Genomic DNA, 57671 nt, shown 5'->3' on the forward strand with positions numbered 1-57671 from the left:
TTCCAATCGTCAAGAGTGTGGCAGTGTCAATGTCTGTATCGATGTATTTATTTAATAGTCCTAATAGATCAGGAAGCTTTGTGACGCTATGTAGATTTACGGCTTCATCTTTTAATTTTGAGATGACTTCTTGCTGTCTTTGCACCCGGCCGAAGTCACTTAAACGATCTTGACGGAATCGAACATATCCTAACAGTTCTTTACCATGAAGTTGTTGCTTCCCCTCCTCTAACGTCATTCCGATGCCATCAGACATCTCATATGGTATGTCTACTTCAATTCCATCGGGAACAAGGAGGTCGACAGCTTTTTCGAATCCTTTGAAGTCGACAATCGCATAATGATGAATATCCAGACCAAAATTTAATTGGATGGTCTTCCTTAATAATTCAGGTCCTCCAAATGAATAAGCAGTATTTAATTTATGCTTTCCATGTTCAGGTATGGATACATACATATCACGCATAAGCGACATAAGTTTTACCTCATGAGTTTTGGGATTATAGTGTGCTACCATTATTGTATCGGTTCTAGCTTGTTTTTCTCCCCTGGAGTCACTTCCCAGTAAAAGGACATTTACAGCGTCCATTTTACTTTTCTCCCCTTGAAACGAATGAGTTGCTTCAACTTTTTTAAATGGTTGATTAACCTTTTTTACCGTTCCTTCTATATACTGAAATATAGTAAAAAGACCAACCAAAAAGATACTTAATAGAAGAATGGCGGCAGATACTCTCATCCATCTTATCCTTCTTCTCTTTCTTATTCTTGCCATACTTGCACCACCTAGGCTGAATAATAATCAACATAATCAATAAATCAAATTAAATAATGGGAGTCTCTTCAGTTTCTGATAGGGGCAATTAGAAACTGAAGGGGTTCCATCTTTCTAGCTTGAAGTAATTATTATTCCATAATTACATTTCATTTTTTGATATATTATATTACATTTGTTTAAAATTCTGTTTACATTAGTTTCGTTTTACCCAAGGGAAGTGTGAAAACAAGATAATAGGGGAATGGATAGGGTTTTTAGTTATTGTGAGATTTAAAGGTTTTATTCACCTCATTTTCTATAGGATACTTGTAAACAGTCCTTTAATAATCCTTTAATAGAAATAAGTAATGTTGAAATGTGTAACTGATTAATTTTCTTTGGCAATCCCTGGTGGTGCCATACTTGGTGCCCAAATTTTTAAAATTTGAAATCACGAGGTAACATTAGAAAGCTAGAAACCTTGATTTATCAGTACCTAAAAAGGGGGGACATCAAGGTGTTAGAAAAACAGATGCTAGCAAAACCGCTTGTACCTGCGTGCCAGGTCAGCTAGGTTTAATTCCCAGACGGTCCCGCCCAATATACATATTATTACAGCGCAGTGTGGATGCTGTGCGGTTTTTGTGTACTTTCACTTTCCTCGCTTAAGGTATAAAAAGAATAAATATTAGAAAAGATGTTTCCGCATTCTACACATGTTGAGTGCATTTCACAGTTAGTTTTAAAAAATGATTGAGGGGGATTATAACCCCTCAATCTGTGCAAACTTGTAGTAAATCTTTACATTTTTATTTTCATTAACTTCAATCTTTTCAACAAATCGTAATAACATCTCGGTTGATAAAGTATTGAAGTTTAAAGACTCTCTTAGCTGTTCTAAGATAGAGGAGATCTTAATAGCTGCTTGTTTGTCAACAATAGCTTTTTTAATCTCAGCTTTTTCTATTTCTAATTGCTGTAACTTTTCCTGAACCATAGTAACAAAGTCATCATAGTCCTGTTTTGAAATATCCTCAGAAATAAACTTCTTTAAAGCATAACGCTTTAACTCTTTCTGTTTTTGGACTTGTTTCTCAATGGACTGTAATCTTAACTCATTCTGTTTAGCGGTGGCTTTTACTTTTTTCTCAATCTTGCTTTCTAAGTTAGGCTGTTCTAAGTCATCAGCCATCTTTTTTAAATCTTCAAGAATTATTTCTTTTAACAGTTGCTCTTTAATCACATGACTAGAACATGCTTTCTTACCATGTTTGGCATAAGAGCCACAAATATAACCCTTTCGATTTATTCTGTAGTGCATGGATTTACCGCAGTCAGAGCAATAAGCAATATTGGTAAAGAGGTGTTTTTGCTTTCTAGTACCGCCCCGACCTCTTTTGGCTTTTTGTTCAAGCAGCTTTTGTACTTGTTCAAACACATCTCTTGAAATGATAGGCTCGTGTGCTTCAGAAATGGTTATCCATTCATTTTGGTCATTTACCTTACGAGTCTTATTTGTCACGTTCATAGTGGTTTCTCTGCCCTGTACAAGGTCTCCTACATAGTGGGGGTTCTTTAATATCTTCTTAACAGTAGAACCTTGCCAATACAATCCAGCATTAGCTTTCCCTACAACTTGTGATGGCGTTGGAATATCTCTATTGGTGAGGTATCTTGCTATTTTGTCATGTCCCCAACCTTCTAAATACTTGTCAAAGATGTCACGTACAATATCTACGCTGTAATCATCTCTAGGTAGTAGCTTTCCCTTATGAAGGTTATAACCATAAGGAGCAATGCTCCCCATGAATTTGCCGCTCTTGTATTTCATTAGAAAAACAGACTTTATACGGTCACTAATTCGTTGACTTTCGCTTTCATATATCCAAGCATATAGACCGAACATAGCTTGTTTGGAAAAGTCCTGTGTATCAACCTTACCATCTAAAGTAATTAATCTAACTCCTTTATTATCAGCAACTCGCCTTAGTTGATAAAGTAATTCCACATTGCGACCTAATCTGCTTAACTCCTTAGCTATAATAATATCAAAATCCTTGTTTTCAGCGTCTCGTATGAGTTTTTTTAACCCCTCACGATTGTCCGTAGTACCCGTTTGAACATCTGTATAGAATTCATGTAGGTCATAGTGGTTTTCCTCGATGTAGTTTAAGATCATGTGTTTTTGATTTTCAGGTGACTCCTTTTGTCCCTCATTGTTAGTTGATACTCGTATGTAACCTGCTATTTTCATTTTTGTCGCCCTCCAGTATTTAAGGCGACTATATCTACTTGTCTATCATTGTAAGCGGCAGATACAATCTTTTCAATTTCTTTCTCCAAGTGATGTATGACCAATGACTTGAAGTCTTGTGTGCCTGTAAAAACTCGTTGGATTTCCATGCTTATCGCTCCTTTCGGAATAACAATCGTTCCGTGTAAGGGATTAGTTGCGATAAATAAACAATAATTTGAGACTGTAATTAAGGAATCTAAGAATGGAAATCCATATTTTACAATTACAACTTAATTTGTTGAAGTAAATCACTCATACCTATACCTAGTGCTAAGCAAATTTTATGTAAAGAAATAACTGTTAATGTTTTTTCTCCTCTTTCTACAAGACCAATAAAATTATGATGTAAACCTGACTCCTCAGCTAAAATTGCTTGAGTAAAGCCGTTTCTTTCCCTCTCAATTCGAATTGCTTCCCCAATTATTAATTTAAGCCTTCTTTCTTGTTCCTTATCCATAAAATCACCTCTAAAGTAATTATAAGAAATTTTATGAAAACACACTATAGTGTGTTTATTTTTGTTTGAGGAGAATTTATAATGTAATTAGTTACCAATTATCAAGGCTACTGCCCCTCAGCAGTCAGCTAATGAAAAATTTGAGAGGAGAATGCAATATGCAAAAAATTAAATTTAAGGTAGAAAGTTTAAGGAAAATTCCAAATCCATATGGTATTTTTATGGATGATACTAAGAAAAAGGCACCAGAAATGATCTTTGCTATTGTGGATGTAAGAGAGCTTCCTGAAAAAATTCCTACAAAGACCAATCCACGTGAGCAAAATATGAGAACGAAAGTCGCTGGACGTATAAAAGATGGTTTATTATCAGATCATTCTCCATTCTTTATATTAAACAGAGGTATTTTATTATCAGCCAAAGATGTAAAGTTTGATAATGCAAACTCAGAATTAACTATATTCATAGAAGATGAGACTGTTCACGGAAATGTTGATGGTGGACATACTTATAGAACAATCCTTGATTACCGTGATAGACTAGGTGCCGATACAAAGCAATTTGTTAGAATTGAAATTCTTACAGGTATTGAAGATATTTTCGAAGACGTTGCTGCAGCAAGGAATACCTCAGTTCAAGTTCAAGATAAAGCAATTGCAGAACTAAAACAAAAGTTTAATATGATCAAAGAGTCAATTGAGAGTGAGCCGTTTAAGGATAATATAGCGTATAGAGAAAATGAAGATAAGGATATTGATGTTGCTGATATTTTAACTCTTCTATATATGTTTAATTTGGAGAAGCATGACAATCGTGAAAAAATGGCTGTAAGTGCTTATAGTTCTAAACAAACTTGTGTTAAGGATTATACAACCTCTTATGATAAGTATGAAGACAATGTTGAAAGTAATCCCTATTACAAAATGAAAAATGTAATGACTGATATATTTAAATTATATGATCTAGTGGAAACTAGCATGGCAAGAAAGTACCGTGAAGTTAATAGCGGAGGTATCTACGGAAGAGTAAAAGGTGTTGAGGTCCCAAAATCGGAGACTAAATTTAAATCTAAGTTTTACAAAAAGAACATGGATCACCGTACGCCTAAAGGCTTCTTGTATCCTATAGTAGGGGCTTTCCGTGCACTGCTGGCTGAAAAAGATGGAGTTTACTATTGGAAAGCAGATCCAATGGAGTATTTTGAAGAAATTGGAAAAAACCTCGTAGGTGATACTGTGGAAAGAAGCAGAACATTGGGTAATAACCCAAATGCTGTTGGTAAAGATACAGGAACATGGAAACAATTATATAACAATGTCTTGACACAATACCTTCTTAACCAAGCAGAGTAATTATTTATAAAAAGTAAGAGAACGTCGTTAATTAGCGGCGTTCCTTTTGAGTGTAATAAACCCAATCTTTGAGGGGTTATTCAACACTTGTTAAGAAGATTTTTTCTTTAAATCCTCCACTTTCATCTGCCTTTTGTTTTTGTTTTCTAATTGTTTCAAATTCCTCTAAAGAGACACCCTTTGCTTCTACTATTACATAATAACTTCAACTATATTGGCTAATTCATTTAAGTCTTCATTGCTATCAACATATTCCTTCATTTCTTCAATTAAGTTAGAGAAGCAAGCCTTTGGTGACGTTGTACCTCGGTTTCATACAGTTAACAATATTGCTATTCCTGTTAAGTTTTATGAATATATTAACAATGAGAATAGACTTGTTATCAATGACAACCTATTTGAGACTTTTGAAAAAGATGATAATACCGCTTTTCTTTCTAATGAATTGTATTCAAGGTGGGATCTCCTAGAAGCTTCTTTCGAAATAAAACGTGAAAACAGTGTGCAGGAAAACAATATCAGAAGGATCTACCTTGCAAAGGGTCATGAGCGAAGAGATATAACTCATACAAGACCTGTATTAAACGGATACCAAAACGGAGTATGCTTTTACTGTGGGGAAAAAATGAATGAAAATGATATACATGTTGACCATGTGATACCTAGACAAATGGTTTACCATGACGAGATATGGAATTTAGTTTTAAGCCATACGTTTTGCAACTTACAAAAGAATGACTCACTACCAAGTATAAATTATATAGAGAAGTTAATAGTACGAAATGAGCATTTTATTATAAATAACCACCCAATAAAAAATAAGTTAATTGACCAACTAGGTAAAACACCACAACAAAGAAGAAAGTATATTATGAAAGTATACGAAGACGCAAAATTGTAATTAGCTATACATGGGAAGGGATAAGAGGTTATAATCCAGAGACAGATAGCTTCTACAAAACTTTTATTAGAAGTATTAGCAAGTAAGAGGTGCTTTTTATCTATCTTATTTATCTTTAGAATAATTATTAATAATTTAAGTATTTATAAAATAAGTATGTATTGTCTTCTGATTTAAAAGAACCCACTCTAATACGGAAGATACTACTCTATATATGGAATTAACTACTTCCAATATAACAACTACTAGTTCTAGATTAGAGAACTATACTACGATTTGAAGGGGATACTACTTCCATATAAAAAAGGCTCAATATTTGAGCCATTTAATTTAGAAAGGAAGTTTCCTTCCACTAGTATGAAAACAAGCTTTACTTTGTACCTGTACAGGAACAGGTACAACTTCACCCAAATTAACCTTTGTTAATTCTTGTAAATACAAAAGGTACTCATCGGTAGTACACCTGACATTTTCCTCATTAGCCTTAAGCAAGGGAATGTTTTCTGCTTTATCCCTCTTCTGTGGAATAAAGTTTTCTTTGAAATGTCTATACTTTTCAGATCTAATGACTTCTTTAATAATATTCCATACATTAAGATCTAATTGATTTGCATTTTTGATAAACTGAAAAGTTGCTTCACTTAGTGCGATACACGGTACTTCATTAAGTGGTTTTAAATAATATCGATTGTTTTTTCCAGGAACCTTTCTTCTGCTAATAAGTCCCTTTTCTTGAAGTCCCTTTAATGTTTCATTGGTTTTCCCGTCTCCTCTGTTCAATACAAATTTAATATATTCCCAAGATGGATATGAGTAACCGTTATTATCATTAAAGTTTTTTAGAATAAAGGTGTATAATGTCTTTTCATCCGTTGTCAAATCATAGCACATGGTGATACAATCGGCTACTTGTGTAAATCCTTTATTAGTTGTATTAAATGGTATTGATCTAATTACTTCTTCTTTCTTATTAATATTCATTCTAGCTTCCTCCTCATTATTGAATACATAATAGTAATCGCTCTAAGGAGGAAATAAGTTGCGATTTTAAATATATATTATTTATCTATGGGTACAAGAGCGTAGAAATAACTCATGTTACTTTAGTTTGATCCTCTAAAGGGTGTATTTCCTTTCATTATGACGTACAATTAGGTTTATTTTATTAGACACTGGTAAACCAATGCCTACTATTTTATCCTTAAAAAGGTCGTACCTGAATAAATTAAATTTCTTTTACAGAAATTATAATGTACTTTAGGACATCCATTTTAAAGCTATAAATACAAATAGCAGAGTGATCTACGCTACTATAGGTGTTTATTGAATAATAATTTTTCAATAAAACCATTAGAATACGTTATTTCTTTTGTTTTACTGTTGAACATTCCTTTAGCTTTATGAATTATTCTATGGTGGGAGGGGCAAAGGATCATAATATTTTGTGGCGAATTATTTTGTGTTAACGAGAACTCTTCAATATGATGTCCCTCTACAACTGATACTCCATAAGTATTTTTGCTGCCTTCTCCACAAATTTGGCACTTATTATCATACTTATCCTTTAATTCATCGATGATTTTTTTATTGTACTTCCTTACCTTTTTTATGCCTTCTTTAACTTCAATAGAGGCGGAGTCATCTAGACTATTAATATAAGAGGAAAATTGTTCATCAGTCATATCGACAATTGAATTTTCAAGTTCTCTTTCACCTTTGTTAGAAATTTCGCTTTTGAATTGTTCCATAGTTTTTTTAGTTTTTACTAGATAGGAACTCAATTGCATTTTCTACAGTTCTAAATTCATCTAAAATTTTATTTAAGGAATTAGTATTTATATTACTAAATCCTTGAGGGGTAAAGTTCCGTTTATAACCAAAAAATGCGGAGAAATCTTCTTTATCAATTTCTATTTCTTTTAAGTTTTTAATGAAGTAGACATATTCCCATGTCTCACCATCTTTTCTTTCACCCCATACCGCTCTTCCTAATAGACGATTATGAGTCTTTCCGAATACTTGACCAAAGTAATAAAATTTCCCTTGAGAATATGCAAGTATAAAATCATTTGGTTTGAGATTGCCCCATCTAGTGACATTGCTTTTTCCTGGAGTTGCTCCCCACATATAGACCTCATCGAGTGAATTATTATTTTTAAGTAACTCAAGTACCTCATTATCTAAAAGATGATGGAGATTTTTAATAGGGTATGCATTTTTAATGGTATCTTCTAAGTGTACTTGTGCGTCTTTATCACTCGCAGTAAAATAATAAAGCATTTTTATTAATCCACCTCACTAAATTGTAAGTAGTCTCTAAAGTAATTTTCGGTTCCTTTGTGAAGGAAATAAACATAGCACCATTTTTTCCATGAATAAGTAAGACTCTATATATATATTCTTAAGTAACTTAAGAACGGTTTCGAGTGATTGGATTGGATTTTTGTTGTTAGTCAGTGTAATAAACCTAGATCCTTCCCTTATTAGCCAAACGTTGTTAGTACTATCTTCAGCATTCATAACCCATCGAACATGAGAGTAATCTTTTTCAGTTTCATCGTCATATCTTAATTCTTTTTTTGGAATTCTTTTCCAAGGATCAGAAAAGCTTCCAATTTGAATATCCAATAAACACCTAAACTTTTTTTCATCTTTAGCATTTTTTTATACTTGACTAACAGATCCTTTAAAAGTTCATTCATTATCATTCACCAAGTTCTGTGTATTTTTGTTTGTTCCAAAGCTTTATCGATAGGATATTTCTTTTCATTTTTAGCTAGTTTATCTAAAATGATCTCTTCAATATCCAGATTAAGTTCATTGGCTAATAAAATACTGTATATTAATGTGTCCGCTAATTCTTCTCTAATATTATTTATATTTTGCTTCACAGACTCTTCACTATCTTTCCATTGGAAGTTTTCAAGCAGCTCACTAGCCTCCAAACTTAATGAAATTGCCAAGTCTTTAGGATTATGAAATTGTCCCCAATTTCTTTCATCCCTAAATTTTACTACTTTCTTTTTAATATCCTCCATCATTAGACCTCTTTCCAATAAATTCTATATAGGTATATTAACATATCGGTTTTAAAGTATGACGTACAAACATATTTGATAAAATATGGAATAGGAGAATGCCCAATACTTTAATTATCACTATATAAAAGAATTTAATCGATACTGGGTTGTTCTATTAAACCTAGTATCCTATCGTGAGATTAAATTTATAGCTGGTAATGAATATTCCATAAAACTGTGGCTGGTTTTGTCAGATTATACAGATTTTTGTGGTATGATATATTCAGGAAGTATTTTACATTTGTGAAGGAGTTAAAAATGCTTTTTCGGAGCTATATAGTGTAGTAAGGAGTAAAATGAAACATGGTTTGACCCTATTTTAGATGTTGACACTAAATTATTTATCGATCCTTTTCTGTTATTTAGTTTTTCAGAAGGACACTTTAAAAATGCACATTCTAAAATAATTCAGTTTTTTAATGAGGCATTTATATTGGCAGCAAAGAGTAGTGGAGTACCTTCAAGCTTATCTTACAAAAAGCTAATATCAATGCTTACTTTTCCAGAGGTTGAGGAAATTTGTCTAGGTTACACAAATAAAAGTACTGGGGGTTCAGGTGGTGGAGAGGGCTTTTCTCACTCTATAGCTGCAGCACTAATAAAATCTATTAGAGTTGGAATTAAAGAGATTAATCATTTTGAAGAAATTGGCATACTCGAGAAAGGTATTGGACGTGATAGAATAAGTGATATTTGTGCAAATATTATTAAAGAAGAATTAATTATGTATACTCAAGATATTTGCTCTAAACATGAAATACCACTTAAGCAATTTAAGGTTAAAAATTCAAGGTTTAATTTCGAATTTAAGAGATGGGAAAATAATATTGTTTCTCTTCCTTTAAATCCAACTAATAACAAACCCATTTTATTGGTACCTGAAAACGTATTAAGAGAGCTTCCTAGTATTAACGCAGATGGGTTCCTTGATTGGGCTTGGTCAAATGAGAATGAAATCTTGAGAACTGATTTTAATTTTGAAGTCAAAAGCAAAATTAATAAAGAAGACATTATGAAGGTTGCTTCTAATAGGGTTGACTTATTGGAAAGGTATGTGAATTATGTAGAAAGTAAAGGTTCATTACCTTACGATATAGATAAGGATCCAAGCGGAATTTATAAATGGTATGAACAATCTCAAAAAATTCAACAACTGCAACCTTTAGAACTCCCAATTCCTAAAAATTCTGTTGAGTTAGCTGCCTTGGTTAAATTACTGATCGAAAGTTTCATTTCGTTTATAATCAACAACTCAGGTTATAAACTATTGTGGAATGAAACACCTCTAACACCAAAGAGAGAAGAAGCTTCTCAATTATTATTCTTTGGGTTAGTTAAGGAACACTGTAAGGCAAATAATATTGATTTTTCTAGGGAAGTCAATCAAGGAAGAGGCCCTGTAGACTTCAAATTTTCAAGTGGATACCAAGATAGAGTTTTAATTGAAGTAAAAAGGGCAAGTAGTTCTAAATTAAAACAAGGTCTGCATAGTCAATTACCCCAGTATCTAGATAGTGAAGATATTCAAATTGGCTACTATGTTGTTATTGTACAAAAAGAGGAAGAGTACAAAAAAATTAGTGGTCTTAAAGGGAAGCAAAAAATTAAGTGAAGAGTTAGATAAGTTTATTGATGTCTTTGTAATAGACGCAATATATGATAAACCCTCGGCTTCTAACATTAAATAAATATAAATACAGTTTGGTATATAAAATATATTTTTAAGAGGTCTTATGAGCATTTAAATAAGGCTTCTTTTATTGTATTAAAGTGGAAATTAATTAATGGCGGTATTTTATACTGATTAGTCAAATAGTAATATTTGACAATAAATCTATTGATATAGTAATCTAAATCTACGAGTAATATATTATGGGAATTTCTCTGCACAATTAATTTGCCAATGCGGCGGTAGAAAGTTTGCGTGTTTGTTACGTGTCAACGTATCCCACGCCCAACATCAAAATCACTCACTTTTCATACGTGAGCAGAGTTTTTTGTTTAATGGTAAGAGTTGATTTGGTTCATTTCCCAATCTTCCTAAAATGTGAGCAGAGGGGGGCTTAGGCCTCTACAAAATAGGAGGAAACGATAAGATGAAACATAATACTCGTATGAACCGATTTGAAGCAAAGAGAAAGAAATGTACAATCTTATCCATCTTTAAGACTGTACTAACATGGATTGGTTATTATACCGCTTTTCAACTTCTCTTAAATATTCTAGCAATTAGCTTAAATGTAATTTCAAATTTATTTATGCAATTGCATGATTTGATAGTCTTTATCAACTCTTACCTCAATTATTATTTACGGAGTATAAAGGATGAATTATTCAGCGTCTAAACTCTTCGGAGTAACAAATAAAAAATATTTATCTGAATTACTATCAATTGATATTAATGAGTTGAAGAATATAGAAAAATTTTACAAGGTATCTCCGTTTACTAAAATAATAAATGGAAAAGAAAGAATACTATATAATCCTTCTTTTAAATATAAAAAGTCTTAAATACAATAAATTTATACTTACAACAAATTTCCCCTAGTTACGTATTTGGTGGCATAAAGGACGTAACTATGTAATGAATGCCTCCCTCCACAAAGACAATTCTAATTTCCTATTGTTAGATTTAAAGGACTTTTTCCATCAACCAGAGATTATTATGTTTATAATTTTTAAGAATAAGTTACAAATGTCGACCGATATAGCAAAAATTTGCACATTGCTTACAACTGTAAAAGTAGGAGTAGATATTCAAAATAGAAATTTACCACAGGGATTTTACAAGCCCATATCTTAGCTTTCTTTGTTACTATGATATGTATAATACTATCTATAAAATATCTAATTATAAACAGATTACATTCTCTTGTTATTATGATGATCTGACATTGTCTTCTTCTAACTTTATTAGTAAAGGATTTAAAAGAAATATAGTTAAAGTAATAAAAGATCATGGTTTAGTAGTAAATGATAACAAGTCAAAATTACTTTTTAATAAGCATGGCATAAAAATAACTGGTACGGTTGTTAAGGAGAATACATTATTGTCTCCAAATAAAACTCAATTAAAAATGTATAATCACTTTGATAAGCTAATGGATCTTTACTCAACAGATCCTTATCAGAAAATTGAAATTTTAAATCTTTGTAATAAAGTTAATGGTTTACTTACAGCTATGAAGATTGTTGAGTCTAATAGGATTTGTCTTACATACAAAATAAAGTGAAAGAAATAAGAAAAGCAATATAATTACCAGATCACATAAATAAAAGGGTTTGTATTCTCAATAGAATCGAAAGTATTAGCAATATAAATCTATTATCAAATGTAGAATGGATCTAGATTAACAGGTTAGACCTTCTATTTATAGGTGAATAACTAATCTACTACATATAATTATTACCGACCTTTTGAACTAGAAAAACTATCGGTTTTAATTTGATTACTAAATTCCTTAATCCACATATAAAAAGGATTAAGCTAATATTAATTACTGAGTGGCAACAGTTGTAACGTTTTAATTGTTAGCATATTTTTATGGAATGAATAAGATATGATGTGATGTGACGTTTAAAGGATTTTCCAAATAAATGAGAAACACTAGTTAATGAACATATTTCTGGTTTTGAAATGTATTTTCTATTTTACTTTAATGTGAACAGAATAAAAGAAAAAATGGTAAACTATATATCTAGTAAAGTAGAAGAGGTGTTTAATATGTGGAAAATCCATGGTTTGTTGGTATCGGTGGTGGAATAATAAGTGGTTTATTTGTATTTTATATGACTAATTTTATATTTAATAAGATAAACAAAAAGACTATTTTAAAAGGTACATCAGAGTAATGGAAATGATCGGTTTATTAATATTCTCTATTTCCGAGGGAGAGCTTCCTCCTGAAAATACTTAATTCATTATTATCTCTCTATCAAGAAAATATAACGTTGTCGCAAGACATGAATAATATAAAGGAAATTCTTGAGGATCTGATAAGGAGATATTTGACACTAACTTTATAGCTATAGATAAAAAGGTAAGCATATCAGAGGGTCTAGAAAAAATGATTATACAAATTGAAAGTGAAGAATATAAAAAGAAAGAAGAAAAGAGAGTAGAACGGAATACATATCCAAATACTAATAAATTATCTCTATTAGTATCAACAACTGTAATGACAATGACAATTAGTGTAATGTTCGCCCTAATTTACACGAAGAACAAACAAATTAATGATTTATTAATTGATGACAATATTTCATTTATCGCATTGTTACTTGAGGTACATTAACAACCGTGGTTACACTAATGTCATTTATTTCAATCAAAATAAGTAAAGAAAAACAATCAAATGCAAATGAAATTTACAATAATACACTATTATTAAAAAACCAACAGACATGACCAAAAAGACGACGTTTGAGATTTGAATAAAGAGAAACTTAATAAATGGTTTAGTTACCTTAAGAATGTAAAGGGTAATTCTACATATTATCAAGAATACATAGATTAGAAAGACAATAAAAAACAGCCGTTTGGCTGTTTTTATTTTAATTCAAAATTCATGGAAGGGTATGCTGCTTAATGTCTTTTTCTGTAATCCCTCTTTTCTTGAGAAACTCCTCTAAAGAATTTTGATCAACACTATAGCCATATTTGGTATTACGAGAGTAATAGCCACTCTCAATGCGAGGACTACTTTTCAAAACACCCCGATTAAGAAGAGACAAAACTGCACTTTCTGTGAAAGCTATGTTGAATTGGTTTAATATCCTACTCACTCGCTCCACCGTAACCATTTAAAGATCACTCCTTAAGACTAATTTTCTAATACTTTCTTTTGTAAAGTAGATACGGTTACCTTGAAGAACTTTCTTTACATACTGTGAAGCTGACAATTCAAAGAGTCGTTGGCAAGATATTCCCAAGATTTCGGTTGCTTGAGAGAAAGTATAAAGATTATCAGTCTTTACAATCAATAGTAACCCCTCCATTTTGCAGCCATTCTAAGACAACCTCTTTGTTAAAACGTACAGACTTACCAACTTTTACACGACCAGGGATGATCCCCTCTCTTAACAACTTATAAGCAGTTTGTTCTGACATGTCGAGTAAACTAGCAAGAGACCTTACATTTAGAAACTCTTTATCCATTATTTCAAACCTCCTAGTTTAATTCTTATCCTTTGACACATGTATTATAAGAATAAAAAAACAATTTTTAACAGTTTAGCGTACAGTATATATAAATAAAAGATAGAGAGTTATAGTTCATATAATGACGTACAATTGTATATTTCAAAAAATTTTATACAGAGAAAACGAGCCATACCTAATATATAACAAAATAAACTAAATCATTCGGCACTGGGTAGGGGTAGAATTAGTAATTGGGGAAGGTTGTAACATAAATATAGAGCGGTATTTTATACCGCCCATAGGGTTAAGTAGTTATAGTCGCCTTGTATGTTTGTCTGTGAAATGTATTCAACACATGTGGAGTGTATCTCGCAGCGCATTTTAAAAGAAGGCAACTAACCCATGCGGGTGTTGCCTTTTAACGTTTCCTGCAGCGTATGAACACTTCCATTTGTCTGACACCAATAAACTGATGCGTTACAACTTAGGGGAAAAGTCACCATTTTTTCCTTATTGATAAAGTAGGAATTGACAGCTTAGATACTTTACCCGTAAAGTTGCTTATGATGCAATTTAAATTGGAGGATAACAGATGCAATTCATTAATAATTTACTTCTAGATATGGATCTAGATTCTAGATTAGTAGAATATCTTTCGATAATAATCAAGATTCTGCTAATAGGTCTTATCTGTATCGCAGCAAATTTTATTGCAAAGAAAATCGTGATCAGGATCATCACTCGTGTTGTTACAAACTCCAAAGTCAAGTGGGGTAAAATCATATTGGAAAGACAAGTTTTCCGAAAGTTATCACATATTGTTCCTGCAATCATTATTTATTCGTTTTCTTCAACTTTTCCAACCTATCAATCAATCATAGAGAAATTGGCCATTACCTATATCATTATTGTAGCATTGGTGTTTATTGAAAGCTTACTTAATGTACTTAATGATATTTATCAAACCTTTGAAATATCCAAGGTTAAGCCTATTAAAGGATATATTCAGGTGGTTAACATTATTATCATGACTCTAGGGTTCATCTTAGTAATCTCGAACCTTATTGGTGAGAGTCCTCTTATTCTATTAAGTGGTATTGGTGCTCTCTCGGCCGTTGTAATGTTAGTATTTAAGGATTCGTTATTAGGATTAGTGGCAGGAGTTCAATTGACAGCCAATGATATGGTTCGGGTTGGTGATTGGATTGAAATGCCAAAATATGGGGCAGATGGTGACGTTATTGATATTTCTTTAAATACCGTAAAGGTTCAAAATTTCGACAAAACGATTACGATGATACCCAGTTATGCTCTTATTTCCGATTCTTTTATAAACTGGAGAGGGATGCAAAGCTCAGGCGGCCGACGAATCAAGCGCCATTTGTATATAGATACCAGTAGTATCACGTTTTGCACCGAGGAAATGATCGAGAAATTTATAAAAGTTCATTACCTTTCAGACTACATTATTCAAAAGGAAAGGGAAATTACTGAGTATAATGTCAAAAATGAAATCGATCGGAACAATCCTGTGAATGGTAGAGCCCTTACCAATATCGGTGTTTTTAGGGCGTACATCAACAATTACCTCAAGAATCACAATGGAATCAATCAGAATATGACCTTAATGGTTAGACAGCTGGCGCATAGTGAACACGGGCTGCCTATAGAAATTTACGCATTTACAAATTCCGTACAGTGGGCAGTATATGAATCTGTGCAATCTGATATCTTTGACCATCTATTTGCAGTTGCACCAGAGTTTGGACTTAAAGTATTCCAGAATCCATCTGGGGCTGATTTAAGAAACATGGTAGAAGAATCGAACAACAAAGCCTTGATCGGCAAAAGAAGCTATTGAAATAATCAATCACCGAAACAAAAACAACTGTATTAAATTAACACAGTCGGTTTTTTCTAATTTAAGAGACTACCTTGGTAATCTGAACTATGCCCCAGATAGTGGACACTGATAAAAAAGTGCCCCTTTCTGGGGTTTATTGTGTTTCAATAGATTTAATGAATAGAGCGGAGGATTTTTCATGAGTAAGAATATTTATAATGAATTCCAAATGAAAGAGCCTGAAAAGAATTAGAGGTCAATCTCCTATAGTTCTAAATTTTAGATAAAAGCAGTGGCGGAATACAAAAATGGGAAAACACCATCGCAAATCTTTATTGAACAAGGCTTTTACCCCGAGATGATTGAGAAAGAACAGCCAAAACGTTGTCTTAAGCGTTGGAGAGAAACATAGCAAATTAACTACATAAAAAAGGGTGGATTTATAGACTATCCACCCATACACCAAGATTTACCTATTGTCGCATTTCTGGTTGAAATCACCAGAACTAAGGGGAGGAAAGATGCCACCCTTAGTTAATCCATTATATGCCATTTCCTGCTTTTTTATGTCCCAAAAATGTGAATCCTACGAACTTTGGTGAGTTTGAAGGCTCAAGAGGATTAATTTGGTGTAGAACGACGATGGCCAGGAACCTTAACAGTTTTATCTCCCACTTTTTTAGTGTGAGGTTTGACAGTTACCATTTTCTCGCCTTTTTGCAGATGTTGGAGGATCCACCATTCCATGCTTTATAACTCGGAAGGTTAATAAAAATTTCAAAGGTTCGATGGAGAGTGAGGATTATCCCTTGCTTTTTTTGGTTTCGAATGGTTCGGACGGTGGTTTCGAAGTTCACCATGTTCTTGTGATGAACCTGAGCTAGATGTTTGAAAGTTCAGAGGGCTTTGAAAGATTTTGGGTTGATAAGGTAAAAAGAAAATTGGAAAACAATTGATTTAAGAGGTTTATGTCATTCATAAAAACCAAAGGAGACCAAATAAACCGTTTAGATAAATGGGCGAAATATGTTACAAATATTGATTTATTAGTATTTTATTTTCTCTGGTGCCCTCCACGGTCTCCAAAACTGCTTTTGACATCCGTTCCAGGTCAGCTGCGTTCGATTCCCAGGCAGTCCGCCAAATATACACATTATTGCCGCACAGTGGGATGCGGTGCGGTTCTTTGTGCCATCCATATACTCACAATAGGTGAAATGGCATATTAAATTGATTGTTTCCGTATTCTGCTCATTGTGAGGCTTCGGCTATAATAGACTTAAGATAGTTAAATGGGTATTGTTGTAATAAAGAGCAGTGAAAAATAGGAGGAAGTAAGTTAATGGATAATAATGATATTTTAATTCGATTGAGATATGCGCTAGAAATCAAAAATAGTGAAATGGCAGAGATCTTTAATCTTGGAGGAATAGAGGTGTCTGTACCAGAGGTGGTGAAGATCCTGAAAAAGTCAGATGATGAAGAAGAGAATGACAGCCAAATAAAATTGACGAATAGTATGTTAAATTCTTTTTTGAATGGCTTTATTATCTATAAAAGAGGTAAACAAGAGCCAAAACCAGGCCTAACTAATACGCCGGACCCGTCCATAGAAAATAATACAAACATAAACAATATCCTTTTAAAGAAAACCAAAATCGCCTTGTCCTTAACAACAGAGGACATGTTAGATGTATTCAAAAAAGCTGGACTAAACGTATCAAAAGGAGAACTCGGAGCTTTTTTAAGAAAAGAAGGACATAAAAATTATAAAGTTTGCTTAGACAATTTTGCCAGAAACTTCTTAAAAGGACTAGCGATTAAATATAGGGGATAAGGAAGAAAAAAATTCGAGTAATAACATATAAATAGCCTATAAAGCAAAGCTGTCTGAGATTATTAAAAAGTGAATAGTTCATGAAATTAATTTATCTTTAGGAGTTACATAAATGGACTCCTGCCCTAATGACAAAAACGAGCCTCAAAATTGTTTGAGGAGGCTCGTTTTTGGAATATTGGTGCCTGACCCCGGCTGCGTTGATACGTTATTGCCTAAGGGGCCAGGCACCTTTTTTCATGATTTCAATTGTTTTAGTAAGATAAAAATCCTATGAAAAAACCTTCAAAATTTTATTGCAAAGGATTGGTTATTATTGTGAGTAATAAGACATATATATTAGACAGGTTATTGTCTAGGGTAGAGATGCGGAGATTCCCTGTGATCAATAAATTGCATGACACTTCTTTGTGATGCAGTTATTGTTCATGGGTTTTTTTATGAAAAAATGGATATTAAGGGGGAAATGGCATGAAGGTTAAGTTTTTATCATTCGTTTTAGTTTTACTGGTTGTCCTTGCCGGATGCAGCAGTGACACTGAAGTGGGAGAAACGGCTGAGATTGATTTCTGGTTCCCGGTTGCGGTTGGCGGGGATGTAGCGAACATTGTTGATGGAATTGTAGAAGAATTCGAGAAAGAAAATCCTGACATCAAGGTCAATGCGAAGTATGGCGGCAGTTATGCTGAAACGATGACACAGGTGATGGCGTCAGCGCAGGGAGGAAATCCGCCTGAACTTGCTGTTTTATTCTCAATCGATCTATTCACTTTACTTGAGAACGACCTGATCGAGGAAGTGACACCTTTGTTTGACGAAGAGTACTTAAATGATTTTTACGATGGATTCATGGCGAATTCTTCTATCGGAGATAAGGTATACAGCTTGCCATTCCAGCGCAGCACAATTGTCCTATACTACAACAAGGACGCATTCAAAGAAGCCGGACTGGACCCGGAAGCTCCACCTGAAAACTGGGATCAGCTGGTGGAATACGGGAAGAAGCTGACGAAAAATGGCGGTAAGGACCAATGGGGTCTTGAAATCCCGAGTACTGGATACCAGTACTGGATGTTCCAGGCTTTAGCACTTCAGACTGAAGACAACATCATGTCTGAAGATGGAAAGAAAGTGTATTTCAACGCACCATACGCAAAAGAAGCGATGGATTACTGGTTGTCCCTTGGAAAAGAGCATAAGATCATGCCGGAGGGTGTCATTGAATGGGCGACAGTTCCTTCTGACTTTTTGAGCGGAAAAACAGCGATGATGTACCACACGACAGGCAATCTGACAAATGTGAAGAACAATGCAGACTTTGATTTCGGTGTTTCATTCCTGCCGGCAAATAATCAGTATGGATCCCCGACTGGAGGAGGAAACATCTACTTGTTCAAAGATCTTCCCGAAGCTAACAAGGAAGCTGCGATCAAGTTCATGAAATTTCTTACAGAACCTGAGCGTGTAGCTCAGTGGTCTATCGATACAGGATATGTCGCCACTAGAGAATCTGCTTATGAAACGGACTTGTTGAAAAAGTATGTAGAGGAATTCCCGCCTGCACTTGTTGCCCGCGAGCAATTGGAATATGCGGATAGCGAATTGGCAACTTACCAAAATGGTGAGGTGCAGAAAATTTTCAATGATCATATTCAATCGATCTTGACTGGCCAAAGCTCAGTTGACGAAGGATTGGAAAAAGCTCAGGAGAAAGCAGAAGAAGTGCTGAAGCCTTTTCAGTAATAAAGCTGCAGCAGTGGACTGAATGGAGTGGAGCTCAAGTGAAAATATGCTGACTTGGGCTCTCTTTATTCACAAGAAAGGTGGGTTAGATCTGATGACAACGAAGCGAAGAAAATTCAGTTCCAGAACGAGGCACAATCTGTTCGCTTACGGATTACTGTTTCCTTCTTTCATATTTTTAACTATGTTTACGTTTTACCCAACTCTCAAGTCGATCCAGTTAAGCTTCTACAGTGGTCCGATGACCCGGCTGCAGTTTTCCGGATTGGATCAGTATAAAGAAGTTTTAGCTGATGAGATATTCAGGAAGGTCATCCTGAATAACATCATCTTCATGATTGGGACAGTGCCAACGAGTTTGTTCCTAGCGATGTATCTTGCCATCTGGCTGAATAAAAAAATGGCCGGAAGCTCCTTGCTTAGGACATCGTTTTTCTACCCGACAATCATTCCGTTAATTGCGGTAGCGAATATTTGGCTTTTCATTTACACCCCTCAGTACGGACTGCTCGATAACTTCCTTCATTTGTTCGGAGCAGGGGACACGAACTGGCTGGGGAATCCCAATACAGTAATGATTGTGATGATTGTCATGATCATTTGGAAAGATGCTGGTTTTTATATGATTTTTTATTTAGCTGGTTTGCAAAATTTACCGAGAGATGTCTATGAAGCGGCTGAAATCGAAGGGGCGAAACCGCTCCAGATGTTCCGTCATATCACGTTCCCGCTGCTGATGCCGACGACGCTGTTCGTCATGATCGTGGCGATTACGAATTCATTCAAGAACGTCGACCACTTGTACATTATGACTAAGGGTGGACCGGATAATGCCAGCAATCTACTGCTCTATCATATCTATGAAGCGGCATTTACGAACTGGGATCTTGGCAAAGCTGCCGTTCTGACCGTGATTTTGATTGTCATCATGCTGGGGATCACAGCATTCAACTATTTGTACCTTGATCGGAAAATCCATTATTAAGGAGGGGGAGAATCGATGAAAAAACTGAACTATGGCATCATTATTGTTCTTGGGATCATTTCGTTTATCCCGCTGCTTTGGGTAATCATCACTTCTTTTTCTCCCGGGAATCAAGTGATCAATGGAGGTTTTCCGTTCTGGGTCTCAAACCCAACTGTTGAAAACTATGTAAAAGCGTGGGAGACTGCACCATTTATCCAATACTACATCAATACGTTCGTCATCGTATTTGGCGTGCTGATAGTCCAGTTGTTCACGATTACGCTTGCAGCTTTTGCTTTTGCGCGGGTGAACTTCAAAGGAAAAAATGTACTGTTCATCTTGTTTTTGCTCCAGCTGATGATTCAGCCTGAAATTCTGTTGTTCCCGAACTACCAGGTTATTAGCCAGCTTGGGCTCGTTAATACGAAGCTGGCCGTCATGATGCCGTATTGGGCATCAGCATTCGGGGTATTCCTGTTGCGCCAGACTTTTAAGCAGGTCCCGTATGATCTCGATGAAGCGTCGAGAATAGACGGCTGTAAATGGTATCAAACGCTGTGGCATGTATACATCCCATCAGCAAAACCGACATATATTGCGTTTGCGCTCGTGTCCGTCAGTCACCATTGGAGCAACTTTATGTGGCCGTTGATTATCACGGATTCTGTCGAATCCCGACCGTTGACCGTCGGACTTGCCTTGTTTGCGCAATCGTATGAAACGGGAGCACAATGGGGAATGGTCGCTGCAGGTACGGTAATGGTCATCATGCCATTAGTAGTTGCTTTCTTCATTTTCCAAAAACAATTCGTATCAAGCTTCATGCATTCAGGAATCAAATAGGTGGTGGTTAAATGGATATTCATTTTTTGGGAACGGGAAGTGCCTATCCCGGTTCCAATCGCGATAATACTTCAATTTGCTTTTCGAATGACGGTTATCATGTCCTGGTCGATGTCAGCGGCAATCCTTGCAGAAAACTGAAGCAGATGCAGATGGACTTAAGTGAGCTCGATGCAGTGGTGTTCACCCATTTTCATATCGACCATATTTATGGGTTGCCATCTTTGCTGTGGGGGATGTGGCTGGAAGACAGGAAAAAGCCTTTACGAATTTTTTGCGATTACCGTAATGAGAAGAAGCTTCACGAATGGCTGGCGACAATGGAGGCTGACAAGTGGCCGATCGCCTTTTCCATTGAGGTGGAAACATTTGATGGTGATCAGGAAGAGGAGCTGTTGTCAGGCGGGGAGATGACGTTTTCCTGTTTTAAAGCGCTTCATTCTGTTCCTACTGTTGGGCTGGAGGTACGATGCCCTGGTCGAGTAGTCGTGTATTCAAGTGATACGGAAATCAACGCACGAATCGGACAGTATGACCATATAGATATGTTAATTCATGAGGCGACATCTGCTCGTAAAGTGGCCGGTAACCACAGCAGTCTCGTTGAAGTTGTAGAGAAGTATGATTTGGATAAAATCGGTGAGATTGTGTTAGTCCACTTGTCAGATAAAGAACCATATGAAGAAGAGATGGCAAAGCTTAGCATCTTGAAGGTCGTCATCGGCGAAGACCTGATGACGAAAACAGTATAGGTAAATAGAAACAAGGATAGAGATGAGGAGATTCCTTGGGTTTGGCGACATCCAATTATTAAATTGGAGAAATCGTCATGCTCAAGGAATTTTTTATTACAGTCTAACCGGCAGTAAGACACCCACTGATTGAAGTTTCACTTTATTGGATGGAGGAGACCAATGAGAAACTTGAAAGGATATATTTTTGACTTGGATGGCACCGTATATCTTGGGAAGCAATTGATTGAAGGAGCAGATACTGTGGTGAATTCCCTTTTCAATGAGGGGAAGAAAGTGCTATTCCTTACAAACAAGACGATTGAATCGCGTCAGCGTTATGTGGAAAAGTTGCGCGGCTTCAAGATCAATGCGAGCCTGGAGAACATTTTGAATCCGACACTTACCTTGATTGAATATTTGCGGGAACACCATCCTAATGCCACGTTGTATGTGATTGGAGAGCAGCCGATCAAAGATGAACTGGCACTTGCCGGATTTCGGGAAGGGCTGACACCAGCAGAGATCGACGTCGTTGTGCTGTCATGGGATCGAGATTTTCACTACGATCATTTGAATTTTGCCTATCAGTCCGTAAAGCTTGGTGCAAAGATGATTGCAACTAATCCTGACAGAACCTGTCCCATGGAGGTCGGCGATGTTCCGGACTGTGCCGGAATGATTGGTGCGGTGGAAGCGGTTGCCGGGAAAACGATTGATGTACAGATCGGAAAGCCATCCATTCTAACGATTGAAACAGCATTGGAAATTTTGCAGCTTAAGCCGGATGAATGTGTGATGATCGGTGATCGCCTTGAAACGGATATCCGGATGGGAATCGAAGCTGGAATGAAAACAGCACTTGTACTTAGTGGGATTACTACCGAGGAGGACTTGAGGGTTTCTCCGTGGAAGCCAGATTATGTCTTATCCTCGGTGAGTGGATTGCTATCGTTAAAATGATATTAAAAAAGGAAGCGGTAATAGAATCCCGCTTCCTTTTTTTGTGTTATTCGATTCCTTTATCATCCTTCATCAATTTCTTCATATCGATTTTGAGCATCCGGTCCATCGGATAGGTGGTCGTATAGCGGTATTTATCTGCTCCGGACTCAAACACAACGTAGAGTTCTTTTTGTACTTCTACGATTCCTTCTGGCATCGGTATTGCTTCGATACTTTGGCGTGGTTTAGCAGTGTGTCCATCAAGGAACCATAGGGGTACTTCTTTTCCTTCGACAGTGGCATAGGAATGAGGGTCTTCTTTTAATGGGTATTCATAACGATATAGTACACTGTCGTTTGCTCTTCCGTAGGATGTACTTAGCTTGATGCCATTCCCTGCTGCTTTTTGTATAATGGCGCCTTGGACTTTTCCAGTCGTTGAAAGGACGTAATCCGGCACAGCATTGTGCTCAGGTGAGCCATCCCAATGGGCTTCAGCAAGCATGTCGTTGTTTCGTTCCAAATTGAAGCCGATCATCCAGGCGTAGTGCATTTCTCCATCCCTGTTTTCAATATGGTGAGATGGATCAGTCGGATAGGAGCTTGCCTCATAGAATTCTCCGACCCAGAGAATGCCCTCATCATAAACGGTGTAAGCCGCCTCGACCGGTAATGGTATTTGTCTAGTGAACTGGATTTCTCCGTTATTTTCCGCTTCTGCCAGATCACTTAAATTGAAGCTGAACAAGTAATTCTCGGATGCTACCCAGCCATGATCGCGACTGACGGTAACGCCACCAGCGTGACCAGTATACGGTGTGCCATCGGTGTTGTAAAGGACAACGGATTTTACCAGTTTGCCTGTCGTGCGATCTGTTACGGTAATGGTACCAGGCCGAATTCCATCATCGACATAGCTTATGGTAAGCAGCCAGTCTTTTTTCTTATAATAGGTTAGTCCTTGGGGGACCAGTCCTTGCGCTAGTCCAGCAATCACCGGTCCGTCCGAACTGATATCCCATAGACCTTGATAGGCAGGATCTTTTTGATGTTTCCATCGTTCAAGCTGAGTAATGATTTGGTGTTCTGGTATTACTTGTACAGGGCCCGATTTTTCCGATACATTTCCTGATGCATCCTCTGCGCTCACTTGTAATGAGTACGTTTGGCTGCCGATTAACATATAAAGGGGAAATTCTGTCTGTGATGCATCTACTGAATATTCCAAATGGCCATCTTTGTAAATATGATAACGGAATAGATCTGTTTCGGAAGATGCATCCCAGGTCAATGTAGCATTTCCGCTGCCAGCAGTCGCCTCCAGGTTGACCGGTGGATGCGGTGCTTCTTTATCTATTACTGGACGAGCTGGGGCTTGATCTTCTACCAGCCATCCCGGAGTCGGGTTTTGGTTTATTGATAATTTTTCCATTTTCCGTGTATTGTCCTTAGGATAGGTAAAGGTGACTGTTTTCTTTAGAGAAACGTCCTTTGCTGCATAATCCGCTCTGACGACTTCGTGGCCATCTGGGTCATAAACGGTTAGTGTGTTACCGCCATTGACTAGCCCGCCGATGTTGCCAAGGATGATTGTATCCTCTTCTTTTAAATACTTACTTTTGTAGGAAAAGAAATAGTTATAGTTAAATGCATCCAGTGAAATAGGGCTGATTGAGGCGGTTCTTGTCCAGACCACTACTGCTTCCCAAGGCTTCAAAATGTATGCTTCCTCGATTTCTTCGTCCCAATTGTGGGAGGCGAATCGATATCCTTTCAGGTCGATTGGATCCGGGCTATTGTTATAAAGCTCAAAGTATTCAAATGCATCATAACCTGCGTAGTTATCGGTATTAGGAATCAATTCCGTGATCAACAGGTTGGGTGGGCTTGCATCTTCTGCCTTGGCGTTTTGTGCTGGAATTAATACCATTCCGATTCCTAAAACGAGAATAAAAGCAGCTACCCAGCTAATTGATTTAATTTTCAACTTACTTCCTCCTTTTAAAAATGTTTTTTATGTAAAAATGAAAAAAACCCCATGACAACAGAATGTACGATCATCGTACACACAATTGGCACAGGGCTCTCTTCATCTCCACCCACTATTTTATTTCCTAATTTAATCATATGGGGGCTTTGGTGTGACAATGCATATTCGGTAGGATATTTAAGTATATTCTGAATTATTAGAATAATACTTGATGTGGAGCAGCAAATGTTTTATAATAGAAGTAACGAAAATATACTCCGGCTTGTAGGAAGAGCAAAAGAGATCACCTATGAAGCGAACACTATGATTTCCTCACTTTTAGTGGGGAGATTTAGCATTCGTTTCATGGCGTGGTCTCTTTTTATCGTGAAGGGAGTTGGTTGGATGGCGGTTTACATGGAGTATATGACTGAATTCTTCTGGCAGCATGAGACTTATTTTCGGATTGTGGTCAGTGCTGTATTAGGATTTTTAATCGGTTGGGACAGGACATCGAAAAATAAGCCGGCTGGTTTAAAAACGTATACGTATGTATCTGTGGCATGTACACTGATTACGATTGTTTCGATCGAAAGTGCAGAGCTGCTAAGTCAGCCGGATAGCGGAAAAGTGATGGATCCTATGCGTCTGGCAGCACAGATTGTATCAGGTCTGGGTTTCCTTGGTGCAGGTGTGATCTTGAAAGACGGGTTGAGAGTAAAGGGGCTGACTTCAGCTGCGATGATCTTTTACGCTGGGGGAGCCGGGATTGGAATTGGAGCAGGATTTTATACCATCGTCATCTTCGCAACGTTGGTTACATTCACCATTACAAGGCTAGGAAACTTCTTTGAAGAGAGGGAGATTACGAGAGTGCGTTTTCCAAGGTTTAAGAAAAAAAGAAAAACAGAAGAAGAAAATGAGGAAGAGGTTGGAACTTGAAAAGAGATAGAGCTCAACTCCTGTGAATTGAGCTCTATTTGGTTAGAGATCCAGATTCCAGAGTTTTGGATCACCAGAGGAAATGGCGAGTGCACCGGCCCCTAATCCATTCAGAATGTCTTCCTTATTACTGATTAGGCCACCAGCAATAATTGGCAGCGCTGTCATTGTCGTCAGTTTATCAATGACAGATGGCATTAGACCAGGAAGAACTTCGATCGCATCCGGCTTACAATTATGTGCGATATCGATACCCTTGACAAGAGCATTGCGGTCAATAAGAAAAAGGCGCTGGATCGTCATTAGGCCTTCTTCCTTTGCATATTTAATCAGGTTGCTCTTCGTTGTGATGATGCCGGCTGGCTTCCAGATTTCTGCTATGTATTTAATGGCACTCTTTGTGTTGGACAGTCCATCGATGAAATCAATATGGATGAAGGTAGTTTTGCCGGCTTGTTTTAGTTTTTTCAGGTATCCATTCATCGTAATCAAATTTCCAGTAAGGATGAAGACGATGTTGGCTTTTGACCGGACTGCCTTTTCAAGGTCGTCTTCTTCCTTGATTGATGCAATCACTTGTGATTGGACAATGTCAATAATGTTTTGTTTCATCTGCTATGCTCCTTTAATAGTCTGAATATTCTTTATTATAGCATAAATTTGAACTGGTTAGTTACTTTTGCAGTGGGTGATTAACGTATCGTTAATCATTAATTTATTCATCCAGGGCAAGAATGGAATAACTGCAAACTATCGTAGTTTATAAGGAATATAAAGATATGATTTGACAATTATAGAGTGAAATCTTTCCCTTTAAGGTAGTTAAACAGCTATTTAAAGTGTAAACTCACAAAATCTCATGTATTGCGACATATATACAATACAGTAGAGTGCCAGAATGGAAGGAGCTGAGTTGACCTCGGGTTAGTACGTCAATGATTAAGAAAGGCACTACTGCTCTCAAGAATACTTTCTCTGCTTATCTCTCATTTTCACTATATAAATTAACCACACCCTCAGCCATCCCACTCACACTTTTCCTAAGCGAAACAGGTCTTATTATCTTAATCTGATCCCCAAACCCAAGTATATACTCCCTTGCCTCCTGTTCAGTATCAAAGCAAAGGCTTGCTGGAATCCATCTATTATCCTTAGGGTTATCCATGTGTATCACCTGTACAAATCGCCCAGTAAAAGTAATCCGCTGAATGATGGACGGAGAAATCTCCACGTCTACCTCAAACCGAGGCAGGCTGCTAATGAATTTCTGCTTCGATTCCAGCCAATATTCAGCGAGATCAAAGTCATTCGGCCTGCTGAATTTCTCATTAATCAGTTCGGCATCCACTATTCTTGAAACACGATAGCTTTTTATCTTCTCATCAGAAGCAGCTATGAGATACCAGGTGTTCCCTTTAGCTACCAGTCCCAATGGGTCAACGATTCTCTCAATCGTTTGTTTATCTGCCTTTTCGTATTGGATTCGGAGTTTTTTCTCATCCCATACTGCCTGCTGCAGTATTCCAAATGACTTCATTTCCCGCGGTGTTTGCCTCCAGGTGCTGGTATCAATATGTATTCGATTGGAAATGTCTTTAACATCATCTTTCATTGGAGCGGGAATCGCAGCAAGTAGTTTCTGGCGTGCTTCTTTCCAATCATCGCTGATTCCTAGATCCGCAAGGTGCTGAAAGGAGGGGGAGAGAAGCAGGGTTTTGATTTCATCAGCTTTTAACCCAGTAAGGTTCGTTCTGTATTTCTCAAGCAGTCTCCATCCGCCGAATTTTCCCCGTTCAGCCAGGACAGGGATGCCTGCAGTGCTTAAGGCTTCCATATCCCGGTGAATGGTCCGTTCCGTTACCTCCAATTCTTTTGCCAATTCCCTCGTGGTCATTCTTTCGTTATTTTGAAGCAATAATAATATAGAAATGAGTCTGTCCGCGCGCATTCTGTTCACTCCCGGCCAAAAAGTTTTAAATATGACATTGGATGTCAACATTAATGATTATAGTATAGATATAACACAAAAGGGGGCAGATCGGAATGACGACATTAAAAGGAAAAGTTGCTTTGGTAGCAGGGGGAACGCGGGGAGCTGGCCGCGGCATCGCAATGGAACTGGGAGCGGCAGGAGCTACAGTGTATGTAACAGGCCGTACGACACGAAATCAGATGTCAGAATATGGTCGTAAGGAAACAATCGAAGAAACAGCTGAATTGGTCAATGAACTTGGCGGTATTGGAATTGCTGTCCAAGTGGATCATCTCATACCTGATCAGGTGCGATCTTTGATTGAAAGAATAGAAAAAGAACAGGGAAGGCTGGATATCCTCGTCAATGATATATGGGGCAGCGAAAATTTGATGGAATGGGAGATTCCTGTCTGGGAGCATTCCCTGGAGAAGGGGATGAGAATGCTTCGTTTGGCGATTGATACTCATATTATCACAAGTCATTATGCCCTTCCGCTCCTGATCAAAAACAAAGGCGGATTAGTTGCCGAAATCACAGATGGAACAGAGGAGTACAATCAAAATCGCTACCGTCTGTCACTGTTCTATGATTTGGCCAAAAGCTCGGTTATTCGCATGGCTAAAGCATTGGCTCATGAACTTTCTCCCTATGATTGCACAGCGGTTGCTGTTTCACCCGGCTGGATGCGTTCAGAAATCATGCTTGAGGTGTTTGGGGTAACAGAGGAGAACTGGAAAGATGCTGCCGAAAAGGAGCCTCATTTCGTGATCTCTGAAACACCAAGGTATATAGGACGAGCGATTAGTGCCATAGCAAAAGATCCTGTTAAAAAACGGTTGAACGGCGGGTCCTTTTCAAGCGGGGAGCTGGCGAAAATGTATCATTTTCATGATCTGGATGGTTCTCAGCCGGATGCTTTCAGATATCTGGTTGAGGTTCAGGAAGCAGGTAAACCGGCCAATGCTGACGGATATAGATAGCTTTTCATTGGAAAAACTCCTTTGCAGAACTTCTGCAAAAGGAGTTTTTTTTACCTGAGGGAACATGGCTTTCTTATCCAAATTTTGGTGAACAATCCCACTTTAATCGTTATAATTAAACCAAGTATATAAATAATTAGGCATACATAGAAGGGAGAATGGTCTTGATCATCCCAGCAAAAAACAATCCCATTTTACCAGTGGCGATAAGAGTAAAAGATATAGAATCCATCGTTAACTGGTTCGAACAGCATCAGCGATCTTTTTATGCACTCGGCTGGTCCTTTCTTAGGAACCAGAGCAGTATTGAGGAGCTTTTTTATCGGGCCATTTTACAGGTGGAAAAGGAGCTGCCAAGGTTTAAAAGCAGCACAACTTTCGAAATGTGGGTTTTATCAATTTTAATACAAATCTGCAGGGAGCTTTCTCTTAATAAAAGTTTACAAGCTTCGGAGGAAAGTGATTCCCATCAAGAGATATTTCATGAACTCCATCAGTTAAAAGAGAAGGAAAGAGAAGTGCTAGTTTTAACATACATAAATGGACTCCCTAAGGACGAAACAGCACAGCTTCTCCAGGTTCCAGCCGTACAGGTTAAGGAGTTTTTATTCTCCGGACTCCAGTCACTCAGAAACGGAATGGGATATGGAGAGCACTATCACGGCTGTAATAGGTACCAAAAGCTTTACGTTGATTATCTGGAGAGAAACCTGGAACGGCCCGCAAAAATTGATTTGGAAATGCATATCTATCATTGCCAGGACTGCCAGGAGGATTTAGCTGCCCTACAGGAAGTTATGGGGAACTTTACTGAAGCCATTGAGAAATTCAGTGTACCCGATGGTTTTATGGGAAATATCAAAGAAAGAGTTGCACAAAGGGAAAGTCTTATTCAGAAAAAGAGGAATAAACGTAAAAGAAATGGGTTTATTGCAGCAAGTATATTCGTTTTAGTCATTTTTGCAGGGGTTTTTACAGGTGTCTTTTCAAAACTTTATTACACATGGACAGAGGAAAACCAGGAGCTGCGTGCCTTTCTGCAGGAAGGTGTAGGGAAAAGGCTGAACCTGGAAGCAGAAAGCGATGGGGTGAAAATAAAGATTAAGGGTGCCATAGCTGATGATGTTCAGACCCTTATATTTTATGAGATTGAAGATACAAATGAAAATAATCAATTTATGATTAACTTTGATGATGGCGTTTTTATTGAGGACGAAGGGGAAATCATGATGGCAAATACCTATCCAAGGTACCTTCCTCCTGAAATTGAATCAGATCTTAATAATAAGGAAAAGAACATTTATCATGGGAAGATGAGTCTTAGGCCACTGAAAGAGGATACAGGTACAATTAAACTCAAATTAAATAAAGTTATGAAATTAAAACGTGACTCCTCTGATTCCTACTTGAATATGAAGCCGGAAGAAGGGGAGTGGAACTTTAAGATCCCTGTCACAAAACAGCCATCCACTGAGTATGCATTAAATGAAAAAATTGAACTTGAGGGAGTCCCGGTTCGGCTGGATAAACTGATCCTTTCTCCAACAGCGACAATTCTGCAATATGGCATAAATAATGAACAGCCAGCGAAGCGATTAGAGATGATCAATTTTAATGATCTTGAAGTTAACAATAAATTATTGAAAGCTGATCTATATGGAAATTCTTATGTGCATAATCAGCCAGATATAAATTGGAGCATTTTCCAGGCGAATTTTGAACCTCTTTTTGAAAAAGAAACAAATGAGGTTAAGGTTCAATTTGGCAGTGTGTATTTATCAATTGAAGATCATAAAACGATAAAACTTGATGCTTCCAAGGAATATCCGCAAACCTTTGAATATGCAGGCAGCACCATCTCCATTGACAAGGTGGAAATTGGTCAGCCGACCACCGTTATCTTTAGCAATCATGAAATTAAGAATCGAGCGTATGAATCGCTTCATTACTTTATTGAGACTGAGCAAGATGAAAATATTTCAATGGAGGGAGACTATGAAGGAGTCATTGTTGATAAAAATGGGAAAGAATATGATATGAATAAGATTACACCAAAAATATACGAAGAAATGGAACAGCCCCGTCACTTCTTTACTGTTCAAAGCGTGAAATTACCTGGTAATAAAGTGATTCCGAAAAGTTTGGATATTACAGGATATAATACTACTAAATATTTGGATGATATAGTAGAGATTGAGACGGAGCTGATTGTAAAAGATAAAGCAGGAACCCGATAAGGGTTGCCTGCTTCTATTCAATAAAAGTTCTTAGTTTCGGTTAAGCCATTATATCCCTAAATCAACCACCATCGACTCCGCCAATTCTTCCCGTATCTTCGTAATATGCCCCTCCATCAATTCCTTCGCTCTATCCCCATTTCCAGAGGCAATAGCCAGATAAATTTCCTTATGTTCTTCCATTGTATCCTCGTAACGGGACGGATCCTTAAAGCGATGATTCTGTGTAGCCTTAATCGTATCTTCCATATGTCCCCTCAGGGTATGTATCAAGTCTATGAAAATCGAATTATGGGTGGCCTCGGCAATCCCAATGTGAAAGTCAAGGTCGGCTTTTAACCCTAACTCCGGGTCTTGTTTGGAAAGAGCCATATGTTTCAATGCTATACGCAGCTTCTCCAGGTCTGCTGAAGTGGCTCTTTTGGCAGCAAGGAAGGAGGATTCGACTTCTAGTGCACGCCTGAGCTCCAGCATTTCATAAACTAGCGGATTTTCTGCTTTGACAGCAGTGATGATTTCTTCTTTTCTTGATTGGACGTCAGAGACCTTAACATAGCTTCCGCCTCCCTGGCGGATATCGATGAGCCCGTTCAGTTCCATGGTTCTCAGGGCTTCTCTGATGGTTGTCCGGCTGACATTGAATTGGCCTGCCAATTCTCTCTCTGAGGGCAGCCGTTCACCCGGTTTGAGAATTCCTCCTAAATAGCATTCTATAATTTTATCTACTAAAACTAGATAGGTCTTTTTTTTCTCCGCCATTCCACGTAACCTCATTTCAAAATAGGCCTTATTAACTTTCCTAAATGTAACAGACCTAAAATCTATTAATCAATACTAAAAAAATAATTAAATTAATAATTGAATTTTTCTGATAAGTTAGTATAATTGACTTAACTTGTTGGACCAATTATAACATTGGTTTGACCAAATTTTCAGCAGAAGAAAGAAGGAGTATAGGATGGAAACAGCTAGTATGAACCTCGTACATGCTTTAAAGGAGGTTCTTTCTGAGCAGCAGGTAACTGAAAATCAGACAGTAAGAGAATTGCATGGAAGGGATGAATCATACCATAAGGAGAGTCTTCCCGATATTGTGGTTTTTCCAGACACAGCCCAGCAGGTCAGTGAAGTTGTAAAGCTGGCAAACGAATATAAAGTTCCAATCGTTCCTTTTGGCCTGGGATCCAGTCTCGAGGGGCACGTCATACCGTACGAACATGGAATTACGATTGATTTTTCCTTAATGAATAAAATCCTCGAAGTGCGTGAAAATGATTTCCTTGTCCGGGTACAGCCTGGTGTGACTCGCACACAGCTCAACAAGGAATTGAAAAAGTATGGACTGTTTTTCTCTGTGGATCCGGGAGCGGATGCTACGCTTGGCGGAATGGCGGCAACTAATGCCAGCGGAACAACTTCGGTCAAATATGGAGTCATGCGTGACCAGGTGCGTGATTTGGAAGTGGTTCTGGCTGATGGGTCCATCATACATACAGGTAATTTGGCTGCCAAATCCTCATCGGGATACCATTTGAATGGTTTATTCGTTGGTTCTGAGGGGACGCTTGGCTGCTTTACAGAATTGACATTAAGAGTATATGGAATTCCGGAGCATGTGATGGCGGCAAGAGCTTCTTTTCCATCATTGAATGATGCGGTTGAAGCGGTAGTTTCCGTATTACAGGCAGGTGTTCCGATTGCCAGGGTGGAGCTTGTGGATGAACCATCCATGAAGCAGGTGAACCTGTTCAGTGAAACGAACTATAACGAAAGTCCGACACTCTTTTTGGAGTTTCACGGCAATGAAGCCGGCTTGAAGCAGGATGTCGCGTTCACAAGAGAAATAGTCGAAGACCATCACTGTCTCGATATTGAATTTGAAACCGATAATGCAGCAAGAAATCGCCTGTGGGAGGCCCGGCATAACCTTGCTTATGCTTATATCCACGGCCATCCCGGGAAGAAAATGATGGTGACGGATGTCTGCCTTCCGATTTCAGAACTTTCTGGCGCTATCATCCACGCCAGGGAAGCGGTAGATTCACTGGGACTTCCTGGAGGGATCGTCGGGCATGTGGGGGATGGAAATTACCATACACTCCTTATGATTGATATGAGTAACCCCGAAGAGGTGGCAAAGGCAGAAAAGTTCAATGAACAAATTGTCCTCTATGCTCTTGAGCGGGGCGGAACATGTACGGGTGAGCATGGTGTAGGGGTAGGCAAGCAGAAATACCAGCAACAAGAACATGGTCAGGCGCTTCAGGTTATGGAAAAAATCAAACAGGCCCTGGATCCAGATAACCTTTTTAATCCAAATAAAATCTTAAAGACAAAAGAAGGAGCGTGATGATATGAAGGTATTAGAAGCGGTCAGTACCATTGCCGGAAAATATTTTGCCGTTTGGGTTATCTTAACCTCCGTTATTGCCTTTATGGTTCCAGACCCATTTTTAGGGTTGGGTGGCTATATCACCATCCTTCTAGGGGTCGTCATGTTTGGAATGGGGCTTACACTGAAGGCAGTCGATTTTAAAATCATCTTTACCAAACCGCTGCCTGTGTTGATCGGAGTTTGTGCACAGTTCATCATCATGCCGCTGGTCGCTTTCGTCATTGCGAAACTTTTGAATTTGCCGGCAGAATTGGCAGCAGGCCTGGTATTGCTCGGATGTGTACCTGGGGGAACTGCCTCAAACGTTATGGTGTATCTGGCCAAGGGAAATGTACCATTGTCCATCGCCATGACTTCCGTTTCAACCCTATTGGCGCCGATCATGACACCGCTGCTTCTCTTATTGCTTGCAGGCCAATGGATGCCGGTTGATGCTGTTGCCATGTTTATGTCTATTGTCCAGGTTATCATTGTTCCAATTGTTCTAGGTCTGGCAATCAAGAAATTTTTCCCTGTGGCTGTGGAAAAAAGCTTAACTGTTTTACCGCTTATCTCGGTAGCGGCGATTATCACGATTGTAGCTGCAGTCGTTTCAGGCAATTCAGCAACCATTGCCGCATCAGGGCTTTTGATTTTTACAGCCGTCATGCTTCACAATGGATTCGGACTCCTGCTTGGCTACTTTGCAGGAAAAGTGCTTGGTCAGGATGAAGTAAACCGTAGAGCGATTGCCATTGAAGTGGGAATGCAGAACTCAGGTCTTGGCGTTGCGCTTGCGACTGCTCACTTTGGTCCATTGGCAGCACTTCCAAGCGTGCTGGCTGCTGCCTGGCATAACATTTCAGGACCGATTCTGGCGACTTATTGGTCGAAAAAACCTGCTGTTGATAGTGAAGCTGAATCTGCAGTTCAGCCAGTTGAAGTGAAGTTCTAGATATATGGGTTTAGGTGCCTGGCTCTTTAAGATTTAAAGGGCAGGCACCTTTTTTGTACTGAATGATAATAATAGTTTTATATTTTATTGACAACGTTTACAAATAATACTAGAATTGTCACAGACAAGTTAACTATGGTGGAGAAACGGAGAACCCATGCTTTTATGCACTTTCATTCCTGGAAGTGTTATTAAAGTATGGGTTTTGTTTTTTTGGCAGTTAATATTGTTGTCAATTCTATCTTAGGGGGAACCTAAATGTTCAAACTGTTTAAGCCTGCTCCCCCAATTGAAAGATTGCCTGAAGAACAAATTGATTCTGAGTATAAAAAACTTAGATTTCAAGTATTTCTGGGAATTTTCATTGGTTATGCAGCGTATTATTTGATCCGGAAAAACTTCTCACTGGCTATGCCGTACTTTATTGAAGAAGGATTTTCCAAAACTGAACTTGGCTTTGCGCTATCCGCTATTTCTATATCCTACGGGATCAGTAAATTTGTTATGGGCACCTATTCAGACCGAAGTAACCCAAGGATATTCTTGCCTGCTGGTTTAATTCTGTCAGCTATCATTTCTTTATTAATGGGATTTGTTCCTTTCTTTACTTCTTCTGTTGCTATTATGTTTATTATGCTTTTCTTAAATGGGTGGTTCCAGGGAATGGGCTGGCCGCCATCTGGACGTGTCCTTGTACACTGGTTCAGCATCAATGAAAGAGGAAACAAAACAGCAATTTGGAATGTAGCCCATAATGTCGGCGGGGGGCTAATGGCACCTCTTGCCGTGGCGGGTGCAGCGATGTTTGCAGGCATAGCAGGAAGCTCTTCTTCAGGATATGAAGGTGTATTTATATTACCCGCGCTTATAGCCATTGTTGTTGCTTTCGTGGCATACTTCCTTATTCGCGATACTCCACAGTCGGTTGGACTTCCATCCATTGAAGAATATCGCAATGATTATCCAAGTAAAACCAGGAAAACTTTTGAAACAGAATTAACAACAAAAGAGATTCTTTTCAAATATGTATTAAATAATAAGTGGGTTTGGGCCATTGCTATTGCAAATATTTTCGTTTATTTTGTCCGATATGGTGTTCTGGATTGGGCACCAACTTATTTGAGCGAAGAGAAAGGCTTCGATATGAGCAAGTCCAGCGTAGCCTATTTTCTATATGAGTGGGCGGGTATACCAGGAACACTATTATGCGGCTGGATCTCAGATAAGTTTTTCAAAGGGCGCCGCGGTCCTGCAGGCTTTGTGTTTATGCTGGGAGTATTGATCGCTGTTCTTGTTTACTGGTTTAATCCGGCAGGAAATCCAATGATCGATATGATTTGTTTGATTGCGATCGGCTTCCTTATTTATGGTCCGGTAATGTTAATTGGCCTTCAGGCTCTTGACTTTGTTCCTAAAAAGGCTGCTGGTACTGCAGCAGGTTTAACTGGTTTGTTTGGCTACCTCGGAGGTACTGTAACAGCTAATGCGTTAATGGGTGTTATGGTAGATGCATCTGGATGGGATGCAGGATTTATGCTATTAACTGCATCTTGTGTCCTTGCAGCCCTCATCTTCGCTGTAACATGGAATGTCCGTGGTCAAGAAGTCGTTAAAAACCATCATTAAGATAATGAAGAAAGTGTCTGTCATTGGGCACTTTCTTTTTTATATGAAACTTTAAAATATCTTTTCTAAGATGATGTCATTGTAAAAACATTCTTGACTAAAAGCAAATTATGGAATATATTTTAATTAACAATTAACAAAATGTTAATTAAAAAAAGAGGTGAACCAATTTGAAGAATCAATTTATAACCCCAGAAGGTTATACAAGTGATATTGCGGTTTTTACAATCACATCTGAACAAGTTGGAGAGTATAAACCTCCCAAAAAAGAGCTGAAAATCATGCTGATTAAAAGAAGCGAGCTGGACCATGAAGGAAATCTAAACATGGAAGCAGGGAAGTGGGCGCTCCCCGGAGGATTTGTCCGGCCAGGAGAGACTGCATTTCAGGCAGCGGAGCGCAAGTTAGCGGAAGAAACTGGAGTGGAAGGACTGAAAATAAAGCATTTTGGTGTCTATGATTCTCCTGGCCGTGATCAGCGGGGATGGATTATTTCAAATGCACATTATGTCATTGCAAATGAAGCGGCATTAAGGAGCCGGAAAAAGACTTATGATGCTTCTGAAATTGGGCTGTTTACGCTTGAAGAAGCACTTGAACTTGATCTTGCATTCGATCATCGGACCATTATGGATGATGCACTTTGGTTTATTAAAAAAGATATGGCGCTCACAACACTGGCCAAACACTTTCTTCCTGAAGAATTTGTGCTTTCTGAACTGCAGGGGGTCTTATTGACGGTTTTGGATGATCCTTCGATTTCGACTGATGCTGCCTTTTTCAGAAAAGCACCGACTCTGCCTTTTATTGAAGCGGTATCGGAAGACGGAAAGCCCAAGAAATCAAACCGCTATTCAAAAACGCCGGCTCAGCTTTATCGATTCAATGATTTCCAGCCGATTGTGTCCGTGTATAGAAATAAGCTGCAAGGGTGAAAAGCAAATCATATAAGGGGAGAGATTCACATGGGGATTTTTAAGAACTGGACGCGGTTTGAAATAATATGGCTGATCACTTTTACGCTGGTTAACATTTATCTTTTCTTTGCCTGGTCGGATTCACTGCTTGGCCTGATTTCATCCATAAGCGGAATGTTATGTGTGGTGCTGGTGGCAAAGGGGAAGATTGCAAACTATTACTTTGGCATCGTGCAAACCTTAACTTATGCTTATATTGCATACGGATATGGTCTTTATGGAGAAGCCATGCTCAATGCCCTGTTTTACTTTCCGGTGCAATTTATCGGCATTTATCTGTGGAGACAGCATAAAACAAATCGGGATGTTAAAGGGGAAGATGTGAAAGTTAAAAGCCTGACTAAAACAGGCTGGCTTTATACATTAGTATCTATTGTCGTCCTTACAATTGGATATGGATTTTTCCTTAAAAATTTAGAGGGCAATTTTGTCTGGACGGACTCAGCTACAAACGTCCTTTCTATAACAGCGCAAATACTGATGCTGAAGAGATTTGCGGAGCAATGGATTCTCTGGATTTCCGTTAATGTATTATCCATTTTCCTTTGGGCGAGTGCTCTCATCACACAGGGCGGCAATGACTTTTCGATGTTAGTCATGTGGACTGCATTCCTGGTCAACAGTATTTATGGTTATATCAACTGGCGGAAATTATATGTGAAACAGAATAAGGAGGCGGTTTAAATGACCGTTGGGTTTATTGGAGGCAAGTTTCTTCCCCTGCATCTTGGCCATGTCTATGCCATCGTGCGTGCCTCATCCATAGTTGACGAACTGTACGTTGTGCTGTCCCATAGCGAACTGCGTGACAGACAATTGTGCCAGCATTCAAAAATGGATTATATTCCGCCTCATATCCGATTGCGCTGGCTCAGCCAGTTAATAAAAGATATGCCACATGTAAAGGTAATTTCCATCAAAGATGATCAAGGGAATGATGATTACAATTGGACTGAAGGTGCCCGGCAAATAAAAATGGCAATTGGAAAGCGCATTGATTATGTATTTAGTTCAGAGTATGAATATAGTGATATCTTTAATGAACTATATCCAGAGGCGAAGCACGAATTGATTGATCCGAAGCGAGGACATGTGAACATATCGGCAACAGCGATCCGAAATGAAGGCGTCTTTCGCCATTGGGAGTACATTCCTGACTTTGTAAAACCTTATTTTGTTAAAAAGGTTGTTGTGGTGGGAACGGAAAGCTGCGGAAAATCTACTCTGACGAGGAATCTTGCTAAAATCTACAACACTTCCTATGTAGAGGAATATGGCCGAATCGTATGCGAAGAATTAGGCGGCTGCGATGGGATTATGGTTAAGGAAGATTACCACAAAATTGCCTATGGCCATAAGCTTGAAGAAATCAAGGCGATTGAAAAAGCGAACAGGGTTGTTTTTATCGACACAGAGGCAATCGTGACTCAATTCTACTCCAACCTTTACAACAATGAGCATCAGACAGTGCTGGATGAAATAGCGGTCCTGCAGGATTATGACCTGTGGCTATACCTTGAACCGGATGTGAAATGGGTGGATGATGGACTTCGGGTTCATGGGGAGGATGAGGTAAGGAGTCAAAACAACAAGACTCTAAAGGCACTGTTGAACAAACATAAAATTGATTATAAAACCCTGAGAGGAGATTATAAGGATCGGCTTCAGGGGGCTATAGGGCATATTGATGAGCTGCTAAAACTTTAAATAAGTGATTGACAAAAAAGATAATATTATTTATCCTTTTAAAAAACCTAATGAAATACTTTCATTCGTATAACTCCAATAATATGGTTTGGAGGTCTCTACCAGGAACCAATAATTCCTGATTACGAAGAAGATACATGTGCTGTATTTTCTTCGTAATCAGGAATTTTTTTTTGTAAAAAAATCTAGGAGGTCCAGCTATGAATTTTACTATTATGCCTAAGATTGAACTTCACTGCCATTTGGACGGAAGTGTCAGACCAGAAACCATCATTGATATCGCGAAGAGAGAAGGCATCAGCCTGCCTTCTTTTGATAAAGAAAAAATCAAAGAAGAACTAATTGCCCCGTTGGATTGCGAATCCTTGGATGAATATTTAAAAAGATTCTCCATCCCTAACTTAGTCATGCAGTCAAAAGAAAATTTAAAAAGAATATCCTTTGAGCTCTTTGAAGATGCAGCAAAAGAAAATGTGAAATACATGGAGGTCCGCTTTGCCCCATTACTTCATACACGAGAGGGATTATTTGTAGAAGAAATCATTCAAAGTGTGATCGAGGGAATGAAAGAGGCAGAAGTACAATTTGATATTAAAGGAAATATCATTTTGTCATGCATGAGAACGATGAGTGTGGAGAGTGCTTTTGAGGTCGTCGAAAAGGGTAAGATCTTCCTTGGAAAAGGGGTTGTCGCCATCGATTTGTGTGCTTCCGAAGAGGAAGGCTTCTGCGGAAAATTCATTGAACCGATCGCGCTGGCCAGAGAATATGGCTACAGAGTCACCATTCACGCCGGTGAAACGGGAATCGGTAAAAATGTGCTGGAGGCCATTGAAATGCTGGGGGCTGAAAGAATCGGACACGGTGTATTTATTAAAGACTGTGAAGAGGCTTATAAGCTTGTAAAGGAAAAACAGGTAGTGCTTGAAATGTGCCCAACCAGCAATGTCCAAACAAAAGCAGTAAATCAATTTAGCGAACACCCCATTTCCGACTTCCATCGGGATGGAATAAAAGTAACGGTTAATACGGACAACAGAACGGTATCGGATACAACGATGGCAAAGGAATGTGATATTGTTTCCAATGAATTTGCAATGAGTGCTGAGGATTATAAACAAATTTATATGAATAGTGTAGAAGCAGCTTTTGCAGATGAAAAGACAAAAGAAAAATTAAAGAAATATTTATTAGACATTTAAAAATTAATTTTGCCTAATAAAAGATAGATAAAGACGAAAAAGCTCGTTTGACTGCTGAACAGAAAGCGAAAATAAAAGTGCCTGCTCCCGGCCGCTTTAGAGCGTTAATGATGATGGGGACGGGCACCTTTTTTAGGTTAGTTGGTTGGTTGGGCGGCTTTTTCTGGAGTTTCTATGGCCGGGTCGGAGGAATTGGGATGATTTGCATTCTGCTCGGAATTGCCTATTTCCTTTCGCTTATCATTAATCATGGAAACTCCGCTGCTGTGGAAGGGTATAAGGTAAAGAGGTTTTCTTAAAGAGATTGTTTTATTTATAGGCTGGTCTAACCCTGAATAATCCTTCTGCCTTAAAGCATGAGTGATTGTTTCTTACAAATATGTTGAAATAGTTTGTTTATCTTTAAGTTTATAAATCTCTAACCTGTGTGTGGGGATATGCCCCTAGTTTTTACACCTTGACATGGTAGAGGTCGCTGGTGGGAAACATACAATACCCCCTTGATAATCTATTATCAAGGGGGTATTTATAATAAAAGGAAGCAAAAGGGATTCCCATTCAAAAAGGATGACCAAAAGCTATGCTTTTGAGGTACCCTTTTTAAAATACTAAATGTCTATGCTGCTTCGGACTCTTTGGAGTGAACTTTTTTCATAAACTCATTAACATCTGCTGGTACTCTGCGATCAAGTTTGGAGACAATATAGACAGAAAGGAATCCAATTGGGACAGTAATTAATCCTGGAACATTAAACTGCAGGAATTCAGGAAGGGTAGATTTAAAGAATATCATATACATGGAGGCAATTAACCCCATTACGAGACCTGCTATTGCTCCTTTTTCTGTCATCCCTCTCCACCAAATGCCCAATATAAATATTGGAGTAAATGTACTGGCTGCTACTGTAAATGCAAGTGCAACCAGGTGCCCAATGGAAGCTTCTTTTACCATGAGTCCAAGAACGCCATATAAAATCCCCAGGATTACAATTGAAACTTTACCTGCAATTACGCGCTCTTTCTCTGTAATGTTCTTCCGGAAGAATGTTGCATATAAATCATGGGCCAAGGCCCCTGAACTCGCGATAAATAAACCAGAAAGATTTGAGAATACCGCTGCAAATGCCCCAGCGATGACAAGGCCAAGCAGCCATTCCCCGCCAAGTGCCTGAGCCGTAGAAGGTACTACCATATTGTTTCCGCCAGCGATTAGATCCTTCATTACTCCTGGGTCGGCATTGCCGCTAAGGAAAATTGAGCGTCCAACTACTCCAAGATACACAGCAAAGAAAAAGAATACACTTGCAATGCCGATCGCCATAAGAGCCGATTTGCGGGCTGCTCTGGCACTTGGATTTGTATAAAAGCGAAGCAGGATGTGAGGAAGCCCAATCGTACCGAGTGAAAGGCCAATTGTCATTGATATTGTCTGCCAGAAAGATGGGAAGTAATTGCCGGTACCTGTCCAAACAGCTCCATCAAATGGAATATCTTTACCGTCAGGAGTAAACTCTGAAGAACCTGCAATAACACCTTTAAATTCATTAATAGAAGCAAGTATCTCCTGATAATGTAGTCCGCCATAAATGGCAGCACCTACCATAAGAAGAAAAGCCCCAAGTCGAATCCATAACTCCAGAGCCTGGTTAAGAGTGGTCCCCTTCATACCGCCAACACCTACATAAAAAATCATGACCGAACAAGTAAATATAATCCCAAATTCATAGCTTGTTCCAAAGAACATACTTAAAATTTGTGCAGCTCCAAGCAGCTGGGGTGCTGCATAGAAGCCGGAAATCGCAAGAACCACAGCCACTGCTGCGAGACGGGCACGTTTGCTGTGAAAACGATAGGCTAAAAAGTCTGCAACTGTAAAGGCCCCAAAACGGCGAAGCGGGCCAGCAACGAAAATGGCAAGGAGAGTCAGGCCAATTGAAAAGCAAAAGGCATAGTAGGCACCATCATAGCCTAGCTGATAGGTCAGGCCGGCAATTCCAAGAAAAGTCGCAGCGCTTAAATAGTCTCCGCCAATTGCTGAACCGTTTGTAAACCAGCCGAAGCTTCGCCCCCCAACAAAATAATCAGAAGCAGTTGCGCTTCTTTTTGATAAATATGTGATATATACAATCGTCCCCATTAGGAGTAGGGTTAATAGAAATTTAGGTTCTAGTAGCATGGCTGTCACATGATTCTCCTCTCTTTAGAATAAGCTGCCGGATTGCCAGAACTATTTTGATTGTTCCTTAAACGCTTTTCGTAGAGAGATGTATGCACGTATGCAATGATAAAAGCCATCGCCATTGCGACAATACTAGTTAAAAACCAGCTATATGTCATTCCGCCCCACATGCGCGAGAACATGAAACCGCCTGCAAACCAATTTAATATCGGAATTGAGAGGATAAAAATATAATATAAGACCGTAAGTCTAAGACCTGTACTGAATTCACCCTTCATGATTTGCCTTGTTTCTGGATCAAGCGGTTCAAGTTCACTAAAGTCTATTGTTTCTGCCGCTACATAATTGTACTCAGTATATTCCCCAGCCATTCTGTACTCCTCCTTATTGTATAAGCTTTTGCCGTCTATGTGTCCCTCCTTCGTTCGGCAAAGTTCTATAATAAAACTGATTTTACTTTATTAGGAGTGCGTATACCTTACAATAAAATATCAGAAATATACAAATATTTAATATAGTCTAATTTTTATACTATAATTTGTTTAAGGAAATAACTTTGAGGTCCCCATCAAAGATAGGGAAGAGGGAAGAGAGAATGTATTCTATTAGTCTGGCAGTAGAAGATCAGCATGAGTTTGAAAAGCTTGCAGACTGGATTTTAGAGGAGTTTAAGGAGAACTGCGTACTGATTGAAAAGGAGATCAAAAACCTTGATATGGATATTGCGGTTATCGAAGTAAGAAAATGGCACGACTGGGTAAAAATACACCGATTTCGTAAACGGAATACAAAATGCAGGATTATACCTCTGCTTGATCCGTCATTATTATATACTTCCCCGCTTGCTATTGAGTTCAAGCTGAGACATCTTTTAGTGAAATCCGTTAAGAAGCATATTTTTATACGTACGCTGAAACGAGCCATTAAGGATCTCTCAAATGCGGGTACAAAATTCATTGAATACGATGAATTACATAATCAGATTGAAAAGATGCATAAAAAAGAACACAATAATTTACCTTTTCAAGAGGCATTTTTACGCCGGTTGTTGTCTGGTGATGTAAAAAATGAAGAGGAGTTAATTCAATCCCGCTACTTTCTTTCAGGAGAGGAAATACCAAACTTGGTTTGTTTCATTCAGGGATTTGTCCGCTGCCCTGCCAGAAGGGAAAAGGAAGGCTGGCATGCACCCGGGCTAATCCAGACATTTTTAAGAAAGCGTTTCAATGAACAGCGAATCTCATTCCTTCCATACCGTAAGCATCTCCTCATGCTAGTCCAGGTTCCTTTCGGGTATGTATCCTTAAAGCATTGGAATGAAGCAGAGAACGTGATTCTTGATGCTGTTGAAGCTTTGGAGAAAGAGTATGGAATTCACCTTTATATAGGTGCAGGATCCATCTACCGTGAACCGCTGTTCCTCAATCAATCATATCGGGAGGCATGTAAAGCCAGGCGTACTTCACCTTATGAAAGGCTTTCGCTGCGTTATTTTGAAGAGATAACAAAGGATGAACAGATCCAGAAATGTACAGACTATATAGCCCAGTATTGTACAGAAGATCTTTCAATTAAGCGGGTAGCCGATCAAATTAATCTTAGTGTGCCGTATTTCAGTCGTATATTTAAACAAGAAACAGGGAGAAACTTTGTTGAATATGTCACATTTGTTCGTATGCAGCGTGCAGTATGGCTTTTACGCCATACTAGCCATACAATTGAGTGGATCGCTGAAGAACTTGGGTACAATACACCAAATTATTTTAGCGGTACATTTAAGAAATATGTCGGGCTTTCTCCCAGGGAATACAGAGCCACAGAAGAAATTATCTTTGTTTAAAGCTGTTTTCTAAAAAGGAAAAATCCGGGATTTCCCCAAACCATATACGTATTATTATAAAGGGCGAGATAACCTTGAATAAAATTAATTATTTTATCGCTTTTATTGGAATAATTTCAATTTTTATAGTGGGTTGTTCAAACGTAAAAGAAGATGAAGAACTAAATATAGAAGTTCAAAAGTGTATTGGTGATGAAAATAAATACGATAGCTTTAAAGTAATTACTAATAGTGAGCAAGTTAAAAAAGTCAGAGAGATCCTAAATAGTATTGATTGGGAAAATGCAAAAGTAGATATGGCAAACTCTGCTGATTACAGATTTGCATTTCAATATAAAAATCCTGAAATAGAAGCAAAAGCTGTGTTGTATGAACTTTGGATAAGCCCAAATAAAGATAAGGTGGAACTTGTAATAGATGCTGAAAGTAAATATGTTCAATTAGACAAGAATAAGTCAGCCGAATTATTTGAAATCCTCACTGGTGGAAAATTATCTGACCTATATTAATAATTTGTCCTCAATTGGAGGTATTTTATTATGTAATTCTTAGCCTTGCCAGTGTCCTTTAAAGGTGCCTGTTCCCGGTTCCCTTAATGCGTTAATGACGTGGTAGACAGGCACTCTTTTCAAGGTACCATTTTCTCCAAAAATAACTCCACTATCAAATTTATCATTTACACAATTTTTATAAACAAAGCCTAGAAATTAAAAATGAGCCTCAATTTATCAAAAATGAAGGCTCATTTTTAATTCGACACTTATATCCCGCCACCAGCAAAAATACGGGGGGGGGGGCTTGGGATGGATATTTAGGTATATTGATTAAGGAATGTAAGCGAAGAATACAAAATTAGAAATCAAACTTAATAATTTACAGAATAATGTGTATCATTAAGATAGAATTGAAGATTGTATCGCTATTATTAAAGGAGTGCTTGTCCATGTTTAGGGTGGGGGTCGTCGGTCCAAAATCCACTGTAGAAAGAATCATACATATCGCACAAGACTTAAAGTTAGATGTAATTTTTTTAACGTATCCTTATAAAGAAGTGCGGGAAACTGAAGATATAATAAGAAATAATAATAACAATGTTGATTTGTGGATTTTTTCAGGGAAAATTTCTTATAACATTGCATGTGAAGCGGTAGGAAATACTGAAAAACAAATATATATCGAACATACTGAAGCTGGAATTTTCAAAGGGCTTTTGGAGTTCGCATACAAAACGGGTTCTTTTTTAGATCATTTAAGTATAGATGAAATTTCAAAAAGTCATTTAGAGACTGCTTTTAACCAACTCAATATTAATCCCGAAAAGATTTATGTGAAAACTTTTTCCGAAAAAACTTCGACTGAAGAATTAATAGGTTTCCACAGTCATTTATGGGAAAATGGTGAGACAAAAGGAGCAATCACTTGTTTTGAAGAAGTTTATTTACAACTTAAAGAAATGAGTGTTCCTGCATTCAGAATTTCAACAAGTGATATTGAAATCCGCCATACATTAAACATCCTTTCTGAAAAAATAAAGACTTTCTACTTTATGGAGTCCCAAGTTGCAGTTCAGCTATTTGAAATGGCACATTTGGAAAATCATTTCAAAAGTTCGAAACAAACATATCAGCTCCAGTATATGGAATTGAAGTTAAAAGAGATTTTAATAAACCTAAGTGAACGGTTGAATGGATCACTAATTGAAAAAGGGCTTGGCCGTTATTTAATATTTAGTTCGCGCGGTGATAGTGAACGGGAAATACAAAAAATTGAAGAGACAGTAAACAAATTGATTTTGGAGTCTGGGTTGAAGGTGGGTGTAGGCATAGGATTTGGTGAAACAATATTTTCAGCGGAACTGAATGCAAACAATGCACTAAAACAATCCAAAGAGAGGTTTGGTTCAATTATTATTATTCACGAAAATGGTGAAGTCGTTGAAGTAGATAGTGAAAACATAGAAAAGATGGATTTTCCGTATTTTAATGATAAAAGCTTTATGACTAAACTTAAAAACGAGAAAATCAATGTTAAACATTATATTGAACTATTTGCTTTAATAAGGAATGCAGGAATAAAAGAATTTACAGTTAAAGACATTTCAATTCAACTATCTAAGGATGAAAGAAATACAAGACGTTTCATAGAAAGCTTATGTGATGCAGGTTTAGCTGAATGTACCGGGGTGGAAGAATACCCGGCGAGGGGAAGACCGAGACGCGTTTACAAACTGACAAACTCACCAAATAAAGTTGTTTAAGACTGTTGGGAATAATCACCTCAACAGTCTTTCTAATTTTAGGATAATAACTGAGAAAAAATTGTCTAAAAATTTTAAATTGTTATTGCGTTTCATGGATGCGTTAAAATATAATTTATTTTAGGGTAAACATTAACTATTTACCCTTATGTGAATGATGTATTCGATATTATTTAGTTTAAGGGGAGATTTTATTTATGGATCACATGGGTTTGGTGTCTTTAATACCACCGATTATTGCAGTAATTCTCGCAATACTTACAAAGAATGTTATCGTGTCCCTGTTCTCCGGAGTGTATATTGGAGTCCTGATTCTTGTGGGAGGCCGTCCTCTCGAAGCGACAATGGAAGTAATCGGAAACTTTATATTTCCGCAAGTAGCGGATAGTTACAATGCAGCAGTTTTAGTTTTATTATTCTTTATTGGCGGGTTTGTAGCACTTATGGAGAAGTCGGGTGGAGGGGCAGCACTTGCCTCAGGTGCCATAAAGTACATTAACACTCGTGCGAAAGCACAAATCTCTGCTTGGTTTGGAGGAATTATCATTTTCTTTTCCGATTTGGGCACACCACTAATCGTTGGACCGGTTTTTGAAAAGATTTTCGATAAAGCCAAAATCTCAAGGGAGAAGCTTGCATGGATCATCGATTCAACGTCATCTCCCGTCGCAGTACTAATCCCATTCATCGGATGGGGAGTATATATTATGGGGCTAATAAAAAAAGAATTTGAATTGCTGAACATAAACACATCTGAATTCAGTACGCTTATTCAAGTCATTCCATTTCAGTTTTATGCACTATTGACCGTTTCAATGGTGCCTCTAGTGGCGTTGACGAAATTGGACTTTGGACCGATGGCAAAGGCGGAAAAAAGAGTGCAGCAAACGGGCAATCTGTATTGGCCAGAGTCGAAACCTCTTAGAAAACCAGAAGATGTGGAGGCGATTACAAAAAATGGACATGCCGTATTAATTTGGCTGCCGCTATTGGTATTATTTATCACCCTTTTCGGATTGTTAATTTCATTCGGCTTCCCGTTTGAGCCGGTACCAGGAAATGAATTCAGGGTTTCTTTAAGTGCTGCATATTTATTTGCAGCGTTATCGATTGTCGTCTTAATGATTATGTACAAAGTGAAAAAGTTCGGCGAGATTATTGATATTTATACAACTGGAATGCAGAAAATGGTTTACGTTGCAGTCACACTTGTCCTTGCTTGGTCGCTTGGCAAAGTAATTAATGAAATGGGAACTGCAGCGTTTATAGTTGAGGCGATGAAAGGAAATGTTCCATCGTTCATCATACCTGCAATCTTATTCTTAGTCGGAGCGGGGATGTCTCTTGCATCCGGGACGTCATGGGGGACATTTGCGATTATGCTCCCAATAGCCATTCCCATGGCTGTAGGTCTCGATGCGCATTTGTTAGTTTGTATAGGAGCTGTTTTGTCAGGTGGTATCTTCGGAGATCACTGTTCACCAATTTCCGATACGACGATCTTATCGTCAACAGGGGCAGGAGCGGATCATATCGATCACGTAAAAACTCAGTTTCCATATGCACTCATTAATGCATCGATTGCATTAATCGGATTTGTCGTTGCCGGGATCACAGGAAGTGCATTCACTTTAATCTTGACGATAGTACTGCTTATAGCAGCTGTTTTTGTATTATCCAAAATACACACAAGAAAGTATAGTGAAAGGGTTGAATTATAAGTGAAACTTTGGGGCGGACGATTCACTAAACGTGAAGATGAAATCATGGAGAAATTCAATACATCTTTACCTGTTGATAATAGGCTGTATTATGAGGATATAACGGGAAGCATTGCACACGTAAAAATGCTTGTGAAATGTAAATTACTTACAGAGTCTGAAGGTGATTTACTTATTAGTGGGCTCGAATCGATCATGAGCGATATAGAGTCCGGTGTATTGAAAGTGGAAGGCGAATATGAAGATATCCATTCTTTTGTTGAAATGAATTTGACATCGAGAATTGGTGACACAGGAAAGAAACTTCATACTGCACGAAGCAGGAATGACCAAGTGGCGATTGACATGAGGCTTTATGCAAAAAATAAAGCCGGAGAAGTGGTGACAGTCCTTCAGCAACTTATCCATTCATTAAATGAGAAAGCAGCAAATAATAACGTCATTATGCCTGGATACACACATTTGCAAAGGGCACAGGTCATAACATTCGGCCATCATCTCGGTGCATATGTTCAAATGTTTAGCCGTGACAAAATGAGAGTCCAGAATGCCATTGCCATTTTGGATGAAAACCCGCTAGGATGTGGTGCATTGGCGGGTACAACACACAACATCGACCGTCAAATAACAACAGACCTTTTAGGATTCGCTAAACCGGTAGACAATTTTTTAGATGGGGTAAGCGATCGGGATTACTTACTAGAACTCATGTCAAGTTTTTCAATTATGATGATGCACTTGAGCCGCTTAAGTGAAGAACTCATTCTCTGGAGCAGCCAGGAATTCAAATTTATCGAAATGGATGATGCCTATTCAACAGGCAGCAGCATCATGCCTCAAAAGAAAAACCCGGATGCAGCTGAACTTATTAGAGGCAAGACAGGCAGAGTATACGGTTCCCTCTTTTCGTTGCTTACGACTCTGAAAGGATTGCCGCTCACATACAACAAAGACATGCAGGAAGATAAAGAACAGTTTTTTGATGCAGTCGATACAGTGATAGATTGCCTTGAAATTATGTCAAAAATGATTGATACGCTCCTGGTAAAGGAAGAAAACATGAAAGCTGCCATTAAAGCAGGTTTCTTGAACGCAACCGAAGTTGCAGATTATTTAGTGAGCAAAGGGACTGCATTTAGAGATGCTCACGAAATCGTCGGCAAGCTCATTATCTATTGTGAAGAGCAAAAGAAGGCGATTGAAGATTTAACGGTCGAAGAGCTGGCGCAGTTTAGCAGCAGCATAACAGAGGATATTTACGAATACATTGACTATGAGAACATATTAACCAAAGGGAACAAAAAACTTATCAAGCAGATTTCGGGATAAATTTAAGCAAACAGGACCAATCAGAGAGGGATTGGTCCTGTTTGCTTGCCCGTTAGAAATCGTATCGGTATGGACCTGACCATTTTTCAAAAAAATCAATTATCATAAGGGAGGGCAGGATTGCTATTCTTGCCGGAAATGTACCTGACCCTGGCTGAGATAATATGTTAATGAGCGAGGGGACAAGTACCTTTTTTCAGGATAGAAATATACCTCAATAATTCATTATTCAGATGCAAACAATTTAAGCTCTTCAGCATCAAATGTTATCGTTCCTTCGTATTTCATGCCGATCTTTTCAAGAAGTCGTGAGGAAGCATGATTGTCTAAGGATGTGATGGCCAAAATCCGTTTCAGACCCAGCTGCTCATGACCATATTTCAATGCAGCAGAAGCTGACTCGAACCCATAACCTTGCGTTTGATATGTGGATAAAAAAGCAAAGCCAATATCAACATTGTCTAATGTATCTCGTTTTATCAATCCGCACATTCCAATAGGAGTGCTTCCTTCTTTTCGTTCAACCAGAAAAAGGCCAAAGCCCAGCTGGGAGTACATTTTCATGGGGCCGGTAACAATATAATTCTTAGCATCCTCAAGCGTACGTACACCTTTATCACCAATATAACGAAGCCATGCAGGTTCATTTAAAAGTTCTAGAATGAATGCTGCATCATCTGGTGTTAACCAGCGAAGAATTGTTCGATCTGTTTCAAGTACTTTCAATTATATAAACACCTCATTCTTTTCTATTCTGTTAACCATTAAGATTAATTATTTACTTTTCAGGCATGCTATAACAAATATACATCTTAAATTATTATTAGAGCAAATTGAATTTTCTTATTTCTTGACTGGTAATTCTCCCATTGATTCACTAATGAGTTCTCCCTGTAAACCTGTTAGCCTTGTAAGTGGCCTGTTTTTGCCTAAAAACTACAAACAGGAGGTTTACAAATGAAAAATTTAGTAACTTTTGTTGCTGCCATTTCACTCATTATGGGTTCATATAGCGTGTTTCCTGCAGATCATTTCGATGCTGAGACAGTGGATCAGAAAGCTGTAGAAACACTAACATATAAAAAAGTTGAGGTTGACGTGAAGGAGTCATCATCAACGGATCATCGCTTCATCAAAGAGGAAGAAAAAAAGCTGCTTGCCCGTCTTGTACAGGCTGAAGCAGAAGGGGAGCCGTTTGAAGGGAAAGTTGCGGTTGCTGACGTGGTGCTGAATCGTGTTGAGCACGAACAATTCCCGGATACAGTCAAGGACGTTATTTATCAGAAGAATGCTTTTGAACCTGTTCAAAATGGTTCCATCAATGAACCAGCAAGTAATGAAGCAGTTCAGGCCGTTGAGACAGCTCTTATTGATAAGGAGCAAAACGAAGAGTTCCTATATTTTTATAACCCTGAAACAGCTACAAGCCAGTGGATCTTTTCACGTGAAGTTGTGAAAAAAATAGGCAATCATGCATTTGCTATATAGAGGCGCGTACAGCATAAAAAGCTGCGCGCTTTTTTTGTTGGAGAAAAAATGAAATTGGAGAAGGAATATAGAGTAAGATAGCGAAAATTATTCAAGGTAAATACTTCCAATAAGGGGGATGATTAAGATGGAGATCATTGTAAAGAAATTACCTGAAACAGAAGTAGCGTATATCAGGCGTACCGGAAGTTATTTTGAGCCGCAGGATCATTGGGGAAGACTGATTAGCTGGGCAAGCAGCAATAATTTAATCCCGCCGCAGCAATCTTTTATCGGCATCTCTTTGGATAATCCTAATCAAGTGGAAAACAAGGATTGCCGCCACGATGCTTGTGTTACCATACCGGAAGGATTTGATAAAGAGAATCATAAGGAAATAAAGTTCAAAAAACTGGATGGCGGGGATTATGCTCTTTATCCATTCTATGATACCCCTGATAAATTGCATAATGCCTATCAATACATGTTTGGAGAATGGCTGCCAAATAGCGGTTATGACCCGGATTACGATAGACATAACCTTGAATTTAATCTTAATAATCCTGCTGACGATGCAGAAGGGAAATGCAGGGTTGATTTATTTGTCCCAATAAAGAAATGAATTTACTGATGTACCTATAATAAGCCCTGATTGAATCTTTACATAAGATTCACTAATTATTAGCAGGAGGCAAATAAATTCCAGCGAATTATTTACCACGACTTTGGAGGAGGTGTATTTTATGCTTAATATAGCATGGGGCTTTTTATTATGGATGTCAGCAACTATATTATTCCGTTTATTTGGACAGATTTTTTTAATTTCTGGACAGGTATTTTTAGTGCTTACGATTTTTATTCTGGCAATCCCTTTAATTACAATTGCAACCTATCCTTACTATTATCTTAGAAAAATTCCAGAAACAGAACGTATCAAGGCAGCTGTGCAAATTGCTCTTCCAGGAATGCTGCTGGATATATTAAGCATTATTTATTTTGCAAAAGTGTTTCCTAATTTAACTAATGATTCTCTTCCTTTATTCGCTTCCTGGCTTCTTTGGGCGTATAGCCTGATATTATTATCAGGGTTTACAATAAAGGTAAGATCAAAGGATGCCATTTGAGAAAAGGTGCCGGACCCTCATTAAGGGGCTGTTTTTATCCTAAAAACTACAAACAGGAGGATAATTTTGTTGTTGCATTTTTACTCATAATGGGTTCATATAACGTTTTTCCTGAGAATCATTTTGATGCTGAGTCAGTAGTTCAAAAGCCAGCAGAAACATTGATATATATAAGTTGATGTCGACACGAAAGCTGCTTCACCAGCGGATCATTGTTTTATTAAAGCTGAAGAAAAAAGCTGCTAGCGAGTCCCGTACAGGCTGAAGCAGAAGGCGAACCTTTCGAAAGTAAAGTGGCTGTTGCTGAAGTGGTATTAAATCGTGTTGAGTATGAACAATTTCCAGATATAGTGAGGGTGTTATTTATCAGAAGAATCATTTTGAACCGGTTCAAAATGGTTAATTAATGAACCTGCCAGTCATGGAGAAATCAATGCCGTTGAGGTAGCTCTTCATAATGAAGAGAAAAACGAAGAGCTTCTATACTTTTACAATCCCTGAAACTGCTACAAGTGAGTGGATCTTTTCCCGTGAAGTGGTGAAAAAAAATCGGTAATCACGCATTTGCTATTTAGTAAGCACTTACAGCATAAAAACTGAACGCTTTTTTTAGACTTGTCCCAGGCAGCGTTAATAGGTTAATCAGCAAAAAAACAGGCACCTTTTTCTTGGGAATCTGTCATCAAGGCTTGGAGTTTTGGTTTTCAATATTTACAGAAGTACCGAGAGTCCTTTCTTCTGGTACCTTTCTGAAAAATCTTGCCCTTTATCCAATCGCTTTTCCAGGCATTTTTTTCATTACTGTCTGGATTCGCACTGGTCACCTCCCTGCAAGCAAAAATGCAAATGGAATTCCCAAGCATCTGCTACCTGATAAGCGCACTCCCAGCCTTTATTGTCACTTTTTCAGAGAACTTTCTCCACTGTGGGAATCACTACTTCATTTATATGTAAAGATATTAGAAAATTAATGCATGTATTTGGAATATATTGTGTTATTTTAATGCGCTAATTCGAAAGAGAAAAGGCACCATTTAAACAATGAGGAAATTCGCCCACAAATGAAACAATATAAAAAAGCTTTGAATCAACAGTAGAGTAAACATTGAAGTGTGTAACCGGAAATTTCCCCATCAGATTACCATATTCTTTTTTAAATAGGACAAGATTTTAAGTGTAACTTGCAATTATTCACAAGATTAGAATTTATTAATGTGATGTACAAAATATGGAAATGCACTGAAGCTTTTAGGATATTCTATCCGCCAGAACTTTCAAATTCTTCACATAAACATGGGAAGTCTTCCTCTGATTCATAATCGTTGCGGTGATGGTTTCCGCATGTTTTTTTATCCTCTTCACAAGAAACGATCAAAGTTGGTTGAGGGGCAGGCTTGCATCGATTTTCATTGATATCTCCAATTATACTTACACTAATAGTACCTAATTTTTCTCTAATCACTGTTGCCTGTATACTGAAGATCGCTTTAAATACGATTCTGCCTCCTTCGTGTCCCTCGTGTGGAATGACTTGTGGGGGCAATACTCCTTCTAGAACAGGGGTGGTATGTTTTAAAGTATCACCCGGGCATATATTTTCACACATGACCTCTTCCTGAAATGATAAAGTAGTTTTTTTCACACATTTTCCGTCAACAATAACACTGCCTTTAATAAATCCTTGAATGATTATAAGGTCTTTCATTAATGTACCATTGATTTGAATGGTTGTTAGGTCAGGAATAAACTGAATGTTCGTACATTCGGTTTTTCTTAGACTGGTATTTACATAAGCAATAAGCTTTACTTTTTTAGAACATATTACTGATTGAATAAGTACGGCTTCATTTGTTAGACATGCGTCATTTTTTAGATCCATTAAAAGAACCTCCTGTTTAACGAATTTTCAACAATGTCATTATATGTTTATCACCAAAATTGGCTACAAATGACTTATATCTAATATTATGTATCTGAAGTTATTAATATTGCTTCATTCCAAAAGGGAAATAACGAGAAAGGTTATAATTAAATAGGCTCGCAAAGGCACCTTATTATACCTATAAAAAACTTAACCGGACTAGGAAAGTACGGCTAGTCCGGTCAATTTTATTGAAGCTTAAGCAATCTCTAAGCTTTATCCGTTGCCATTAAAGAATGTTACTGTTCTGGAAGTTGGTGTTGTAGGTTGAAGTGTTGTACAACGATCTGGATTAATATCTCCAAGTACAGTCACACCAGCTTGAACAAGCTTTTCGCGTGAAACAGTAATTTGAGTCCTGATGATGACTTTAAAAGTAATAAAACCAAGTGCTGCCACATCACCTACCGTAATACCCGGAGTGATGACAGGTTGAAGGACGGCCTCAATAACTGGAACTGTTTCCTGTAAATCGTCACCTGGACATGCACCAGGGCATTCAGTTTCAACCTGGAAAGGAAGATTTAATGATAAGGTAATTGGCAGTTCGACACCCACAATATTAAGGTTAGCTGTAATTGGAACATAGCCTGAATTAATTACTTTACCCTCAATTAATGTCCCTCTCATTACGATGCCATTAGGGTCGGCATTTATATTACTAAATGAGATTAGTGACAGATCTGTTATCCCTAAATCTGCGGCTGGTACAGATAACTCTGCTACCTTCTGAACATTCTTAGTACAAATAACAGATAATACTTTTAAGCATTCTATGCTTGGGGATGGACACGGCTGCTGCGCCTTTGGTGGGCAACATTGTGATGCTGCTTGTTGATTATTACACACAAAGTCCAAATTAATTCAACTCCTTTTGTTATTTTTAGAACAATATATACTATGAATGATGTAGTGGCGGGGAATAGTTGTTTTATTCATTTTTTTTAAAAAAGGCTTTATTACTATGATCTTTAATGATTTAAAACTAGAATTTCATTATTTAGTAGAGAGAAAAGAAAGAAAAGGGATTTCGTCAAACAGGCTTATATAGATAATGATAATTACTTGTTATCCTGCTTTCAGGAAATTAGTATTTATAAATAAATAAATAAATAAATAACCGTCCATGAAGAGCTTTGTCACTCTCATGAACGGATAAGTTTGTTTCTGTCTTATTTATATTTATCCTTCATACATATAGGGCAGTATTGTTTATTATAAACAGCAATACGGTTAGAAGCTCTAATCTTAAATTCCTTCTCATTAAAATAGACAAATGCCTCTATTTTAATATTGTGATATGTTTCCCTTTGTAATAGGATCTCAAAGTTATTGATTGAAACATAATTCCCAGGTATAATATTCATTTTATTAATTGGACAAATCCAGATTTCTCCCCGTTCTTTTGCACTTGATGACCAATTGCTATCCATAAACTTCCATTGTGGTTCCACTTTGTTCTTTCCAGCTTTTTTATTAGATAGATTATAAGCTTTAATATTTGCAGTGCCTACTGGAAAAAAACGAATGCAAATATGGGGGTTTTCTAATGGCTTAAGCCCCGTATTTTTTATAAAAAATGTCCCTTTTATTGAACTTGCTTTATTTCTATATAAATGAAGCGCATAGTCAAAATATCCAATACACCTATATTCCTTTTTTACTTCATGTTGCTTGGAGGTATTATCATTATTTAATGGAATTAAGAAACGGTTGCGGAATTCAATTTGCTTAGCTTCATTGGTTTGTTTAATCTTTGACTCTAACTCCGAAAGCATTTGTCCAAGAATCCCTTTAAGTACAGTTGGTTTTTCACCTGAGTTATCTTTACTTACAAACTTTGTATGTTCAATTTCTGGATCCTTTTTTTCTGATAAAGTTTTTAGTTTGGCTTCTAGACGTTCATTCTTTTCTTTAGCCAGAAGCAGTTTTTGTTCAAGTAACAAAGACTTTTCCTTATAAAATTGGAGATAAGATAACAAACTTTCGCTTCTTGGTAGGTTCTCCTGAATACTCAATTTACCCCTCCCATTTGTCCTGACCATTAATCTATATGATAGAAGCCTTTTGTTATATACATGATTACACTCTTAAAATATATGTGATTGGGACATCTTCCATAAAAATGTATTACTGTTTTGAAATATAATATTTTGGATTATTAAATTAAACTACTCTAGGACAATTTCCTTTTCATTTTTTTCATATATTGATATCAGATTGTATGGAAGGGAATGATATTCTTTGTCTTATTATTATTATGATTTTTGTTGTGATATGAATTGCTGTTGTATTGATGAACACATTTGTTACCATAAATGTAAAAAGAAAAAGCGCAGATGGGAAAATCACCATGAAGAAAGTTGTTTAAAGAAACACTGCATTGAAAAGGACGATGATGGATGCTGTTGTAAAAATGGCTGCATAGAACAGTGTTATGATGAATACGGTTGTAAAAAGAAAAAACACCGTTATGAAGAGGACGATATTGAATGCTGTTGTAAGAAGAAAAAACGCCATAATGAAGAGAACGATGATGAATGCTGTTGTAAGAAGAAAAAACGCCATAATGAAGAGAACGATGATGAATGCTGTTGTAGAAAGAAAAAACACCAGTATGAAGAGGACAACGATAAATGCTGTTGTAAGAAGAAAAAACGCCATTATGAAGAGGACGACGATAGATGCTGTTGTAAGAAGAAAAAACGCCGGTATGAAGAGGATGATGAATGCTGTTGTAGGAAGAAAAAAAGCTGTTATGATGATCATCATCATGAATTTTGTTGCAAGGAAAAAAAACTATTCTACAACCTTGATCAAAATTAGTTTGTAATAAAGGTGCCTGACCCCTGTTACCCTAAAGCATTAGTGAATGATGGGACAGGCACCTTTTTGGGTTGATAATTGCCTTATGTGTTTTATTGGAACCGCTCATTTTTCAAAAAATCCATTTACCAACAATCAAACAACTAGTTTATAATAAAAAAGATGTCCAAATTGGATACTAGAAGTCTATCTCTATGACCCTAAGAAGTGTAAGAAGGTGAACGAAATCAACATCATTGAAACAAGGGTAAGAAGTTTTATAGAAGATATTCAGCACCCGAAGCAAAAGAAAAAGTTAAACATAAACGATTTAGAATTTCAGCTGCGAAAACTGCTGGATGATTACTATGAAATGGATGGTTATTCACTGTTTTATGAAGCTATTCAATCATTGCAAAATGAAGGGCAGCTGAATCCAATACATAACAATCAATATAATGGCAAGATACCATCTTTGCCTTTATATTACTGGGTTAACTTGAAAGTTCAGATGGACAAATGGGATCGTCTCGAGATGATGAAGCTGAGTGATCTGTTCGATTTTTCATTTTATGAACGGCATCCGGAATGGCAGACGAAAGAGGAATGGAGCCGGATCCAGAATTTATATGCTTTTCTCCAGTCCAGCGGTGAACGGGAAACCATTTCACTCGAGGAAAGAAGCCTGGAGCTGTTCGGCCATGAAAAATTCTTGCAGGACGTGATCAGTTTTCCTGATGGAAAAGGTTTTTTGGCGCGAATTGGCGTATCGGAAGAGCAGCTTAAAGTGGTGAAATACGGAGAGCCTTTTGTATTTTGGATGAAGCAGGGGAAGGAAGCCAGAGATATTCAGCGGGTTCTGATTGTCGAGAATCTATCATTCTTTCATACTTCCATTCAATTATTGGAAAGTAATCTGCTGGATTATGAGCCAGAACTTATCATTTATGGGGAAGGCACTAAGATTGAACGGAGCTTTTCGTTTTTCTTTAAAATTTTCCCGGCTAAATCGTATCTATTCTATTATGCGGGAGATCTTGATGCGGCAGGATACGGGATCATGACCCGGCTGATTGAAAAATATCCGGATTGCTGCATTCAGCCTGCATTAAAGATTTATCGTAAAATGCTTGAATGTCTGGATCAAAGAAATGAGCAGAAATCAGGCCAGCTTCAAAACCTAAAATAC

53 protein-coding genes, 1 pseudogene and 1 riboswitch (2 of these 55 running past the window's edge) are annotated in these 57671 nt (G+C 37.8%); of the genes and pseudogenes, 34 read left to right on the forward strand and 20 right to left on the reverse strand.

Translation table 11 applies throughout. The annotated features are described in order from the left end of the window. The 4 genes from IRB79_RS11460 to IRB79_RS11475 all read right to left on the reverse strand — a co-directional run. Positions 1 to 775 carry the 5' portion of an LCP family protein gene (locus IRB79_RS11460; RefSeq protein WP_243508532.1) on the reverse strand. Its footprint begins 170 nt before the window's first position, so the window shows 775 of its 945 coding nt (coding positions 1–775); its start codon is at positions 773 to 775; the stop codon falls past the left edge of the window. 745 nt (positions 776 to 1520) lie between these two features. Beyond that, positions 1521 to 3011, reverse strand: coding sequence for a recombinase family protein (locus tag IRB79_RS11465; RefSeq protein WP_243508533.1), 1491 nt, complete (start codon positions 3009 to 3011; stop codon positions 1521 to 1523). Beyond that, the gene (locus IRB79_RS11470) at positions 3008 to 3160 is read right to left on the reverse strand and encodes a hypothetical protein (RefSeq protein WP_243508534.1); all 153 of its coding nucleotides are present in this window, start codon (positions 3158 to 3160) and stop codon (positions 3008 to 3010) included. Before IRB79_RS11470 ends, IRB79_RS11465 begins: the two co-directional genes overlap by 4 nt. Positions 3161 to 3276: 116 nt before the next feature. Next, a complete protein-coding gene (locus tag IRB79_RS11475) occupies positions 3277 to 3510 on the reverse strand; it encodes a helix-turn-helix domain-containing protein (RefSeq protein WP_243508535.1) in 234 nt (77 codons plus the stop codon). A gap of 158 nt (positions 3511 to 3668) precedes the next feature. Between IRB79_RS11475 and IRB79_RS11480 the strand changes: the two genes are divergently transcribed. Both IRB79_RS11480 and IRB79_RS11485 read left to right on the forward strand, forming a co-directional pair. Beyond that, positions 3669 to 4862, forward strand: a complete 1194-nt coding sequence (locus IRB79_RS11480) for an AIPR family protein (RefSeq protein ID WP_243508536.1) — start codon at positions 3669 to 3671, stop codon at positions 4860 to 4862. Positions 4863 to 5100: 238 nt separating this feature from the next. Continuing rightward, positions 5101 to 5763 (forward strand): HNH endonuclease, encoded by a 663-nt coding sequence (locus tag IRB79_RS11485; RefSeq protein WP_243508537.1) that lies wholly within the window; start codon positions 5101 to 5103, stop codon positions 5761 to 5763. A 330-nt stretch (positions 5764 to 6093) separates the two neighbouring features. Here the strand turns inward: IRB79_RS11485 and IRB79_RS11490 are convergent, their stop codons facing one another. From IRB79_RS11490 to IRB79_RS11505, 4 genes and pseudogenes are all read right to left on the reverse strand, one after another. Then, positions 6094 to 6744 carry a hypothetical protein gene (locus tag IRB79_RS11490; RefSeq protein WP_243508538.1) on the reverse strand — a complete coding sequence of 217 codons (651 nt, stop codon included), beginning with the start codon at positions 6742 to 6744 and terminating at the stop codon, positions 6094 to 6096. A 329-nt stretch (positions 6745 to 7073) separates the two neighbouring features. After that, the gene (locus tag IRB79_RS11495) at positions 7074 to 7511 is read right to left on the reverse strand and encodes an HNH endonuclease signature motif containing protein (RefSeq protein ID WP_243508539.1); all 438 of its coding nucleotides are present in this window, start codon (positions 7509 to 7511) and stop codon (positions 7074 to 7076) included. Positions 7512 to 7518: 7 nt separating this feature from the next. Beyond that, a complete protein-coding gene (locus IRB79_RS11500) occupies positions 7519 to 8043 on the reverse strand; it encodes a hypothetical protein (RefSeq protein ID WP_243508540.1) in 525 nt (174 codons plus the stop codon). Between the two features lie 424 nt (positions 8044 to 8467). Next, a pseudogene (locus IRB79_RS11505) lies at positions 8468 to 8801 on the reverse strand (nucleotide pyrophosphohydrolase). 475 nt (positions 8802 to 9276) lie between these two features. Between IRB79_RS11505 and IRB79_RS11510 the strand changes: the two are divergent. From IRB79_RS11510 to IRB79_RS28025, 3 genes are all read left to right on the forward strand, one after another. Next, positions 9277 to 10455, forward strand: coding sequence for a hypothetical protein (locus IRB79_RS11510; protein WP_243508542.1), 1179 nt, complete (start codon positions 9277 to 9279; stop codon positions 10453 to 10455). Positions 10456 to 11737: 1282 nt separating this feature from the next. Further along, positions 11738 to 12076, forward strand: coding sequence for an RNA-dependent RNA polymerase family protein (locus tag IRB79_RS11515; protein ID WP_347815352.1), 339 nt, complete (start codon positions 11738 to 11740; stop codon positions 12074 to 12076). 493 nt (positions 12077 to 12569) lie between these two features. Then, positions 12570 to 12695: a hypothetical protein gene (locus IRB79_RS28025; protein WP_279401057.1), complete on the forward strand. Its 126-nt coding sequence runs from the start codon at positions 12570 to 12572 to the stop codon at positions 12693 to 12695. 714 nt (positions 12696 to 13409) lie between these two features. Here IRB79_RS28025 and IRB79_RS11520 read toward each other — a convergent pair. Continuing rightward, complete coding sequence (locus tag IRB79_RS11520; protein WP_243508544.1) at positions 13410 to 13646, reverse strand: hypothetical protein; 237 nt, start codon at positions 13644 to 13646, stop codon at positions 13410 to 13412. Positions 13647 to 13809: 163 nt separating this feature from the next. Then, positions 13810 to 14001, reverse strand: a complete 192-nt coding sequence (locus IRB79_RS11525) for a helix-turn-helix transcriptional regulator (RefSeq protein WP_243508545.1) — start codon at positions 13999 to 14001, stop codon at positions 13810 to 13812. 577 nt (positions 14002 to 14578) lie between these two features. Here IRB79_RS11525 and IRB79_RS11530 point away from each other — a divergent pair. The 7 genes from IRB79_RS11530 to IRB79_RS11560 all read left to right on the forward strand — a co-directional run bounded on the left by IRB79_RS11530 (position 14579) and on the right by IRB79_RS11560 (position 22913). Then, entirely contained in the window at positions 14579 to 15847 is a 1269-nt protein-coding gene (locus IRB79_RS11530; protein WP_243508546.1) for a mechanosensitive ion channel family protein, read from the forward strand. Positions 15848 to 17171: 1324 nt separating this feature from the next. Next, positions 17172 to 17666, forward strand: a complete 495-nt coding sequence (locus IRB79_RS11535) for a YehS family protein (protein ID WP_243508547.1) — start codon at positions 17172 to 17174, stop codon at positions 17664 to 17666. A 471-nt stretch (positions 17667 to 18137) separates the two neighbouring features. Further along, positions 18138 to 19409: an ABC transporter substrate-binding protein gene (locus tag IRB79_RS11540; protein WP_243508548.1), complete on the forward strand. Its 1272-nt coding sequence runs from the start codon at positions 18138 to 18140 to the stop codon at positions 19407 to 19409. 94 nt (positions 19410 to 19503) lie between these two features. Further along, the gene (locus IRB79_RS11545) at positions 19504 to 20394 is read left to right on the forward strand and encodes a carbohydrate ABC transporter permease (RefSeq protein ID WP_243508549.1); all 891 of its coding nucleotides are present in this window, start codon (positions 19504 to 19506) and stop codon (positions 20392 to 20394) included. Positions 20395 to 20409: 15 nt separating this feature from the next. Continuing rightward, the gene (locus tag IRB79_RS11550; protein WP_113882074.1) at positions 20410 to 21219 is read left to right on the forward strand and encodes a carbohydrate ABC transporter permease; all 810 of its coding nucleotides are present in this window, start codon (positions 20410 to 20412) and stop codon (positions 21217 to 21219) included. An 11-nt stretch (positions 21220 to 21230) separates the two neighbouring features. Next, entirely contained in the window at positions 21231 to 21971 is a 741-nt protein-coding gene (locus IRB79_RS11555) for an MBL fold metallo-hydrolase (protein WP_243508550.1), read from the forward strand. 162 nt (positions 21972 to 22133) lie between these two features. Further along, complete coding sequence (locus tag IRB79_RS11560) at positions 22134 to 22913, forward strand: HAD-IIA family hydrolase (RefSeq protein WP_243508551.1); 780 nt, start codon at positions 22134 to 22136, stop codon at positions 22911 to 22913. Between the two features lie 46 nt (positions 22914 to 22959). On the opposite strand, the gene IRB79_RS11565 is transcribed toward IRB79_RS11560, so the two are convergent. Further along, a complete protein-coding gene (locus IRB79_RS11565; RefSeq protein WP_243508552.1) occupies positions 22960 to 24756 on the reverse strand; it encodes a lamin tail domain-containing protein in 1797 nt (598 codons plus the stop codon). Positions 24757 to 24760: 4 nt separating this feature from the next. Here IRB79_RS11565 and IRB79_RS11570 point away from each other — a divergent pair, with 4 nt between their 5' ends. Together IRB79_RS11570 and IRB79_RS11575 are read left to right on the forward strand one after the other, a co-directional pair. Further along, positions 24761 to 24937 (forward strand): hypothetical protein, encoded by a 177-nt coding sequence (locus tag IRB79_RS11570; protein WP_243508553.1) that lies wholly within the window; start codon positions 24761 to 24763, stop codon positions 24935 to 24937. 332 nt (positions 24938 to 25269) lie between these two features. Then, positions 25270 to 25806 (forward strand): MgtC/SapB family protein, encoded by a 537-nt coding sequence (locus IRB79_RS11575; protein WP_431833418.1) that lies wholly within the window; start codon positions 25270 to 25272, stop codon positions 25804 to 25806. A gap of 42 nt (positions 25807 to 25848) precedes the next feature. Here the strand turns inward: IRB79_RS11575 and IRB79_RS11580 are convergent, their stop codons facing one another. After that, a complete protein-coding gene (locus IRB79_RS11580; RefSeq protein WP_217030689.1) occupies positions 25849 to 26418 on the reverse strand; it encodes a glycerol-3-phosphate responsive antiterminator in 570 nt (189 codons plus the stop codon). Positions 26419 to 26785: 367 nt separating this feature from the next. Next, positions 26786 to 27754 carry a helix-turn-helix transcriptional regulator gene (locus IRB79_RS11585; protein WP_243508554.1) on the reverse strand — a complete coding sequence of 323 codons (969 nt, stop codon included), beginning with the start codon at positions 27752 to 27754 and terminating at the stop codon, positions 26786 to 26788. A gap of 95 nt (positions 27755 to 27849) precedes the next feature. Between IRB79_RS11585 and IRB79_RS11590 the strand changes: the two genes are divergently transcribed. Further along, entirely contained in the window at positions 27850 to 28761 is a 912-nt protein-coding gene (locus IRB79_RS11590) for an SDR family oxidoreductase (protein WP_243508555.1), read from the forward strand. Positions 28762 to 28919: 158 nt separating this feature from the next. Then, positions 28920 to 30998: a DUF4179 domain-containing protein gene (locus tag IRB79_RS11595; RefSeq protein ID WP_243508556.1), complete on the forward strand. Its 2079-nt coding sequence runs from the start codon at positions 28920 to 28922 to the stop codon at positions 30996 to 30998. 48 nt (positions 30999 to 31046) lie between these two features. On the opposite strand, the gene IRB79_RS11600 is transcribed toward IRB79_RS11595, so the two are convergent. Further along, complete coding sequence (locus IRB79_RS11600; RefSeq protein ID WP_243508557.1) at positions 31047 to 31757, reverse strand: FadR/GntR family transcriptional regulator; 711 nt, start codon at positions 31755 to 31757, stop codon at positions 31047 to 31049. 199 nt (positions 31758 to 31956) lie between these two features. Between IRB79_RS11600 and IRB79_RS11605 the strand changes: the two genes are divergently transcribed. The 7 genes from IRB79_RS11605 to add all read left to right on the forward strand — a co-directional run bounded on the left by IRB79_RS11605 (position 31957) and on the right by add (position 39839). Then, positions 31957 to 33348, forward strand: coding sequence for an FAD-binding oxidoreductase (locus tag IRB79_RS11605; RefSeq protein WP_243508558.1), 1392 nt, complete (start codon positions 31957 to 31959; stop codon positions 33346 to 33348). Between the two features lie 4 nt (positions 33349 to 33352). Next, positions 33353 to 34327, forward strand: a complete 975-nt coding sequence (locus IRB79_RS11610; protein ID WP_243508559.1) for a bile acid:sodium symporter family protein — start codon at positions 33353 to 33355, stop codon at positions 34325 to 34327. A gap of 258 nt (positions 34328 to 34585) precedes the next feature. Beyond that, the gene (gene glpT, locus IRB79_RS11615) at positions 34586 to 35953 is read left to right on the forward strand and encodes a glycerol-3-phosphate transporter (RefSeq protein ID WP_243508560.1); all 1368 of its coding nucleotides are present in this window, start codon (positions 34586 to 34588) and stop codon (positions 35951 to 35953) included. 170 nt (positions 35954 to 36123) lie between these two features. Beyond that, on the forward strand, positions 36124 to 36888 hold the full coding sequence (locus IRB79_RS11620; protein ID WP_243508561.1) for an NUDIX domain-containing protein: 765 nt from the start codon (positions 36124 to 36126) through the stop codon (positions 36886 to 36888). Between the two features lie 30 nt (positions 36889 to 36918). Further along, a complete protein-coding gene (gene pnuC / locus IRB79_RS11625) occupies positions 36919 to 37614 on the forward strand; it encodes a nicotinamide riboside transporter PnuC (protein WP_243508562.1) in 696 nt (231 codons plus the stop codon). Continuing rightward, positions 37615 to 38637, forward strand: a complete 1023-nt coding sequence (gene nadR, locus IRB79_RS11630; RefSeq protein WP_243508563.1) for a multifunctional transcriptional regulator/nicotinamide-nucleotide adenylyltransferase/ribosylnicotinamide kinase NadR — start codon at positions 37615 to 37617, stop codon at positions 38635 to 38637. A 45-nt stretch (positions 38638 to 38682) separates the two neighbouring features. Beyond that, a riboswitch (purine riboswitch) is annotated at positions 38683 to 38782 on the forward strand. Positions 38783 to 38837: 55 nt separating this feature from the next. Continuing rightward, a complete protein-coding gene (gene add, locus IRB79_RS11635; RefSeq protein WP_243508564.1) occupies positions 38838 to 39839 on the forward strand; it encodes an adenosine deaminase in 1002 nt (333 codons plus the stop codon). 616 nt (positions 39840 to 40455) lie between these two features. Here add and IRB79_RS11640 read toward each other — a convergent pair. Both IRB79_RS11640 and IRB79_RS11645 read right to left on the reverse strand, forming a co-directional pair. Beyond that, a complete protein-coding gene (locus tag IRB79_RS11640; protein ID WP_319003797.1) occupies positions 40456 to 42024 on the reverse strand; it encodes a sodium/solute symporter in 1569 nt (522 codons plus the stop codon). After that, a complete protein-coding gene (locus tag IRB79_RS11645) occupies positions 42021 to 42389 on the reverse strand; it encodes a hypothetical protein (RefSeq protein ID WP_243508565.1) in 369 nt (122 codons plus the stop codon). Before IRB79_RS11645 ends, IRB79_RS11640 begins: the two co-directional genes overlap by 4 nt. A gap of 224 nt (positions 42390 to 42613) precedes the next feature. Between IRB79_RS11645 and IRB79_RS11650 the strand changes: the two genes are divergently transcribed. From IRB79_RS11650 to argH, 5 genes are all read left to right on the forward strand, one after another. After that, positions 42614 to 43858 carry an AraC family transcriptional regulator gene (locus IRB79_RS11650; RefSeq protein WP_243508566.1) on the forward strand — a complete coding sequence of 415 codons (1245 nt, stop codon included), beginning with the start codon at positions 42614 to 42616 and terminating at the stop codon, positions 43856 to 43858. 74 nt (positions 43859 to 43932) lie between these two features. After that, positions 43933 to 44367 (forward strand): YhfM domain-containing protein, encoded by a 435-nt coding sequence (locus IRB79_RS11655; RefSeq protein ID WP_243508567.1) that lies wholly within the window; start codon positions 43933 to 43935, stop codon positions 44365 to 44367. 434 nt (positions 44368 to 44801) lie between these two features. After that, complete coding sequence (locus IRB79_RS11660; RefSeq protein ID WP_243508568.1) at positions 44802 to 46115, forward strand: hypothetical protein; 1314 nt, start codon at positions 44802 to 44804, stop codon at positions 46113 to 46115. 197 nt (positions 46116 to 46312) lie between these two features. Beyond that, positions 46313 to 47836 carry a Na+/H+ antiporter NhaC family protein gene (locus IRB79_RS11665; RefSeq protein WP_243508569.1) on the forward strand — a complete coding sequence of 508 codons (1524 nt, stop codon included), beginning with the start codon at positions 46313 to 46315 and terminating at the stop codon, positions 47834 to 47836. Beyond that, a complete protein-coding gene (argH, locus tag IRB79_RS11670) occupies positions 47837 to 49165 on the forward strand; it encodes an argininosuccinate lyase (protein WP_243508570.1) in 1329 nt (442 codons plus the stop codon). Between the two features lie 225 nt (positions 49166 to 49390). Here the strand turns inward: argH and IRB79_RS11675 are convergent, their stop codons facing one another. Continuing rightward, positions 49391 to 49891: a GNAT family N-acetyltransferase gene (locus IRB79_RS11675; RefSeq protein WP_243508571.1), complete on the reverse strand. Its 501-nt coding sequence runs from the start codon at positions 49889 to 49891 to the stop codon at positions 49391 to 49393. 231 nt (positions 49892 to 50122) lie between these two features. Between IRB79_RS11675 and IRB79_RS11680 the strand changes: the two genes are divergently transcribed. The 4 genes from IRB79_RS11680 (at position 50123) to IRB79_RS11695 (ending at position 52163) form a co-directional block, all read left to right on the forward strand. Continuing rightward, positions 50123 to 50653: a cell wall hydrolase gene (locus tag IRB79_RS11680; protein WP_243508572.1), complete on the forward strand. Its 531-nt coding sequence runs from the start codon at positions 50123 to 50125 to the stop codon at positions 50651 to 50653. Positions 50654 to 50780: 127 nt separating this feature from the next. Continuing rightward, entirely contained in the window at positions 50781 to 51254 is a 474-nt protein-coding gene (locus tag IRB79_RS11685; protein ID WP_243508573.1) for an AraC family transcriptional regulator, read from the forward strand. A gap of 121 nt (positions 51255 to 51375) precedes the next feature. Next, the gene (locus IRB79_RS11690) at positions 51376 to 51756 is read left to right on the forward strand and encodes a DUF5367 family protein (RefSeq protein ID WP_243508574.1); all 381 of its coding nucleotides are present in this window, start codon (positions 51376 to 51378) and stop codon (positions 51754 to 51756) included. Positions 51757 to 52064: 308 nt separating this feature from the next. Next, the gene (locus IRB79_RS11695) at positions 52065 to 52163 is read left to right on the forward strand and encodes a hypothetical protein (protein ID WP_243508575.1); all 99 of its coding nucleotides are present in this window, start codon (positions 52065 to 52067) and stop codon (positions 52161 to 52163) included. An 851-nt stretch (positions 52164 to 53014) separates the two neighbouring features. Here IRB79_RS11695 and IRB79_RS11700 read toward each other — a convergent pair. From IRB79_RS11700 to IRB79_RS11710, 3 genes are all read right to left on the reverse strand, one after another. After that, positions 53015 to 53635 (reverse strand): hypothetical protein, encoded by a 621-nt coding sequence (locus IRB79_RS11700; RefSeq protein WP_243508576.1) that lies wholly within the window; start codon positions 53633 to 53635, stop codon positions 53015 to 53017. A 258-nt stretch (positions 53636 to 53893) separates the two neighbouring features. Continuing rightward, positions 53894 to 54535 (reverse strand): hypothetical protein, encoded by a 642-nt coding sequence (locus IRB79_RS11705; protein ID WP_243508577.1) that lies wholly within the window; start codon positions 54533 to 54535, stop codon positions 53894 to 53896. Between the two features lie 314 nt (positions 54536 to 54849). Further along, positions 54850 to 55695 carry a hypothetical protein gene (locus IRB79_RS11710; RefSeq protein WP_243508578.1) on the reverse strand — a complete coding sequence of 282 codons (846 nt, stop codon included), beginning with the start codon at positions 55693 to 55695 and terminating at the stop codon, positions 54850 to 54852. A gap of 470 nt (positions 55696 to 56165) precedes the next feature. Between IRB79_RS11710 and IRB79_RS11715 the strand changes: the two genes are divergently transcribed. Together IRB79_RS11715 and IRB79_RS11720 are read left to right on the forward strand one after the other, a co-directional pair. Next, on the forward strand, positions 56166 to 56510 hold the full coding sequence (locus IRB79_RS11715; protein ID WP_243508579.1) for a hypothetical protein: 345 nt from the start codon (positions 56166 to 56168) through the stop codon (positions 56508 to 56510). Between the two features lie 210 nt (positions 56511 to 56720). Beyond that, a protein-coding gene (locus tag IRB79_RS11720) for a Wadjet anti-phage system protein JetD domain-containing protein (RefSeq protein ID WP_243508580.1) crosses the window boundary here: on the forward strand, positions 56721 to 57671 show its 5' portion. 123 nt of this gene lie beyond the right edge of the window; only the first 951 of its 1074 coding nucleotides appear in the window; it begins with the start codon at positions 56721 to 56723; its stop codon lies beyond the right edge, outside the window.

It is taken from the genome of Cytobacillus oceanisediminis (assembly GCF_022811925.1).
In the GTDB taxonomy this organism is placed as follows: domain Bacteria; phylum Bacillota; class Bacilli; order Bacillales; family Cytobacillaceae; genus Cytobacillus; species Cytobacillus oceanisediminis_D.

Bases quoted from the DNA above. Each gene is read 5' to 3' on its own strand.
- IRB79_RS11690 (WP_243508574.1), top strand. From the start codon at position 51,376: ATGCTTAATATAGCATGGGGCTTTTTATTATGGATGTCAGCAACTATA.
- nadR (WP_243508563.1), top strand. From the start codon at position 37,615: ATGACCGTTGGGTTTATTGGAGGCAAGTTTCTTCCCCTGCATCTTGGC.
- add (WP_243508564.1), top strand. From the start codon at position 38,838: ATGAATTTTACTATTATGCCTAAGATTGAACTTCACTGCCATTTGGAC.
- IRB79_RS11495 (WP_243508539.1), bottom strand. From the start codon at position 7,511: ATGGAACAATTCAAAAGCGAAATTTCTAACAAAGGTGAAAGAGAACTT.
- IRB79_RS11535 (WP_243508547.1), top strand. From the start codon at position 17,172: ATGGATAATAATGATATTTTAATTCGATTGAGATATGCGCTAGAAATC.
- IRB79_RS11490 (WP_243508538.1), bottom strand. From the start codon at position 6,744: ATGAATATTAATAAGAAAGAAGAAGTAATTAGATCAATACCATTTAAT.
- IRB79_RS11645 (WP_243508565.1), bottom strand. From the start codon at position 42,389: ATGGCTGGGGAATATACTGAGTACAATTATGTAGCGGCAGAAACAATA.
- IRB79_RS11480 (WP_243508536.1), top strand. From the start codon at position 3,669: ATGCAAAAAATTAAATTTAAGGTAGAAAGTTTAAGGAAAATTCCAAAT.
- IRB79_RS11550 (WP_113882074.1), top strand. From the start codon at position 20,410: ATGAAAAAACTGAACTATGGCATCATTATTGTTCTTGGGATCATTTCG.
- IRB79_RS11595 (WP_243508556.1), top strand. From the start codon at position 28,920: ATGGTCTTGATCATCCCAGCAAAAAACAATCCCATTTTACCAGTGGCG.
- pnuC (WP_243508562.1), top strand. From the start codon at position 36,919: ATGGGGATTTTTAAGAACTGGACGCGGTTTGAAATAATATGGCTGATC.
- IRB79_RS11605 (WP_243508558.1), top strand. From the start codon at position 31,957: ATGGAAACAGCTAGTATGAACCTCGTACATGCTTTAAAGGAGGTTCTT.
- IRB79_RS11545 (WP_243508549.1), top strand. From the start codon at position 19,504: ATGACAACGAAGCGAAGAAAATTCAGTTCCAGAACGAGGCACAATCTG.
- IRB79_RS11475 (WP_243508535.1), bottom strand. From the start codon at position 3,510: ATGGATAAGGAACAAGAAAGAAGGCTTAAATTAATAATTGGGGAAGCA.
- IRB79_RS11685 (WP_243508573.1), top strand. From the start codon at position 50,781: ATGGAGATCATTGTAAAGAAATTACCTGAAACAGAAGTAGCGTATATC.
- IRB79_RS11500 (WP_243508540.1), bottom strand. From the start codon at position 8,043: ATGCTTTATTATTTTACTGCGAGTGATAAAGACGCACAAGTACACTTA.
- IRB79_RS11580 (WP_217030689.1), bottom strand. From the start codon at position 26,418: ATGAAACAAAACATTATTGACATTGTCCAATCACAAGTGATTGCATCA.
- glpT (WP_243508560.1), top strand. From the start codon at position 34,586: ATGTTCAAACTGTTTAAGCCTGCTCCCCCAATTGAAAGATTGCCTGAA.
- IRB79_RS11700 (WP_243508576.1), bottom strand. From the start codon at position 53,635: ATGGATCTAAAAAATGACGCATGTCTAACAAATGAAGCCGTACTTATT.
- IRB79_RS11465 (WP_243508533.1), bottom strand. From the start codon at position 3,011: ATGAAAATAGCAGGTTACATACGAGTATCAACTAACAATGAGGGACAA.
- IRB79_RS11470 (WP_243508534.1), bottom strand. From the start codon at position 3,160: ATGGAAATCCAACGAGTTTTTACAGGCACACAAGACTTCAAGTCATTG.
- IRB79_RS11520 (WP_243508544.1), bottom strand. From the start codon at position 13,646: ATGGTTACGGTGGAGCGAGTGAGTAGGATATTAAACCAATTCAACATA.
- IRB79_RS11600 (WP_243508557.1), bottom strand. From the start codon at position 31,757: ATGGCGGAGAAAAAAAAGACCTATCTAGTTTTAGTAGATAAAATTATA.
- IRB79_RS11665 (WP_243508569.1), top strand. From the start codon at position 46,313: ATGGATCACATGGGTTTGGTGTCTTTAATACCACCGATTATTGCAGTA.
- IRB79_RS11555 (WP_243508550.1), top strand. From the start codon at position 21,231: ATGGATATTCATTTTTTGGGAACGGGAAGTGCCTATCCCGGTTCCAAT.
- IRB79_RS11540 (WP_243508548.1), top strand. From the start codon at position 18,138: ATGAAGGTTAAGTTTTTATCATTCGTTTTAGTTTTACTGGTTGTCCTT.
- IRB79_RS11530 (WP_243508546.1), top strand. From the start codon at position 14,579: ATGCAATTCATTAATAATTTACTTCTAGATATGGATCTAGATTCTAGA.
- IRB79_RS11610 (WP_243508559.1), top strand. From the start codon at position 33,353: ATGAAGGTATTAGAAGCGGTCAGTACCATTGCCGGAAAATATTTTGCC.
- IRB79_RS11590 (WP_243508555.1), top strand. From the start codon at position 27,850: ATGACGACATTAAAAGGAAAAGTTGCTTTGGTAGCAGGGGGAACGCGG.
- IRB79_RS11650 (WP_243508566.1), top strand. From the start codon at position 42,614: ATGTATTCTATTAGTCTGGCAGTAGAAGATCAGCATGAGTTTGAAAAG.
- IRB79_RS11680 (WP_243508572.1), top strand. From the start codon at position 50,123: ATGAAAAATTTAGTAACTTTTGTTGCTGCCATTTCACTCATTATGGGT.
- IRB79_RS11575 (WP_431833418.1), top strand. From the start codon at position 25,270: ATGGCGGTTTACATGGAGTATATGACTGAATTCTTCTGGCAGCATGAG.
- IRB79_RS11585 (WP_243508554.1), bottom strand. From the start codon at position 27,754: ATGCGCGCGGACAGACTCATTTCTATATTATTATTGCTTCAAAATAAC.
- IRB79_RS11660 (WP_243508568.1), top strand. From the start codon at position 44,802: ATGTTTAGGGTGGGGGTCGTCGGTCCAAAATCCACTGTAGAAAGAATC.
- IRB79_RS11560 (WP_243508551.1), top strand. From the start codon at position 22,134: ATGAGAAACTTGAAAGGATATATTTTTGACTTGGATGGCACCGTATAT.
- IRB79_RS11525 (WP_243508545.1), bottom strand. From the start codon at position 14,001: ATGGATAAAGAGTTTCTAAATGTAAGGTCTCTTGCTAGTTTACTCGAC.